Raw genomic sequence first — 57671 nt, forward strand, 5'->3', positions numbered from 1 at the left:
TCATCAGCAGAAAACCGATCCCCACCGAGCCGAGCGCGTCATACACGGGGCTGCCGGTCACCATCGTCGATAGCACCGCGACGAAGGCGATCGCGAGACCGAATAGCGCGGCGATATCTTCGCCGGCCACGACCAGCAGATCCGATTCGCGCGTCTCGCGAAACCAGTGCCACAAATTTTTATCCGGATGCGTCTTGCGAATCTCCTTGACCGCGCCCCACAACGATAGCGATTCGAGCACCACCGACACACCGAGCACCGCCAACGCGACGAACGCATATTGCAACGGCTCGCGCGCAATCAGTCGATGCACGCCCTCATACACCGAAAACGCACCGCCAACGAAAAACAGCAGCAACGCAACCAGCAGCGAATAGAAGTTGATTTCGCGGCCGCTGCCCATCGGATGCAAAGGGCTCACCGGCTTGCGCGCTTCGCGCAGTCCGAATAGCAGCAGCAGTTGATTGCCGCAGTCGGCGGTGGAGTGAATCGCTTCGGCGAACATCGATCCGGAGCCGGTGAACGCCGCCGCGGCGAACTTGCAGACGGCGATGCCGAAGTTGGCGGCGAGTGCGTAGAAAATGGCTTTCGGCGATTCTTCTTTCATCTGCTGGCGGGGGTCGGTGAGTGGGCTGGGTATTGTTGGGTATTGCACGAGCGAAGTGATCGGCAAGTACTCGATATTATGGATGACAACGACACACCCGGTCGCAGGAATCGGACCTGATGTGCCGTCGTGCCGCCAGTTCCCCAGGCGTCCTTCGCACCATTCGTGCGGCTCACGCCCTCTCGAGCGCCGCCATCTCCCGTACGACAACCAGCAGCACCGAAAGACTCGCGCCGCCCGTCGCGCGCAGATCGGTCAGCAGACGCGTATAACGCTCGAGCTGTGCCGCGCGTTTGTCGCGCCACGCTTGCACCAGCGAATCGGGCGTCGACGCATCGGTCGCGCCGGCCAATGCGCTCGTGGTCAGCGCGCGCTTGAGCCGTGCGAGTTCGGCGAGCGCCGATGCGCGCGCGAGCATGTCCCAATGCGTCGGCGCCGGCAACGAGGCGGCGCGCTCGCTGATCCAGCTGTAATTCAGCAGCGTGCCGAGCGCGAAGTAGACGCCCGCGACCTGTTCGAGATTGCGCCCGCACGTCGACGCGACTTCGGCGATATCGAGCAGAGCGGCCGACACCTCGCCGCTCGCGATCCGCACCGCGAGATCGCTATCGACACCCGCATCGACGAACACCCGTTGCCGCTCCGACAACGCTTCGAGGTCCGCGCCAGGCAACAGCGCCGGCCATTGTGGCGCGAGACGCTGCGCGGCGTCGCGACAGCGCGCGAGCAGGCCGGTCACGTCGTCGCCGGCCGCGCCCGTTTGCAGATGCCGCAGGAACCACAGCGCCGAACGTTCGACGAGCCGCGCGACCTCCGCGAACATGCGTGCCTGCACGTCGTCGGGAACGCGGTTGTCGAGCGCGTCGATGCTGCGCCAGATCTGATCGAGATCGAACACGTCGCGCGCCATGATGCACGCGCGCACGATGTCGCCGGGCTGTGCATCGGTCTCCTCCATCAGCCGATGCACGAACTCGCAGCCGACGCGATTCACGAGCGCATTGGTCAGATGCGTCGCGAGGATTTCACGGCGCAGCGGATGGCGCTGCATCGGTTCGCGGAAACGCTGCTGCAGAGGTTTCGGAAAGTACTCGATCAACATATCGCTGACGAGCGGGTCTTCCGGCATCGACGATTCGAGCAGCGCGTCATAGAGCCACATCTTGCTGTACGCGAGCAGCACCGCGCGCTCGGGTGTCGTCAGTCCCTGCTTCGCGGCCGCGCGCTCGGCGATGTCCTCGTCGGTGGGCAGAAACTCGATCACGCGATTGAGCCGCCCCGCCTTCTCCAGATAGCGCATCAGGCGCGCTTCGGCATCGAGCAGCTCCACGCCAAAACGGCCCGCGATCGACAAAGCCTGGGTCTGATAGTAGTTGTCCGTCAGCACGAGCAGACCGACTTCGTCGGTCATCTCGGCAAGCAACGCATTGCGCTGCTTCTCCGTCATCTCGCCGTCGGCGACGACGAGGCCCAGCAGAATCTTGATGTTGACCTCGTGATCGGAGCAATCGACACCGGCCGAATTATCGATCGCATCGGTATTGATGCGGCCGCCGCGCTGCGCGAACTCGATGCGCCCGAGTTGCGTCAAGCCGAGATTGCCCCCTTCGGCCACGACCTTGCAGCGCAGATCCGCGCCGTTCACGCGGATCGCGTCGTTCGCGCGATCGCCCGCCTGCTGATTGGTCTCGCGGCTCGCCTTCGCATAGGTGCCGATGCCGCCGTTGTAAAGCAGATCGACCGGCGCCTGCAGAATCACGCGCATCAGCTCGGCCGGCGAGAGCGCCGCCGCGCTGATCCCGAGCGCCACCTGCACCGCCGTCGACAGCGGAATCGTCTTCGCGCTGCGCGGGAACACGCCGCCGCCGGCGGAGATCAGCGACGGATCGTAATCGGCCCAGCTCGAACGGTCGAGCATGAAGAGCCGCGCGCGCTCCGCCATGCTCGCCGCGGGATCGGGATTCGGATCGAGAAAGATATGGCGGTGATCGAACGCGGCGAGCAGCTTGATATGCGGCGACAGCAGCATGCCGTTGCCGAACACGTCGCCCGACATGTCGCCGACACCGACCACCGTGAAGTCCTCGCTCTGCGTGTCGACGCCGATTTCGCGGAAGTGCCGCTTGACCGACTCCCACGCGCCGCGCGCGGTGATGCCCATCTTCTTGTGGTCATAGCCGACCGAGCCGCCCGACGCGAACGCGTCGTCGAGCCAGAAACCGTATTCCTGCGAGATTGCATTCGCGTAGTCGGAAAACGTGGCCGTGCCCTTGTCGGCGGCGACGACCAGATACGGGTCGTCGGGATCGTGGCGCACCACGTCAGGCGGTGGCACGACGTTGGTGCTCGCCAGATTGTCGGTCACGTCGAGCAAGCCGCGCAGGAAGGTCTGATAGCACGCGACGCCTTCGCGCATCCACGCATCGCGCTCGCCCTGCGGCGGCGGATTCTTGACGACGAAGCCGCCCTTCGAGCCGACCGGCACGATCACCACGTTCTTCACCATCTGCGCCTTCATCAGGCCGAGCACTTCCGTGCGGAAATCCTCGCGCCGATCAGACCAGCGCAGGCCGCCGCGCGCGACGCGCCCGCCTCGCAGATGGACGCCCTCGACGCGCGGCGAATAGACCCAGATCTCGAACATCGGTTTCGGCTCGGGCAAGCCGGGCACCTGGGCGGGATCGAACTTGAACGACAGATACGGCTTCGGTTGGCCCAGAGCGTCATGGCGGTAGTAGTTGGTGCGCTTGGTCGCCTTGATCACGCCGAGGAACTGCCGCAGGATGCGGTCTTCGTCGAGATTAGGCACCTGGTCGAGCGCGCTGTCGATCGTCTCCAGACAAGCGTTGACGCGGGCCTCGCGTACCGCGCCGAGCGCCGGATCGAAGCGCGCGATGAACAGGTCGACGAGCATGCGCGCAATCGCCGGATTGCCGGTCACCGCGCGTTCGATATACGCGTCGCTGAACGTCGAACCGACTTGCCGCAAATACTTCGCGTAAGCGCGCAGAATCGTCACCTCGCGTGCATTGAGCTGCGCGCGCAGCACGAGGCGGTTGAAGTCGTCGCTTTCGATCGTGCCGGTCCACACCTGCTCGAACGCCTGTTCGAACAGATCCTTGACCCGCTCGATGTCGAACTCGGTATCGTCCGCGAGTTCGAGGCCGAAGTCGTGGATCCACGCGGGCATCGCGCCGGGCGCCTCGATCAGATGAGGCCGCTCTTCGTCGACGCGCACGCCCAGATGTTCGAGCATCGGCAAGCTGCGCGACAGTGCGATCGGCAGCCCCGCGCGATACACCTTGAAACGGAACGCGCGCGGTCCCGATTCGATCGGCCTGTACAGGTTCATCGCAAGCCGCTCGCTGCCCTGCACGCGCTCGATCAGTTCGATATCGCGCACGGCCGTGCGCGCCGGATAGTCGTCGCGATAGCCGGCCGGGAACGAATCGGCGTAGTGCTGCAGCAAACGGTTGCCCTGCTCTTCTCCGTACGCGTCGAGCAATGCGTCGGCCAGATCGTCCTGCCAGCGTCGCGCGACCTGCACGAGGCGCGCTTCGAGCTCGCGCGTGTCGACGCTCGGCATGCCGCCCGCTTTGGCATGGACGACGAAATGAATTCGCGCGAGCGTCGACTCCGACAGCAGCGGCGTGAATTCGACGTTCTCGCCATTGAATGCGTCGGCGAGCAGGTTCGCGATGCGCTGCCGCAGATCGGTGTTGTACTTGTCGCGCGACACGAACACGAGGCACGATACGAAGCGATCGAAGCGATCGCGCCGCACGAACAGCCGCGTGCGCTGATGCTCCTGCAAATGCAGCACGCCGAGGGCGGTGTCGTATAGCTGGTCCTCGTCGGCCTGGAACAATTCGTCGCGCGGATAGGTCTCGAGCACCGTCACCAGCGATTTCGCCAGATGACCTTTCGGCAGGAATGCGGCGCGTCTGACGATATTTGCGCATTTGCGCCTCACAATCGGAATCTCCGCAGCCGACACGAAATAAGCGGTCGACGTATACAGGCCGATGAAGCGCCGCTCGCCCGTCACCTTGCCATCGGCGCCGCTCAGCTTGATGCCGACATAGTCGAGATAGCCGGGCCGGTGCACCGTGGCGCGCGAATTGGCCTTAGTCAGAAAGATCGGCGACGACCCGGAGATGATCTCCGTGGCCGCCGGCGGCAACGGCGTGACTTCCGCCGCGCCGCCCGGCTGCTGCGCATCGCGCAGAATGCCGAGACCGGAGCCCGCGACCGCCCGCAAACCGAAGCCGCCGCCGTGCTGCACCAGTTCGTAATCACGGTGGCCGAGGAACGTGAAATGATCGGCGACCATCCATTCGACGAACGCGCGCGCTTCGACGCCCTCGGGACCGGTTTCGCGCACCTTCATATCTTGAATGGTCTGCTTCGCGCGTTCGATGATCTTCGGCCAATCCTCGACCGCCGCGCGCACGTCGCCGAGCACGCGCGCGATGTCGTCGCGCAACGCGTCGAGTTTTGCGGCATCGCCACAACGATCGACCTCGAAATGGATGCACGAGGTCAGATGCGAGCGCGTATCGCCGGCTTCTTCGGCACCTTGGCTCACGCGCGCGATGCTGCCGTCCGGCGCGCGCCAGACCCGAAATACCGGATGGACGACCGAATGCAGCGCGAGCCGATGCCGGTTGACCGACATCGCGACCGAATCGACGAGGAACGGCATGTCGTCGTTGACGATTTCGATCACCGTGTGATCGGAATGCCAGCCATGCTGTTCGAGGATCGGGTTATACACGCGCAGCCGCTGCTCGCCCGGCACGAAGCGCTGCGCGGTCTGCCAGTGGGCCAGCGCCGCGCCGTACAGATCGGCGATCGAGCGGCTTTGCAGATCGCCCGCGTCGACGAAATCGTAGTAATGCCGCAGGAAGGGTTCGACGATATTGAAGGCCGGCTCCGGCAACCGCCCCCGCGCAAATTCGACAACATCGTTCAGCAGGTGTGTGACGGCTTCTTCGTTCTTTGCTTGCATGATCGACTCCCCCGGCTGGCGGCAATGGTGAGTATCGCGTGATTCGCAGGCAACGTCTGACTTGGAATTATGCGCCTGCCGTACGCGATACGGCCGTTTCGCGCAGTCAGGTAATACCCGCTGACCGGTCGTCGAAGAATCTCGCTGCGGCGCGGCAACGCCGTGCGCGGCTCAACGCGCGGGCTTTGCGGGCGCCGGTGCCGGCGCGGCCGCATCGCTATCCTCGGCGCGCTGGGTAAGCCACGCGCGAATCTGCGCGGCCGTCCACGCGGGATCGTCATGGGGTAGATCGTGGCCGGCCCACGAATGCTTGCGATGCGGCGCGCCCCACGCCGCCGCGAGCTTCGCCGAACAGACCGGGTTGACGAGCCCATCGGCTTCCGACGACAGAATCAGCAGTGCACACTCCGGCGCGGCGGGCGCCGCGCTAAAGCATGCGGCCGCCCACAATTGCCGCAGCGCATTCGCGCGGCTCACCGGCGCGCTGCGGCGAATCGCAGTCCAGGCAGCGAGATCCGCGCCCAAGGTGTGGAGGTTATTGCACGTGAGTCGATGGATGCCGCTCTCGGCATCGGCGGCATCGCTCCAATGCGCCGCGACGCCGAGCAGACCAGGCCACGCCGACGGCCGCAGCCGCTCGTGCATGCGGCTGAATGGCCGCATGCTCGTATTGATCAGCACGAGCCGTTCGATCTCGCCGGGATGACGCTGTGCCCAGTGGGTCGCGACCATGCCGCCGAGCGACATCGCGAGCACGTTGTAGGGGCCCGGCACACCCGTTTCGAGCGCTGCCTGCCGCACGAATGCGACCATGCCCGCGACGCTCGCGGGCGCGCGCCGCCGCACGTATTCACCGTTGCCAGGCAGATCGAGCAGCAGCAAACGCAAGCCGGTCGTGCTCGTTGCGGCTGGGGTTGCATCGCGCAAGCGATCGCCCGAAATTTGACCCAGGGTTTCGCGCAACGCCGCCGGCAAGCGCCCCCAATGCCGCGTTTCCCGCGTCAGTCCGCGCAGCAGAATCCATGTGCTCATACGCGATCCGGCCCGTACCAGTGATCGAGCGCGCTTTGCAGCAACTGCTCGCGACGATTGCCTTGCGGCAGCCAGCGCTGCGCCGAAAACGCCGCGCGCGCGAGGAAGTCGAACAGGTTCGCATGGCGCCGCAGCACGCGCGCGGTGCGATGCTCCATGACCGGATTGAACATGCCCTGCCGCGAAAACAACTGCCGCGGGTTTTTCTTGATCCACAGCCACGAGCCGAGTTCGAGCGTCATCGGCAGAAAGACGTTCGGCGCCGGCGTGCGGTCATACGCGTAGTCCCACAGATCGCCGTGCAGCAGATACTGATGGCTTTGCGGCTCGAACGTGTAGCCGTGATGCGGATGCGCGTGTTCGAACATGCTCTTCAACACGTACATTTCGGGCAGATGCGGCATCTGCCGGCGGGTTCGGGCGTACGGAAACCAGATGCTGTCGCTCCAACCGTAGCCGGAATGGCAATCGAGCGCGATGCTCAACGGCCGCGCGGCGAGCTGCGTCTCGACGACATGCAGCAGCGCGGCCGCCTCGACCTCCATCGGCTCGCCCGCGCGGCCGCGATACCAGGGCAACCACGCGCCGACGCGCTGGCCGCCCGCCAGCAGCGGCACGCGCGCGTCGGCGTCTTGCGGTGCGTTGCGCATCAGGTCGACACCGCGCGGATTCGCGCGCGTCGCTGCCCACATGCCGCCGGGATTCGCGATCGGTAAAAAGATCAGCCGGATGGACTGCAATTGCCGCACCAGCAATTCGTCCCATTCGAGCCGAGCGAGCAGCGCGCGCATATAGTCGAGGACGAGTTGCGAGCCGATTCGCTCGAGCCCGTGAATCCCGCCGAAAAAGCCAATGGCCGGCGCGAGCGGATCGGATGAACCGATGCTCGCGGTGTAGACGGAAAAGCGCCGGCCGCGTACCTCGGTCTCGCAGACCGCGCGGATTTCGAAGCTCGCCCTGCCCTGGTCGAGTATCGACTTGAGATCTTCATATTCGGCAAAACTGTCCGGAAGAAAGCTCAAAGGAGTCGGCATGACGGCGTGACCGGAGTGTCGGGATTATTAAGGAGGGCCGGAAAACCCGCACTATAGCCTGGCTGTGTGTCAGCACGCGCGAGCGCGCACGTGTGCACGCGAATCGTGTCATCCGTATGTCACTTTCCGTTTGAATCACTGACTTCGCAATGACTTCGCAATGACTTCGTTTTGCCATCCTGACGACACATGACACAGCGGAAAACGCGACGCACAAAGATGTAGTCGTCTAGACGTTGCGATGCCTTCACTCAACCGTCACAGTCGCTTCCTAGAATGAGCCCACACCTGCCGGCAGTGGCCGCATGCAAGAGGGAATACAGATGGAAGCGATCCGTGAAGCTATTCGAATCGAGCGTTTGAGCAAGACGTTCGGTAACGGCCGCAAAGCGCTCGACGAAATCGATCTGCGCGTCGCGCCCGGTGAAATGGTCGCGCTGATCGGCGCGTCCGGCTCGGGAAAATCGACGTTGCTGCGGCATATCGCGGGCTTTACCGCGTCGGACGCGCAGCCGTCGCAAATCGAGATTCTCGGCCGGCCGATCCAGCAGAACGGCCGCATCGTGCGCGAGGTGCGCAGCATTCGCCGCGACATCGGCTTCGTGTTCCAGCAGTTCAATCTGGTGAACCGGCTGTCGGTCGAAACCAACGTGCTGATCGGCGCGCTCGCGCGCCTGCCGTGGTGGCGCCGTCTCTCCGGCCGCTTCCCGCGCGCGGAACGCGCGCTGTCGCGGGCCGCGCTGCACGAGGTCGGAATCGGCGAATATGCGCGCGAGCGGGCCGCGAACCTGTCGGGCGGTCAACAGCAACGTGCCGCGCTCGCACGGGCGCTCGTGCAACGTGCGCAAATCGTGCTCGCCGACGAGCCGATTGCCTCGCTTGATCCCGAGTCGTCGCGCCGCGTGATGGACATGCTGCAAGCGCTGAACGTCGAGCACCGGATCACGGTGCTGGTGTCGCTGCATCAGGTCGACATCGCGCTGCAGTACTGCGCGCGCACGGTCGCGCTGCGTCGCGGCAAGGTAGTCTACGACGGCCCTTCCAGTGCGCTGACACCGGCGCTGCTAAAGAAACTCTACGGCGGCGATGCGCGCGAACTGCTCGACGACGCGACGCACGACGCAGACGAAACTCACGACGAGCCTGACGCCCCCGACACCGCCGCCGCGCGCTACGCGTTCGCGTTGAACGCCGCGCCGTCGAACTGAACCGCGCACGCTGTCGCGCGCTTTTGATTCTCTCCGTCCACTCAACCGGATCTCAACCGATGAAATTCCTGCGCTCCCTGATCACGCTCGCGGCCGGCGCTGCCGCTTTCGCCTGCATCGCCGCGGCCCACGCCGAGGACATCAACCTCGGGATCATCTCGACCGATTCGTCGGCGGTGCTCAAGCAACGCTGGGAACCGCTGATCGATGACATGAAGAAACAGACCGGCCTGAACGTGAAGGCATTCTTCGCGACCGATTACGCGGGCATCATCGAAGGCATGCGCTTCAACAAGGTGCAGGTCGGCTATTTCGGCAACGCGTCGGCGATCGAAGCCGTCGATCGTTCGAGTGGCGAAGTATTCGCGAAAGCGCAGCACGCGAACGGCGACAGCGGCTACTACTCGCTGCTGATCACCAACGTGAACAGCCGCTTCAAGACGCTCGACGACGTGTTCGAGGACACGAAGAGCGTGACGCTCGGGTTCGGCGATCCGAACTCGACGTCGGGCACGCTGGTGCCTGGCTACTACCTGTTCGCGAAGCACAACGCGCCGGTCTACACGTCGTTCAAGAGCGTGCTGCCGTCGAGCCACGAAGCGAATCTGCTGGCCGTCGTCAACAACAAGATCGACATTGCGACCAACAACAGCATGATGATGGAAACGCTCAAGCGCGAGCATCCGGACAAGTTCGCGCAGGTGCGCGTGCTGTGGACCTCGCCGCTGATTCCTTCGGACCCGCTCGTGTGGCGCAAGGATCTGCCGGAAGCGACGAAGGACAAGCTGCGCAAGTTCTTCCTGAACTACGCGAAAACCGATTTGCACGAAAAAGCGGTGATGGCCGGCATCACCGAGTACAGCGGCTTCGAGGCATCGTCGGATCAGCAACTGCTGCCGATTCGCGAGATCGTGCTGTTCCAGCAGAAGCAGAAGATCGAGAACGATGCACATCTGTCCGATAGCGACCGCAAGACGCAATTGGCCGCTCTCGACGCGAAGCTGAGCGCGCTCAGCAACGCACAGTCGAAGCAATGAACTCCGCCGATCTGAGCACGTCGCCCGCGCGCGCGAGCGAAGCGGCCGCCGCGCGGACGGCGCAAGATAAAGATCGTGCCGGCAAGCGCAACTGGTGGTCGTTGCTCGGCTGGATCGCGGTGCTCGCGGTACTCGGCGGTGCATGGCACGGCGCCGACATGCGGCCGCTCGATCTGCTCAGCGACTCGGCCAACATGGGCCAGTTCGCCGCGGACTTCTTCCCGCCAGACTTCACCGAGTGGCGCAGCTACGTGCACGAGATGTACGTGACGCTGGCGGTCGCGATCTGGGGTACCGCGCTCTCCCTCGTCTGCGCGGTGCCTTGCGGCCTGATGTCAGCGCACAATCTCGCGCCGCAGTGGGTCGTGCAGCCGATGCGCCGCCTGATGGACGCATGCCGCGCGATCAACGAAATGGTCTTCGCGATGCTGTTCATCGTCGCGGTCGGCCTCGGGCCATTCGCCGGCGTGCTCGCGCTGTGGGTGCATACGACGGGCGTGCTCGCCAAACTGTTCGCAGAAGCGGTCGAGGCGATCGATCCGCGCCCGGCCGAAGGCGTGCGCGCAACTGGCGCGACGCGCCTCGACGAAATTGTCTATGCGGTGCTGCCGCAAGTGCTGCCGCTGTGGATCTCGTACGCGCTGTATCGCTTCGAGTCGAACGTGCGCTCGGCGATGGTGGTCGGCATGGTCGGCGCGGGCGGCATCGGCGTCGTGCTGTACGAAGCGATCCGCTCGTTCAACTATGCGCAGACGGCCGCGGTGATGATCATGGTGATCGTCGTCGTGACGGTGATCGATCTCGGCTCGTCATGGCTGCGTGAACGGGTGATCTGAGGATGGCGCGCGTTCGCGCGCGCGGCACTGAGCAGCCGGATTCAAAACGCCATTCCGGCCTTGTTGCTGCCGCTGCCGGCGCTGGCCGCGTGGCCGTATATCGTTGCGTCGGCAGTGCTCGAATGGGGCTATCTGCTCGCGCTGATTCGCGCGTACAGAAGCGGCGATTTCGCTCAGGTCTATCCGATTGCGCGCGGTCTTTCGCCGATGCTCGTGTTCGTCGGCGCACTCGTGTTCGCGGGCGAGATGCTGAAGCCGCTCGCCGCGCCCGGCATCGCGCTCGTGTCGTGCGGCATCGTCTCGCTCGCCTTTCGGCGCAGACGAGCAGGTTGACGAAGCCGAAATCGTAGGTCGCGCCCGCACCGAGGATGCGCTGCTGGTCGGCGCCCGCGCCCGCCGGGCTCACGACGAACGGTGAACCGAAGCCTCAGCCCGTGCTGTCGGCCGCGCCGCTCGTCAGATTCGACGGTGTCGCGTTGCTGCACTTCGGAAGTGACGTTAGTTGTACACGCTGCAATCAACGCGTGTAATTCACCACCGGCACGGAATACGAAGTCGGCGCGAAATCGGTGCGGCCACCGCGCTGCGACGAGCCATTCGACGGCGCACCGTAGCCGCTATTCTGCGCAGCCTGGTTTTGCGCCGCGACCTTTGCTTCGGCCGCCTGGATATTGGCCGGATAGTCGATCACGTTCGCATTGGACGGATCACGACCGGCCCTTTCGAGCTGAATCAGTTCGGTGCGGACCTGGGCGCGCGCGAGCGGCTGATCGGCCGGATTCGACTGGGCAAACGCCGCGAGCGGCGCGGCAACGAGAGCGGCGATAGCCCCTGCTTCGATCAGCGACCTGATGGACTTCATGATTTCCAACCTCCCGAGATGGCTTCATGCGATTGCCGCGGAGCCTGGTGCGACCATCGCCCATCCGCAGCGGTTAACGCAGTTTAGAAGCCGGTCGAGCCACGTAGTAAGCCCTGAACCATGAATTCACTGTTGCTATAGCGGCCACAATTCGAGGCCACCACGTTCCGGCTCAGCCTCAACGCGATGCACTACACTGATAACGCCCAACGACGCGCCGCAGCCATTGCATTCGATCGAGGAGATAGACGCTCATGTCGCATCCCGTTGCCCTGCCCTCTTACCGCGACGGCGTGCGCGCCGAATGGGTCGATTACAACGGCCACATGCGCGACGCGTTCTACCTGCTGATCTTCAGTCTCGCGGTCGACGGGCTGATCGATCTGATCGGACTGCCCGATGCGGTGCGCAAAGAGCGGCATCGATCGATCTACACGCTCGAGGCGCATCTCAACTATCTGCATGAAATCAAACAAGGCACGCAGGTGCGTGTCGACATGCGCGTGCTCGGCTACGACGCGAAACGTATTCACGTGTATGTCGAAATGTTTGCGCTGGACACGACGCAAAGCCAACGCACCGGCCCCGTCGCCGCGGGCGAGCAGATGCTGCTGCACGTCGATACCAGCGGAGCGCGCGGCGTTGCTTTCGATCCGGACGTCAAAGCGCGCGTACACGAACTCGCGCAAGCCCATGCGGCATTGCCGCCGGCGCGTTTCGCGGGACGTGTGATCGCTTTGCCATGCGCAGCGCAAGCGGGAAACACTACTCAAACGGAGTGACCATGCTCGAGCCGGAAATCGCCGCCTTTATCGAACGAGCGAGCGCGCTCTATCCGTCGCATCACGCGGCGATGACGCCGCGCGAGCAGCGCGAGCTGTATGACCGCTACGCCGCGACGTTGACGCCGCCACTGCCCAGCGAACTCACCACACGGGACGCAAGCTTTCGTACCGACGCGGGCCATGCGATCCCGCTACGGCTCTACCGGCATCGAGCGAAGGCAAGCGAACACGGCACGATCCGCGGCACGGTGCTGTATTTTCATGGCGGCGGCTTCGTGCTCGGTTCGCTGAACAGTCATCAGATGGTGACGGCGCGCCTCGCCGCCGACACCGGCCTCGACGTGATCGCGGTCGACTACCGGCTCGCGCCTGAGCATCGCGTGCCGGCCGCGCACGACGACTGCCTCGAGATCACGCGTGCCGCGTTGAACCACCGCCTGCCGTTCGACCTCCCAGAGCGCGCCGCATTGCAACTCGCGGGCGATAGCGCCGGCGGCACGCTCGCGGCAAGCGTCGCGCTACGCCTGCGTGACGAATGTGCGAGCGGGGTGCGCGGCATCGCGCTCGTCTATCCGATGCTCGGCACCGAGCCGCAATTGCCCGCGCGCGACAACGAGTCCGATGCGCCAATGCTGACGCTCGCGGACGTGCATAAGTTTCGCGACGCTTACTGGGGAAAAGGAGAGGAAGCCGACCCAACGCCCGGCCCCGCGTGGACGATCCCGCTCGCCGCAACCCGCTTCGACGGGCTGCCGCCGACGCTGGCCATCGGCGCCGAGCACGACCCCCTACGCGACGACGCGCGCGTGTTCGTCGAGCGGATTCGCGAAGCTGGTGGAGATGCCCGGCTGCTGGTCGGCACGGGGCTCGTGCATGGATGCTGGCGCGCGCTTGAAACAAGCCCCGGCGTGCAGGCCATGCACAGGGCTGTATGCGAATTTCTCCGCGAAAACGCACGCCATTAGCGCGACGATGTGCACCGCCACGCCCGGCGCGTTATCGCGGCTCAGCAATTGTGGTCGCCGCGCCACTGCGCGAACGTGACGAGATCGAGGCCGACCTCGGCCGGCTCTATGCGGGTCCAGCCGAAAAACGCGTCGTCCCAGCCAGGAATGCTTTGGGGCGTCAGCGACCGGAACTTCATGCCGCCACGATACGCGAGGTCCGGCCAGAACAGCGGCATCACCTCGCGCGTGGCGAGCTGGCGCAGCAGGTCGGACGGGCCACCCTCGTCGGCGACGATCTCGCCCTGCGAGATCCAGTCGTTCTCGGCCCACGCGACGAACACGCTCGGGTTGCCCGCGGCGTCGAACATCAGGATCACGTTCTGCTCGGGCCGCCAGTAATACTCGACGATGCCCTGAGCGGCCACCACTTCGTCGATCATCTTGCGCGTGCGCGGATCGCAGTAGGTCATGCCGTTTTCGCCGAGCGCGAGCCAGCCCGACTCCGCGCAATGGCGGCTTTTGGCGTCCTTCAGGAAATGCGTGAGGCGATTGGCCGAATCCGCGTCGGTCTTGCGCAGGTACAGGTCGACGATGCCGGCGTTGAAGGCCTTCACCGCGACGGTTTCATCGGCGACGCCGGTAAGCAACACCTTCGCGCAACGCAGGTGCGAGATCGACGACAAAAACTCGACGCCGCCGATGCCCGGCATGTCGTAGTCGACGACGACCGCCGCCACTTCCTCGAAGCGCGACGGCTGCGCGACGATGTCGCGCTCCGCCGAGGTCTCGACGAAGCGCTCGACGCCCGGTTCGCTCAGACACGCCGACGCTGCCGCGAATTCGAGCGAATTCTCGCGTGCGTGCTGGCGGATGTAGTTGAGGGCCGCTTGCGGACGCGTGAAAAACAGGTTCGTGTAGGTGCCCGGGAAGAAACGGCGGAGCGCGTCGAGGTAGCTGTCGTTGTCGTCGACGAAAACTACTGTGGACGGGTAAAAAACGGGAGGTCGAATAAAGTTGTTCATATCTTCACGTGTTTCTCACGCCGCCGCGAAGGTCCCCGACCGACTGGTCGGTCGATCTGACGTTTCGCCAAGCGACTGCCCAAGGAATGCCGGGCGATGCCTCGCCCGCGGGTCCGCATGATCAATGGGTTCTTGTCGCTACTACCGGTGACCGCCTGCCGTCGCTGTTCGCGCCGCTATCGACGCTGTTCGCGCGTCTCGGGTGGCGCAGTCTGGCGCGGGCCTGCCGGCATGTGCGCTGCGAGCCAGTCGCTGCAAATCGCTTTCACACGCCGGATAATCGAACCGTGGCTGCCGGTCGTCTGCAATGGTTCGTATAGTACAGGCTCCGCGCATTGGCGGCACAACTTAAATCGCATTCCTGCAGGCGCCGGCCGCGCAATTGCGGGGACTAATTGGTCGAAAAAGAAAATCGCGGCATGCGGAAAAAATGTCCGCTTCTGTCGTGCCGGCGAATGGCTTTAGCGGCAAGCGCGCGCCGTTCGTGCCAGGGCCGTTCGGACATCAATCATCGTGACGCGCCGCAATATGCCGACAAGAAGCGTCGATGTCGAAATGGTCGTTTATCATCAGTCAATCGCAGTTGCTTAATGGTTGTTGCTTAGATATGACGAATACCGGCAAGATGATGATAGTCGGGCTGCTCGTGGTCGATGCGGGCGTCGCCGGTTATCTGCTGTACCCAAGGGACGATCAGGCGCCGGCCGTGACCGGCGCGGTGACCCGCAGCGTCACCGGCGCGGTGGAATCGGAACCGCAGACCGATGCGACGCGTGCCGCTGGCGCCAGCGTGAGGCCTGCGCAACCCGTGAGCCCGCCCGCGCCGCAATCGGCGCTGCCGCAGATGGAGTCGGCCACTCCGGCTCCGGGAGCCGCTCAGGCGCCTGCTGCGGCGCCCGCCCCCGCCCCGTCCCTGCCCGCCACAGCGGCCGCGCCCGTGCCGAGCGTCACGCCCCAATCGAGCCAGACCGCGAGCGGCCGCATCGATAACGCAGCGCCGCCCGCCGCCAATCCGGCCGCAGGCACGCACGCCCTCTCGAAGTCGCAGTCGTACGCACAGGAAAAAGCTCAACCGAGGCCGCAGTACGGGCCGCGCATCGACCAGACCCATGCCCGCCGGCGCGACGACACGCACCCGAATGGCGCCAACCCGGTCGCCGCGATGCTGACGGAGCAACTGGTCAAGGAATCGGCGAAACCCGACCCGTCGCTGCCGATGCCGTCCGGCGTCACCGTGCCGTTGCAGTCTGCCAATCCCCCGGGGGCTGGCGCGGGTAGCGGCCGCGGCACGAATCCGGTCGCGTCGGCGATGACCGATCGGCTCGTCCGCGAATCGTCGAAGGTGGGACCGACGCAGCCCGCCGCGGAGCCGCCCATCATCAAACCCTGAGCGACGCGAGGCTCACGGCCGCGATGCCACCTCGTCGAGGTGCGCGAGCAGATCGGCCGGATCGTCGTAGACGCGCAACGCCCCCGCGCGCTCCAGTTCCTCGGTGCCATAGCCACCCGACAGCAGGCCGACACCGAGCGAGCGGCAGCGGCGGGCCGCAAGCATGTCCCAGATGCTGTCGCCGACCACGACCGTGTGCTCGATCGACACGCCGAGCCGCTCGGCCGCGGCGAGGAACAGGTCGGGATCGGGCTTCGCGTATTTGACGTCGTCGCGCGTGACGACGACCGCCTTTGCCGGATCGACGCCGAGCGCCGCCAGATTCAGCGCGGCGGTTTCCATCCGCCCACTCGTCGCGACGGCCCACGGCGTGCCGGCCTGGGTCAGCGCGTCGAGCAGTTCGCGCGCGCCCGGCAGCGGACAGACCTGGGCGCGCATCCGCTGATAGGCGGCCGCATGCGCGTGCCGCAGCCGTTCGGCGCGTTCGACGCTGATCTCGCCGTGTGTCTCACGCAGCAACTGGTCCGTGAACAGCCCACCGCTCATGCCGATCTTGCGATGGATACGCCAGACGGACAGCGGGATACCTTCGCTGTCGAGCGCCTCTTTCCACGCCAGCACGTGCTGATAGACGCTGTCGACGAGCGTGCCGTCGAGGTCGAAAAGAAAGGATGTCTGGATGCGCATGCGGGCCTCCGGTGATGATGGGTTCAATCACTATGCCATGTGTCGATGAAACGGCCAGGGCGGCTCGTCGCCTTTGACGACGCTCACGGTCTCTACACGATGTGCGCAAATTCCCACAGATGGGCGCGTATTTGCCCCGATTTCGCTTTACCACGGTCTCACGTTCGAGACGATGTACTCGTTTAGCAAAGGCCGGCAACTTCGCGAACCACCGCTCGTACGGCTTCGGCCTTTCGTACGCGCAGGGGCCGCCGGCCGATTCGGTGTTGTCGCACGCGACTCTCAACACGCTGCCGCCGACGTCGACGAATACGCGAGTCGCGGTGACGGTGGGCATGCGTCACGCGTTCTGATCTCGCGCGGCGCAGGCGTGGCGCGCCGCGACAGTGCAATGCCCTCACGACTGCGCCGCCGCGATCACCTGCGACGCGAGCGCATGATGCTGGCCGCGTCGCGAGCGGATTGCGTGAATCTCCTCGATCACGCCGTCCGCGCGGCCGAGCCAGCGCAAGCCCCTCGATAACGTGAGATCTTCGGCGCCGAGCTCGGCGAGCGGAAACACGCCGAGCCCGCGCGCCGCGAACACCGCCATCAACGCGCTGTCCTCGAATTCGCCGACGACGCGCGGCCTGATTCCCTGAGACTCGAACCATCGGTCGAGCCGCGCGCGCAGCGCGCCGTGACGGGTCGGCAGCAGCACGGGCAGGTCAGCGAGACAGAGCGGAAAGCCGTCGCGCGCCGACTTGCGCACGACCTGCGCGGGCCCGTACCAGTCGACCGGCGAGCCCGCGACGCGCTGGCTCAGCACGCGCAGATCCGCGCCGTGCGGCGCCGGCTGACAGGCGAGCACCAGATCGAGCCGATGCAGCGCAAGCTCCGACAACAGCTGCGCGGGCTCCCCCTCGTGACACAGCAGCCTGAGCGACGGCGTGGCCAGCACCGGCGCGAGCAACGCATGCGCGGCGAGCTTGGAAATCCCATCCGACAGCCCAACCGCGAGCCGCACCGAGTCCGCGCCGCTCGCTTCGCGCATCTCGTCGAGCAATGCCTCGCCCAGCTGGAAAATCTGCTCCGCGCGATCGAACGCCTGCTCGCCGGCCTCGGTCATCGCGACGCCGCGCCCGGCCGGCTTCAACAGCTGGCGCCCAAGCGCTTTCTCGAGCTCGCGCACCTGCGCGCTGATCGTCTGCACGGCCATGTCGAGCCGCCCGGCCGCGCGCGCAAAGCCGCCCTCCTTCACGACGATCCAGAAGTAGTACAGGTGACGATAGTTGAGCATGCTGATCCGATACTTCGAAAAATCCGAAACGTCGTTCAGGTTATCACTGGTTCATTCGAACCGCGAATAGGCCCATGATGGCTGTTCCGCCGCTCGCGGCGCACTCGATTCCGCCACCTCATGGACTCCCTGTTCGCACTCGTTGCCGATCCCGCCGCGTGGGCCGCGCTCGTCACGCTGATCGTGATGGAGATCGTGCTCGGCATCGATAACCTGATCTTCATTTCGATCCTCAGCAACCGCTTGCCGGAAGCGCAACGCCCGCGCGCGCAGCGCATCGGGCTGCTGCTCGCGCTGGTGATGCGGCTGCTTCTGCTCAGCACCATCGCATGGATCACGAAGCTGACCGCGGTCGCGTTCACGCTGTTCGATCATGGCTTTTCGTGGCGCGATCTGATCCTCGTCGGCGGCGGCCTGTTCCTCGTGTGGAAGGCGACCACCGAAATCCGTCAGCACATGATCCCCGCTGACGAACTCGCCGCGAAAACCAGCTCGACCGTGCAGTTGACCGTGGCGGCCGCGATCGGCCAGATCATCCTGCTCGACCTCGTGTTTTCCGTCGACAGCATCATCACCGCGGTCGGCATGACCGAGCACCTGCCGATCATGTTCGTCGCGGTGATCGTGTCGATCATGGTGATGCTGTTCGCGGCGCAGCCGCTCGCGCGCTTCATCGATCGCAATCCGACCATCGTGATGCTGGCGCTGAGCTTCCTGCTCGTGATCGGCATGACACTGATCGCCGATGGTTTCGGCTCGCACGTCCCGAAGGCGTATATCTATGCGGCGATGGCGTTTTCCGCGTTCGTCGAGGCGATGAACATGCTCGCGCGGCGCGCGAAAACGAAACGTCTGGCAAGCAGCGAGGAGTGATGCCGTGATGAAATGCCCAGTCTGCAAAACGACCGGTCTGCTGATGACCGAGCGCCGCTCGATCGAAACGATTACTGTCCGGACTGCCGAGACGTATGGCTCGATCGCGGCGAGCGTGCCCTGGAAAGCGAGCGGCAGCGTTACGAGGAGCGTCGCGACGAACATCGCGGCTATCAAAAGAAGCGCTCGATTTTCGATGTGTTCGACTTCGACTGAACGCTTCGGCGGCTTGGCGCACGCAAATTCCAACCGCCGTTAGCGCATCAGCGCGCCTTCTTGCGAGCGCCCTTGCCGGTCGTCGCGGCGCGCGGCGCTTCCTTCTCGAGCGGTGCGCCGCCGTTCATCTGCTCGAGCCACGACAGCGTATCGACATACGACAGAAATTGCTTCAGATATTCCGGCGACAGCTCGCGCATCAACGACAGCGCGCGATGTACGAGGCTGCTCGAATTGAGCGGCCCCGCGTTGCCTGGTACCTGCGCGAGCGACTGGCGCAACTGCTTTTCGGTGCGCAGTTTGGACCAGACTTCGCGGAAGTAGTCGACTGCGGGCAGATCGGGATAGGCGGCACCGTGCGGAGCATCGGCGCGCGCGTGGTGGCGGGCGAGGCGTTCGATCAGCGCCGCGAGCGTGGCGTCGTTGGCCGCGTCGGCTTCACCGGACGTGGCTTGCGACGCGCTCTCGTCCGCAGCGGCACGCTCGACCTCGGCCGTATAGTCGGCCAGCAGTCCTGCCAATCGTTGCTCGAGCACTCGTCGCGGCTCGCCGCTGTGCTGTGCCGCGCGCCGCGTAAGCGCGTCGAGCAGATGAAAGCGCACCGGATCGAGCCGAGCCGCGCCGCTCGCGCGCCATGCATCGAGCCTCGCGCGAGCCGCGTGGATCGCGTCGTCAAGCACCGGACTTCTCCGCTGCCGCCGCACTCGACGGCCGCGGCACCGGCGCGATTTCGACGCGGCGGTTTTTCGCGCGGCCGGGTTCGTCGGCATTCGAACTGACCGGCTGCTCCGAGCCGAACGCCGCCGCAAACACCGACGACGCCGACACGCCCTCGTCGATCAGCGTGCGCGTGACCGTCAACGCGCGCTGCGCCGACAGCTCCCAGTTATCGGCGAAGCGTCGATTGCCTTCGCGCAGGCGTTGATCGTCGGTGAAGCCGCTGACCATCAGAATCTGATCGCTCGCGCGCAGATACGCGGACAGCGGCCCGGCGAGACTCTTCAGCAGCGCGCGACCCTCAGGCTGCAGCTGGGCGGAGTTCAGCGCGAACAGCACGTTGCCGCTAATGCCGATGCGCCCATTGACGAGCGTCACGCGCCCCGCCGCGAGCGGTCCCGCGAGTGCCTGTTCGAGCGTCTTGCGGCGCTGCGTTTCAGCCTGGCGCTGCTTGACCTCCTGCTCGAGCTTGCTCGACAGTTCGAGCTGCACGCCGATCACGCTGACCAGAATCAGCACGAACGCGCCGACCAGCACCGACATCAGATCGCCGAACGCGGCCCAGATCGGCGCGGAGGTTTCCACGCCGCCGTCGATGTCCTCGCTCATACCGCGTCGGCTCCAGCGGTCGCGCGCTGCGCGGCCAGCAACTGCAGGTCTTCGACGATCTGCTTCTGCGACATCACGCTGAGGTCGACCACGTCACGCGCCTGCGCGACGTAGTAGGCGAGCTGTTCGTCGCTGCGCGCGAGCGATTTGTCGAGCGCTGCTTCGATACGTTCGAGATGTGTGACGAGCTTGTCGTTCGCTTCGCCGAAGGTGTGCACGGCCGCGCCGAATGCTTCGCCGAGGCTCGCGACTTCGACCGCGCTGCCGGTGACCTGCGCGGCGACCGTGCCGAGCTTGCCGGTCTCTTGCTCGAGGTGTTCGGTGAAGCGATTGCCGACGCGTTCGAGCAGACCCGCCGACGTCGAGACCAAGGCATCGACGGCCGTGCGTTGCTCGGTCGACGCGTGGGTGACTGCGTCGAGCAGCGTCTCCAGCGTGGCGAGCAGACGACTGCGCTCTTCGAGCATCGCGGTGTCGCGGACCATGCTGTCGGAGAGCTTCTGGCGCAGCTCCGCGACGACTTCGGCAGCGGCCTTCGGCGCTTCCGACGCCGCTTGCACGAGGCGCTCGATTTCGGCGATCGTCGCGCTGGCATGCGTTTGCGTCTGCGCGGAGATATCGCGTGCGGTTTGCGCGAGTGCGTCGCAGATTTGCTGCTGACGGGTCGCGGTTTGCGAACCCGTTTGCTGCCATTGTTCGTCGAGCTTTGCGGTCATCGCGGCGAGCGCTTCGGTCCATGCCGCGAAGCGCTGTTCGTCGCGCGCGGCGAGTTCGGCTTGCAGGTTTGTCGCCGCCTTCGGTGCTTCAGCCGCGGCTTGAACCAGTCGATCGATTTCCGCGATCGTCGCGCTGGCATGCGTTTGCGTCTGCATGGAGATATCGCGTGCCGTTTGCGCAAGCGCGTCGCAGATCTGCTGCTGATGGCTGGCGGCTTGCGCACCCCTCTGCTGCCATTGTTCGCTGAGCTTCGCACCCATCGCGTCGAGCGCCTCGGCCCACGCGCCCAAACGCTGCTCGTCGCGCGCGCTCAGTTCGGTCTGCAAGTTCGCATGCGAGCTACCGACCGCGCTCAGCAACGCCGCGGCATGCTGCTCGAACGTCGCGGCGGCGCGCGCCAACGCCTGTTCGTTGTTGGCGGCGAGTTGGTCGCCCGCGCTTTGCTGCTGAGCCAACGCGTCGCCCCAGGCCTGCGACATGCCGCTCGCCGTCGCTTCGAGCCGCGCGGACACGCCGTCGAGCAGCGCGAGCGAGCGCTGTTCGAACGCTTCGGCAACGCGTTCGACCGAAGCGCGCTGTTGCGCGGCCAACTCGTCGCTCGCCTGCCGATGTCCGGCGAGCGCGCTGTGGCAAATCTCGGCGACGTTCGCGCTGGTCGCCGCGAAGCCGCTCGACATGCCGTCGAGCTGGCGCTGCACGGCCTGGGTCACCGCGTCGTGCAACGCGGCGGTTTCGCGCGAGAGGCCGGCCATCGTCGCTTCGACGACCGGCTGCAGGGCGTTGCCGGCGGCCTGCGCGCTGCCGGTCACGCTGTCCTTCAGCGACTGCTCGATCACACCGGCGAGCCGCAGATAGGCGGCTTCGGTGCGGCCGTAAAACGCGTCGAGGCTCGCGATCTGCCGCTCGTTCGACGCGGCGCTCTGCTGTTCGAGCGCGCTCATCATCGTCTGCAGACGTTCGACCAGCAGCGGCGTCGCTTCGGCCTGGCGTTGCAGCAGCCGGAAGCTTTCTTCGCGCTGATGGCTCTGCGAGTAGACGCGCAAAGTCGTCGCGATCTTCGCGTCGAGCTGTTGCGCCGCTTCGAGCCGCTCGCGGCGGGACAGCGCGGACAGCAGCCCGAGCATCGCGGACGTCGCGACACCCGCGATCGACGTGCCGAACGCGAAGCCCAGCCCCTTGACCGGCGCGGCCAGCGATGCGCGGATCGCCTGCAGGTCGCTCGCGCTCTCCAGCGCAAGGCCGGTGCCGCGCAGCGTCATCACCATGCCGAGCAGCGTGCCGAGCATGCCGAGCAGCACTAGCAGACCGACCAGATACGGCGTCAGCGCGGGTCCCGGCAACGCGACGCGCTCGCCTTCGACGCGCAGCCGCACGCTATTGCGCAGACTCGGATGGACAGGTTCGAGAAACGCGCCGAGGCTCGGCGGTGGTCCGGACAACGCGGCGAGCGCGCCTGTCAGCGTGGCGGTCGCCTGACCATAGCGGCGCAATTCGAGCGCGCCTAGCACGTAGAAGACGCCGATCAGCAGCGTGACGACGAACGCGAGCGGATTGGAAACGGCATAACCGACGGCGATCCAGCACGCCGCGGAGAGCCCCGCGAGAAATACAACGAGATCGATACGATATCTGGACATGGGGTCCCAGTTAGCAGGCGCGAAGAGCCGCGAGCAGCCCTTCGACCGGTTGAAAACGAACCTCCAGCTCGGCCAGCAAAACGCTCTGCATGTCCTTGCGGAAGACGTCGAGCCACGCCTCGGACGCGAGCGGCACGGCAGCGTTGCCGCCATCGGTCGACCTGGCGAGCCGCGTGGCTGCGGTGCTTGCTTTGACTTGAGCCAAGGCTGCTTCCGGCTGCATGGCTGCAGCGCCGGCTTCGACTTCGGCCGACTGCTGCCGCGTGGGATCGGCATCGGCGGCAACTTCGGCCGCTGCTTCCGCCTCCGCCAACCTCCGCTTCTCACCCTCGCGCAAGTGCTCGTAGTGCCCGCCGAGCAACCCGGGCACCGCGCCGAGCAAAGTCCGCTCGCGCTCGCCGAGCGCACGCTCCATCACCGCATCGACGACCGCGAGCCGCGCGAGCGACGGCGCCTGCGTCGCCAGCAGCGCGCGCAGCCGGCCACGCAACGTGCCGATCGCCGTTTCCATCGACTGCTGAAGCGCGAGATAGCGCTGTCGGAACACCGCGTAGTCGGCCTGGGTGTCGACCGCCACGCGCGGCGCCGACATCCGGGCGGACGACGGCGACGGGCCACGCTGCCGTGAGCCGGCGAGCACGCTATCGCTGGCGATTGCGCTCACCAGCGAGCGGCGCACGCGCGTGCACTCTTCCTCTTCCGCACGGCCGAACGCGCGCGCGCCACCAGCGACGGACGGCGGCTTGCCATCCAGCGCCGACGACAACGCGATCGCGTCGGTCCAGCCGAGCCACTGGCTCAGCCGATCCGCCAGCGATTGTCGCGATTCGGCGACGTCGGCCTCGGCGAGACGGGCCAGTAAGCGAACGAGCGCAGGCCCAGTGAGGGCGCTGCGCTGAGGGGCTTGCAACATACCACCGGACGCAAAAAAGTCAGCAGTTTACACGCAGACGCCAGCGAGTCGTAAGTCGCCCGCTCGATCGTGCGTCGAAAGACACGGTTTTGCCCGATCGAACCTGGCATTCGGGCGTTTTCCCGAGCGCGGCTTTTTTGCCAATAGCGAAGCGGACCTATCCCTGTATAAGATGAAAGCTGGCGCCTCGCTGCGCACGAACACGGCGGAGCGTCGACAACACACAGAACACACGCAAGGCGGACAGGGAGCATGAAATTCGATACCGTGGTGCTCGGCGCCGGCATTGTCGGGGTGTGCGTCGCCGTGCATCTGCAGAAACGCGGCCGCGCGGTTGCGCTGATCGACCGTAAGCAGGCGGGCAACGAGACCTCGTTCGGCAACGCCGGGCTGATCCAGCGCGAAGGCGTCTATCCGTACGCGTTTCCGCGCGGGCTCGGCACCCTGCTGCGCTACGCGCGCAACCAGTCGCCCGACGTGCGCTATCACGCCGACGCGATGGTGCAGGTTGCGCCGTTCCTGTGGCGCTACTGGCGCAACTCGCATCCGGCGAAGCACTCGGAAATCGCGAAATCGTACGCGACGCTGATCGAGCATTGTGTCAGCGAACATCGCGCGCTTGCCGCGGACGCCGGTGCCAGCGCGCTGCTGCGGCCGATCGGCTGGATCAAGGTGTTTCGCCATGCCGCCGCGCGCGACGCCGAAACCACCCTCGCCGAACAGTGGCATCGCGAGTACGGCGTCGAGTTCGAAACGCTCGACGCGCCGCGCCTGCAACAGCTCGAACCCGATCTCGACAAGCGTCTGCAAGGCGGGCTGCGCTATCCGCAATCCGATTCGGTCAGCGATCCGAACGCGCTCGTCACCGCATACGCGCGGTACTTCGAAGCGCTCGGGGGACGGTTCTTCATCGGCGATGCCGACACGCTGCGTGAAGGCTGGCACTGGCAGGTCGAGACGCGGGACGGGGCGATCACGGCCGAGTCGGCGGTGATCGCGCTCGGACCGTGGTCGGATCGCGCGAGCACGCGGCTCGGGTATCGGCTGCCGCTCGCGGTCAAGCGCGGCTATCACATGCACTACGCGCCGCGTCGGAGCGCGCGGCTCAACCATCCGATTCTCGACGTCGAACACGGCTATGTGCTCGCGCCGATGGCGCGCGGCATCCGTTTGACCACGGGCGCCGAAATCGCGCGCCCCGAGGCGGCCAAGACGCCGGTGCAACTCGACGCGGTCGAGCCGATCGCGCGCACGCTGTTTCCGCTCGGCGAACGTCTGGATGCCGAACCGTGGATGGGACGCCGCCCGTGCACGCCGGACATGATGCCGATCATCGGGCCCGCGACGAAACATCAGGGACTGTGGTTCGCGTTCGGCCATGCGCATCATGGTCTGACGCTCGGACCGGTGACGGGGCGGCTGATCGCCGAGATGATGACCGGCGAGCAGACGCTGGTCGATCCGCGGCCGTTTCGAGTCGAGCGGTTTTAGCCGGAGGGTCTGAGGCCCGCTCGAAATCTCCGCCTTCATCGCACAATTATCGTCATCTCACGCTAAAGCCAACCTCACGGCACGTCTGCGACCAAGCCACCAGCCGTCGAAGCAACAAAAAAACGCCGCGGGCCAACAGCCCCGCGGCGTTCTTCATCGAGCCGGACAACCGTCGACTAGGCCGTCACGGCAGCCCGTCGCGGCGACACTGCCGACACCGCGAAGCTCACGACGATATTCGCGACGAGCGCGATCAGGCCGATATACAGCGGATAGTTCTCGTGGCCGAAATGCAGGCCATACACCGGCTTGAGCCCTTGCGAAATCGCGAGGCCCGTGCCGAGCACGATACCGACGAGCCAGCCGACGAACAGACCCGGCGTGTTCAGACGGCGCGTGTACAGCGTGAACACGATGGCCGGGAAAATTTGCAGAATCCACACGCCGCCGAGCAGTTGCAGATCGATCGCATACTGCGTCGGCAGGAACACGATGAACAGCAGCGCCCCGAACTTGACGACCAGCGAAACGATCTTCGCATTGGCTGCCTCCGCCTCGGGCGAGATGTTCGGCGACACCAGCGGACGCCACAGATTACGCGTGAACAGATTCGCCGCGCCGATCGACATGATCGCGGCCGGCACCAGCGCGCTGATCGCAATCGCGGCAGCCGCGAAACCGACGAACCACGACGGGAACAGCGTGCCGAACAGGGTCGGCACCACGTCGCTTGCCGACTTCACGTTCACGCCAGCGGCGATCGCCATATAGCCGAGCAGCGCGATCAGGCCGAGCAGCACCGTGTAGGCCGGCAGGAAGATCGCGTTCTTGCGCACCGTCTTTGCCGACGCCGACGACAGCACCGCTGTCATCGTATGCGGATACATGAACGCGGCGAGCGCCGAGCCGAGCGCGAGCGATGCGAACGCCGTGTACTGATTCGGCTTCAGCAGGATACCGGTCGCGCCGCCCTTCGCCTGGAAGTGCGCATCGGCCAGTGCGAACACGTGCCCATAGCCGCCGAGCTTCACCGGAATCAGCCATACCGCCGCGATCACGACGATATAGATCATGATGTCCTTGACGAACGCGATCATTGCCGGCGCGCGCAGGCCGCTTGCATACGTATAGAGCGCGAGGATCACGAACGCGACGATCAACGGCAATTCGCCGCTGACGCCGAGCCCCTTGATCACGACCTGCATGCCCACCAGCTGCAGCGCGATATACGGCATCGTCGCGACGATGCCGGTCAGCGCGATGGCCGCCGGGAACCACTTGCCGCCGTACTCGCCGTGCACGTAGTCGGCCGCGGTGATGTGGTTCTTCGCGTGCGCAACCTTCCACAGCTTCGGCATCACTGCGAACACGAACGGATAAACGATGATCGTGTACGGCAGCGCGAAGAAGCCATACGCGCCCACCGAATAAACGAGCGCGGGCACCGCGATCACCGTATAGGCGGTATAGAAATCGCCGCCGACGAGGAACCACGAAATGACCGTGCCGAACTGCCGTCCGCCGAGACCCCACTCGTGCAGTTGCGTCAGATCGCCGCGTTTCCAGCGCGCGGCAAAAAAGCCGATCACCGTGACGAGCACGAAGAACGCGATGAAGACCGTCATCGCAACCGGGTTCACAGGATTCAGATCGCTCATTTGAGACCTCGATACACGATGTAAATCAGCAGCGAGGTCAACGGCACCCACAGAAACTGATACCAGTAGAAGAACGGAAAGCCCGCGAGCGGCGGATGCGCATCGTTATAGAACGGCAGCCACAGCAGCGCGATATAAGGGATCAGCAAAATGAGCCAGAGCCATGAACGGCCGGCCGAGGGGGAGGTCTCCACGAACGTCTCCTGAGTATTATCGACAGCGCGCGCGATGGCTCGTGGCCCGACGCGCAAATGCCCGGTTGCCTGAGGTCAGGCGGAAAACCGGGGAACGTCGCACACTCGAGCGCCAGGCCTCGCGCGGCGCGGTATGCGACGGGCATGTAGTATTCGCCTTCGCGCACTTGCTTTCAAGCGCGCAACTACGTAAGCCGTCTACGTAATATTACGTAGCCCGTTGACTGGCTTCTTTCAACGATGAAACTCAAAGCAAAGATAGTGCTGCTCGCGATCGTGCCCTTTCTGGTGGCGATCGCCAGCATCGAGACGGGCGTGCGCCGCGAAGCGACCGCACTCGCCGAGCGGCAGCACGCGACCACCCAGGCCGCGTACATGGCGAGTAAGGAGATCGAGCTCAAGCACTACGTCGAACTCGCGACGACTGCGATCGCGCCGCTCTACGAGGCCGGCGGCGACAACGCACGCGACGACGCGCTGCTGCGCACGCGTGCGCTCGCGGTGCTCGAAAAGATGAATTTCGGCGAGGACGGCTACTTCTTCGTGTACGACCTGCACGGCCGCACGCTGATGCATCCGCGCGAGCCGGATCTGGTGGGTCGGGATCTGTGGTCGTTGCGCGATAGCCAGGGCACGCCGACGATCCAGCAGCTACTCGCCGCAGCCGCGCGCGGCGGCGGCTATGTGCGCTATCTGTGGCATCGGCCGTCGACCGGCAAGGAGGAGTCGAAACTCGGCTACGTGGTGCCGCTCGAACGCTGGGGCTGGATGCTCGGCACCGGCATCTATCTCGACGACATCGACACGACGCTCGCGCACATCGACGAGGAGGCCGCGGCCAATATCGATCGCACGATGAAGTGGATCGACGCGATCGCGGTGGCTGGTCTCGCGGTCATTGCGCTGTGCGCACTCGTGCTGAACGTGACCGAATATCGCAGTGCCGACGCGAAGCTGAAGCGGCTCGCGCAGCAGGTCGTCGAGTCGCAGGAAAACGAGCGAGCGCGCCTGTCGCGCGAATTGCACGACGGCATCAGCCAGATGATGGTGTCCGTGAAGCTGCTGCTCGAATCGGCGCTCGCGCGGCTCGAACGCGGCGACGCGCGCGTGCCCGCCGCCGAGGCCGCCCTGTCCACCGGACTCACGCGGCTCGGCGATACGCTGCGCGAAGTTCGGCGCATTTCTCATGCGCTGCGTCCGTCGATGCTCGACGATCTCGGCGTCGCGGCCGCCCTCGAACAACTGACGCGCGAACTCGGCGACGAGTCCGGCATCGCGATCGGCTTCACGCAGATCGCGCATACGCATGCCGCCACGTTGCCCGACACGGTCAACACCGTGCTGTTTCGCATCGCCCAGGAAGCGCTGACGAACATCGTGCGACATGCGCAGGCGTCGAGCGCGGCGCTTGCGCTCGAGGTTTCGCGCGATGCGGTCACGCTGACGATCTCCGACAACGGCCGCGGTTTCGACGTGACCGAAGCATTCGTCGGCGGACGTGAAGGTGTCGGCCTGCGCAACATGCGCGAACGGCTCGAAGCGCTCGGCGGCACGCTGTCGCTGAACTCGCAGCCGGGGCACACCGTCGTCGCCGCGCGCGTGCCGCTGCCCACGACGCATGCAACGGTGCCGTTTCTGCAGGAACTCTGATCATGAACGACACGACCTCTCCTTCCATCGCGCGTCTGCTGCTCGTCGACGATCATCCGCTCGTGCGCGACGGTCTGCGCGCACGGCTCGAAGCAGTGCGCCACTTCGAAGTGGTCGGCGAAGCGGGCGACGCGCAGCAAGCGCTCGCGCTGGCCGAACGACAGGCGCCGCATCTGGCGCTGATGGATGTCGGCATGAAAAGCGGCATGAACGGCATTGCGTTGGCGGGCCTCTTTCACGAGCGCTTTCCGGCGATTCGTGTGCTGATGCTGTCGATGCACGACAACCTCGAATACGTGACGCAGGCGGTGCGCGCGGGCGCGAGCGGCTACGTTCTGAAGGATTCGCCGGCGCTCGAAATCGTTCAGGCGATCGGCGCGGTACTCGACGGCAAGACGTTCTTTAGCGCGGAGATCGGTGCTCGACTGATCCAGGCGTCGGCGACGCAATCGCCGGTCGAACGCTTGACGCCGCGCGAGCGCGACATTCTCGATGCGCTTGCCGAGGGACTGTCGAGCAAGCAGATCGCGCAGCGCAACGATCTGTCGGTGCGAACCGTGGAGACGCATCGGCTGAATCTGAAGCGCAAGCTCGATATCGAAGGGCAGGCCGAGTTGATCAAGTTCGCGGTCGAGAACCGGCGCAACAAGCGTTGAGGTTCGCGGGCGCGCGATAATGAGCGGTCCACACCTGGAGCGACCACGGCATGAAGCGCGTGTTCGAACTGAGTCTTGCCGGTCTGATGATTTGCGTGGCCACGGCTCGCGTTGATGGCGAACCGGCGCGCGTCAATCGCGGCCACGATCCATTCCTGCAGATATCCAAAGCGATCGCCGATTGCCCAACTCCGCTTGGCCCATTCGAAACCGAAAAGGAATGGCTCGACGATAGCCATTACAGAATCGAACGCGGCAATAGCTGCTGGATCGAAGGCCGTTGCCGTTTGCCGAACGCGTATCTGTACGACGCGGAAATCGCCGAGAGCGTGCAACGGCGTCTCGCGAATCTGAACCTCGCGACGCACTGGCGCGAGCAATCGACGCTATGGCTCACGCTGCAACGCCGCTTTATCTACGTCGAAGGCTGCGTCGCGCCGGGCTTCGACAAGAAGACTTTCCTCACCGAACTCGCCAAAACGGCGGACGTCGAGCGCGTGATCGACAACACGATCACCGATCCTCACGCCGCGCAGTTGCCTTACCGCACCCAGGCGGACCCGGACAAGCCCATGCTCGATCCGGGCAATTAGCGCGGTAGTCTCGGCTACTCCGACATCCACGCGTTCGGCGGCGAAATCAACACGCCCAATCTCGATGCGCGGGTGCAATATCCTCGCGCTGCCGCGAGCGGTGCATCGACTATATCGACACCAGTTGGCGCTGATCGAACGCAGCATCGCGCAAGCGCTCACACGACGCCGGCTCGACGACCGTCCGGTCACGCAACAACTGCGCGGCTTTGCCAATGCGTATCAACACGCAAAGGCGCGCCTCGTCGACGTGGCTGCCGTTGAACGCCGCAACGGCAAGCGAGCAGTGCGCCCCGACGTCGAGGCGTATCTGAGCAGCGCCGTTCACTGATCCGTCGGCGCTTCGACTCGTTCGCACCGGCATTCAAAGCTGCGTGTCCAGTAGCCGCACGAATTTTTCGACGAGCTTCTCGGTGAACGAACGCCGCGTCCATGCTTCGAGCGTGACGCGCTTCGACTTCGCGATGTCGTCGTCGAACGCGGCGGTCTGCTGCGTGGCGAAATCGCGGTCGTAGATGTTCAGGTTCGCTTCGTCGTTCAGCTTGAACGAGCGGCTATCGAAGTTCGTCGAGCCGACCGACACCATGTACTCGTCGACTACCAGCAACTTGCAATGGAACATGGTCGGCTGGTACTCGTAGATCTCGATGCCCGCTTTCAGTAGATCGCCCCAACACGCACGCGACGCTTCGCGCACCGTGTGCGTGTCGATGCGTTTGCCCGGCGTGACGATCTCTACTTTCACGCCGCGTTTCGCGGCTTCGACGATCGCGTTGATGGTGAGCTTGTCGGGCACGAAGTACGCGCTCGCAAGCTGCAAACTGCGCGTGGCGGCGGTGATGGCCATCAGATACATCAACTGCATGTCGTCACTGCCGCCCGACGGCGAACTGCTGAACATATGCGCGAGACCCTGGCCCGCTCCTTTCGGCTCGGCATCGATGTGCGGAAAATACTCGGGACCGTGCAATACGCTGCTGGTCGCCTTGATCCAGTTGTCCATGAACACGGCCTGCATATGGCCGACCACTGGACCCGTCACGCGAAAATGCGTATCGCGCCAATGCTTTTCGTCCTGCGCATTGCCAGTCCACTCCGGCGCTATGCCGACCCCGCCCGTAAAACCGATCCGGCCGTCGATCACCAATAGTTTGCGGTGCGTACGGTCGTTCATGCGACCGAGTCCGGTCCAATGCGGCTTGTGATACCTCACCACTTCGGCGCCGGCCTCCCGCAGCAGTTGCAGATAGTGCCGATCCATTTTCGACGAACCGACCCAGTCGAGCAGTACGTGCACGGCGACACCTTCGCGCGCCTTATCGGCAAGCGCACGCGCAATCTGTCCGCCGATCTCGCCAGACCAGTAAATGAACGTTTCAAATGTGATGGTTTCGCGCGCCGACCGAATGCCCTCGAGCATCGACGGAAAGATCTGGTCGCCGTTGAGCAGCATCTCGAAGCGATTACCCGGCACCACGGGTGGACCGAGCAATAAACCCATCGAACGAAGGAATTGCGGATCTTCGCTCTTATAAAGCCGCTCGATTCTGTGTTCTATTTTCTTCTCGCCGCTCCACAGATTGGCGATCAGGAGAACGATCACGAGCGTGACGAACGCGGTAATAGAAATGGTCAGCATGCGTGGCCTCGATGGCAGGCGGCGGGTCACGGCATACGAGTCCCGCATCCGACGGGGGAATGCCGCACTCGTGCCTGGCTTTCACTATCAGCACGTCATGCACGGCGCGTGCCCGGATCAGGACCGCGCCTTGCTTTCTGGTTCCAACGCTTTATCTGACCAATGCAAACGCCTCGCGGCTTGCGATTTCGCCCGCGCCGAATACGCCGATGACCGTATAGTCCGACGCCACGCATTCGAACGTCGATGCCTGAAACGTAATGACGAAATGCCGCCGCGCCGGTGCCTCGGGAGCAATGGCGACGGAGTCTGTCGCCACGGCGGCAATCTCGGCGCACAACGACGAATTGACGACTTCATGCACCGCGCAGCCGACGAGACCTTGGGCCGCGAGCGGATGAATGGCGCGATCGTCATCGCCCGGCGGCCCGAGACGGTGAAAGATGGCGTCGGCGAACAGCACCGCGCAAAAAGGATCGTCGTCGGGATCGAATGGCCCGAACCGTTCAAAGTCCGACTCCGCGATCGGATAAGTGAGGATCACGCGGCGATCGCTGGCGACGATGAATGGTTCGGCCGCATCGGCTGCCGGATGAGGAGCGGAGTCCAGCAGGAAGACCTGATCTTCCTGCCGGGGTGCATCGAACGTGCTAACCATCTACTTCACGACTCCACGGCTATTACGCGCTTGCTTGCGTCTCTGGCGTTTGGGGAGCCGCCGCGACGGGTGCGGCCGTACTCTTTGCAGCAGCCTTGCGCGCCGGTGCTTTTCTTGCCGCCTTCACAACGCTTTTGCGGCCGGCGGTCTTCTTCACCGCGGCTTTCCGGCTTGCGGGAGTGGCCTTTTTGGCTGCGGTCTTTTTCACGGCCGTCTTGCGCGTTGCTTTTTTCGCCGCGGTCTTCTTGCCTACCGCACTCGCGGTCGCTTTCGCCTGGCTGCTCTTTGCCGCCGTTTTCGCCGCTTTCGGAGCGGCAGCCATGCTCGCGTCATCGATCAGGAATTTGCTGCGGTCCTTGACGGCCGCGAGCCATGCCGGCGCCGGACCGCGGCCGCTCCAGGTCGCGCCGGTTTTCGGATTCAGGTACTTCGGCGGCTGGGCGCCTTTCGGCTGTCCTTTGCCGCCCTTCGCGGCGGGAGCAGCCGCGGGCTTGCTTGCGCTCGCAGCGTCGATCAGGAACGCCGTGCGGTCCTTCACGCCGGCGATCCAGCCAGGCGCGCGGCCGTGCCCCGTCCAGGTCGCGCCGGTCTTGTGGTCGCGATACTTCGCCGGGGTTGCCGACCTGGCGGCTTTGCTCGCACCCGCAGGTCTTCCGCGACCCGCCGGATTGCCATTCAGACCTCGCGCGGCACGTCGTGCCTTCGCCTGTGCTTCGAGATCGGCAGTCGTGAGACCGTGCTTGAGCATCAATTCGCGAATCTGGTCGACCGCGGCTTGTGCTTTTCTGGCAATGAGAACGTCAGCTTGCTCCTGGAGCTTCTTAAGCTTGGCTTGGATTTGCTCTAACGAAGGCATTTGATTGCTCCTTATGTGGTAATCGTCGAACTATGCCATGAATGACGGAAGAAAGGCAGTGTATTGACCTATCCCGAGCTTCAATACATCGATACGAGCACCGATGCGGCGTTCAAATAACGAAGCTTTCAGGTTTTTTACCGGGTCATCGAAGCTTTCTTCCTTTTCCTTCCCTCCTGATTCTTCTTTTTCATTTCGGTTCCACCACCACTCAGATAGGTGTAAAAACGACGACCTGGCGATCGGCAATGTACCTCACACTCCGTATGAAGCGGTAGTGTTGACCGTCCGCCGTTATCCGGTTCAGGCCCAGGCGGGTCAGTACCAGCATTTCATCTGCCTGGAAAGCGTCGACGACGCCGGAATCCGTTAAATCCTCCAATGCCCCGGATGGATTTCCGACATAAACGCTGCGCGCCTGCTTGCCGATCCGCATCACGACCACGCTTTTTCCCTCGTCGAGCGCCAATTCGAGAAAGCTCGCGAGCGTGCGCAACGACTCCGGCGTGCAAGTCCTGGTCTGATAGATCGCTGCATTCGATGGCGTCATTTGTGTTTCCCCGTCATCCGCATCGGCGACAGAAAGGGGCGCCGCCGTGCTTTCTGGCATTAGTCGCTTCTACTATAGCCAGGCCTTTGGATATTCAAAGGAGAGTAGTCCACTTTTTATTTGAAAACGGTCTTTTTTCGTGGCCCGCTATAGCGAACGGATTCAAGCATGCGCGAAACGCCACTGACGACGCGTGCAAAGACACCGCCCCGGCTCCGGTAACGTGCCGTTACGATCTTGCAGCACCTGTTGCTCCTGTACCGGCCAAGTCCATTTACACTTCATATCCGTGCCCAGCGGCGGACGTATGGCCAATAGAGAGTCCTTTGTCAGCCGCCATGCTCGCGGCGGCTATTGAAATGGACGCGGGGCCACCCTAATTCCGATCCACTCAAACACGATGGTACTTACAATGAAAGCTGGTTTTATTCGGATCGCCCTCGGGGCAATGGCAGTCTCGTTGGCAATGGCCGGCACCGCGAACGCGGCCGGTTGCCTGAAAGGAGCGGTAGTGGGCGGCGTCGCCGGGCACTACGCGGGACATCATGCGGTGGTCGGCGCGGTCGGCGGCTGTATCGTCGGACGGCATATGGCCAAAAAGCACGCCGAAGAACAGCAGGCGGCGGCTCAGGCTGCGCCGCATCAGCAAGCCCGAATGCAGTGACTGGAGAATACGGGCGCCGCCGCAAACGTTCGCACGAGAGACGCGGCAATGATCTTCGAATCTCCGTTCGCGGCGACGCGCCCTGCTCCGATCACTTAGGCAATGCGTAATCCGCGCGCGGGCAAGATCTCCTGAGTGGTCACGAAACGGTGCTGTTTGACCGCGTCGTGAAAGAGCCGGTAGTCGCTCTTTTCGAAGGCGGTCGTCCACTCCGGTCTGTCCCCGGTGTCGTCATCGCACAACAAACCGGTGGCCTGGTACTTCCACGATCCTTGTCCTTTGGCGATATAGCCGGGCACGGGTTCTTTCAAACCTGGAATACGGCCTGCATTCACCCATTCGCAAACGGTTCTCAGACGCAGGTTGTCGTCGGGTTCGCGGTTCGTATCGAGCAGCCGGGTCAGCGCGTCTTTAACGTCGTCCGGCATGCCTGGCTGGTTTTCGAAATCTTCGCGTCCGGCCAGATAAGCTCGCACGACACGACAACTCATGTCCGCCGCCTGCACGAAATCCGGCAAATTATGTCGTGAGATGAAGTGATTGCGGCCGTCTATGTAATGCCAGCGCGCCCATGGCTGGTCGGGATAATGCAACGCGGCGCCATGGCCGACCGGCAACGCGATCGTCAGAACGTCCTCCTCGACATGCTCGATCAGATGCGCGACCGCTAGTTCGAGGCTCGCGAGCCAGCCTTTGCGCGTGCAATCCTGTGCCTCGAGAAGATGCACGCGATTCCACGGGCTTTCGATGCCCGCGAATCCCTGGTGCGCCCACGTATCGACATAGGTATGAAGCGTCACGCCGAGCCGGTGCAACGCGGTCTCCGAATCGCGCTGCCGGATCGCGCGCCGCACGACTTCGCGCGCAACTTCACTGTCGGGCCGGCAAACCGCCTTTTCCTCGAGACTTTCACCCTCGCCAGCCGGCAGAAAATGGAACGGCGTCCACACGAGCCGGTTCTGGTCGTTCTCGGTATTGGCGTAATCGAATAACTTGTGCGCGGTCGCGAATCGCTCGAATGTCTCGCCGCCTTTGAACCGCAGTATTCCGCTCGTCGTTGCGTCGTCGACATATTGGCAGGCATGCGCGATGGTTTGCGCATCGCCGGCCGTCATGCCGCCGACGCGCGCGGCAATGTAGACCACGCCGTAATGAAAGTCGATGTTCATGGCAAGCGCTCCTGGCGCGCGTAATCACGGCCGGTTCGTGGCCGGCGATAGGGCGAGACGAATAGAGGGAGCTGCGCGTGAGTAGATAGTAAACGAGCGAGCGGCGCACGCATTGAAAAAACATGCGTACTGGACGCGCTTTTCCACGTTTCGCGCCCCGCAACCATTCGGGCTACTGAAGGAACCGCGGGCGCGGCCGGCGAGATGTAACCTGCCGGCACGGAAAGCCGCCGGCCAATGAGGCGGAAAAACGTAACCTGGCCCGATCGGCGCCCGTCAGGTCAAATGTGTAACGGAAAGACGACTATTCCAGTGCTGGTTCAGATATTCGAGCGCAAACATCCGATGGCAATGATGTGGTAAATGTTCACTGCAAAGCAGGCAAGCCGATTCGAATAGCGCGATATCCAGATTACTTTCCACGCGGCGGCGCGCGATGAGGTCGAAATATTCCTCCCGAAAGTTCTCCCAGCTCAATTGCTTGCCCTGGTAGCGTTTGAGCAGGTCCGGCTCGGGAGCCAGTTCCGGTATTTCCACGTACGCCGCATTGCACAACTGGTCGAGAAAGTAAGGCAGATCCTGCTTTTTCGCAAAGCCCGCGAGTTGCGACGTGTTGTTGAGGCGAACGTCGAGCACCGTGCGCACATGGGCGTCCTTCAGCAAACCGAAAAATTTCTGGGCGCTCTTGCCGGTAAAACCAATGCTGGCCACCTGCACGCTACTTTTGTCACGTTTCATGGTGAATCCCCTGGCAGGCCATTCGGCGCCCATAAAAAAGCCTCGCTGCGATTGGCGCAGCGAGGCTCGGGTGTCAGTGCATCTTTAGCGCCGCTCGCGTGCTTTATTTGACGATGTCGACCAGTTCGACTTCGAAGGTCAGATCGGTATTCGGCGGAATCGGGCCGACGCCGCGATCGCCGTATGCGGTCGCCGCCGGGCACGTGAGTCGCGCCTTGCCGCCGACTTTCATCTTCTGCACGCCTTGCGTCCAGCACGGAATCACGCGATTGAGCGGGAACGTGGCCGGCCCGCCATGCTTGGCCGAGCTATCGAATTCGGTGCCGTTGGGCAGCGTGCCGCGATAGTTGACCTTTACCACGTCGGTCGCGGACGGTTGCGGGCCCGTGCCTTGCGTCAGATGTTCGACGATGACGCCGGACGGCAGCTTCTCCGTGGTCGGCGCGGCAGCCATCGCGGTCGAGGACAGAACGGCTGCGGCCAGCAAAGCAACGAGTGATTTCAAAGCGAATCTCCAGTGGGGTAGTCCGTTTGATTGTAACGGATCGGGTGTCGGCCGAGGCTCCCACATATTGCCCGATGCCGCGGGTCGTTGCGCGCCCATCAGGAACCTCGCTGAACCGTCGCGCGACCCCGCGGCCCACATGAACGTCCGGCGCGAGTCGCCGGCAAGCGAATCCGCCACACCCGTTGAGAACGCTTTCGATGACCGAGCCGGCCCATTCCGACGACCCCGCTTGCGATCCCTGCGCAGCGCCAGCCCCCTCCGACGAGCGTGTTCGCGCGCCAAGGCCGCGCCGGATTCCGCGCAGCCGCGCGCAATAGGCGCGGGTCGATGCGCGCCCCGAGTGGGCCGGAGTGATCGCGCTGCATCACGGCTCGCTCGATCAGCAGGTACGCGAGTGGGTCGAACGTGGGTTGAAGAACGGCTTGCTAAAGGTTGTCGTGTGTACGTCTAGTCTCGACCTCGGCGTCGATTTTCTGCCGGTGGAACAGGTGTTCCAGATCGGCTCGCCAAAAGGCGTCGCGCGCTTGATGCGGCGCGCGGGCCGCTCGGGACATGCGCCCGGTTTGCCGTCTCGCGTGACGATCGTGCCGACGCATGCGCTCGAATTGATCGAAGCGGCGGCCGCGCGTGAAGCCGTCGACAAGCAGCAGATCGAAAGCCGCGATACGCCGCAATGCCGTTCGACGTGCTGGTGCAGCACCCTGTCACCGTTGCGATCGGCGGTGGCTTCGACGCGCTCGAGCTGTACGATGAACTTCTGCATACCTATGCATATCGTGATCTGACGCAGCAGGAGTTCGACTGGACGCTGGGTTTCGTCGAAGGCGGCGGCGCGCCGCTGCAATGGGCCGGCAGCCGCATGCCGCTATCGTCCGAGCTCGCCGACGCCACATTGACGATGCTCGCGCGCGCCGCCGACGGCATCTACGACGAACCGGAATTGCGCGCGGTGCGGCCGCTGCTCGAATTGCAGCAGAAGTGGTCGGCGTTGCCCGAGCCGGACGTACTCGTCGTCGAGCTGCTCAAATCGCGCGAGGTCACCACTTCTTCTGCTATCCGTTCGCGAGACGCATTGCGCATATCGGACTTGGCGCTCTGCTCGCGTGGCGAGTCGCGCGCGACAAGCCCGGCACGTTTTCGATTTCGATCAACGACTACGGTTTCGAATTGCTGTGCGCGCAGGCTTTCGATTGGGCCGCGCAATTACAGGATGGCCTGCTTTCACCTGACGAACTCGATCACGACATTCTTGCGAGCCTCAATTCGTCCGAACTCTCCTTGCGACGTTTTCGCGAGATTGCACGAGTGTCGGGACTCGTGTTTCAGGCGCATCCGGGACAGCAGAAGAGCGCGCGGCAATGGCAGGCATCGAGCGGGCTTTTCTACGAGATCTTTCGTCAGCACGATCGCGGCAATCTGCTGCTGGGCCAGGCCGACACCGAAGTACTGCTGCAGGAACTCGACGTGCGGCGCATTCGTATTGCGCTCGAACGAATGAACGCGAACCGCGTCGTGCTCACGCGGCCCAAGAAGCCGACCCCGTTCGCGTTTCCGTTGATCGTCGGACGCCTGCGCGAAAAAGTCAGCACCGAGAAGCTCGCCGATCGCGTCGAGCGAGTGCTGGCCGAGCCCGAACGGGCGGCGCAACGATGAAGCCGACCTCGCTCGCGATCGACGTCGGCGGACGACCTCTCGTGCTGTCGAGCTTGCGCGCGTGTTTCGATCCGGCGCTGCGCGCGCTTTTTATCGCCGATGCGCATTTCGGTAAGGATGCGGTGTTTCGCGCGCGCGGCATTCCAGTGCCGACTGGTTCGACCGCGGAGAATCTGCTGCGGATCGAACGTCTGATCACCGAGTTCGAGCCGACGACGCTGGTGTTTCTCGGCGATCTGCTGCATGCGCGCGAGTCGCTGTCGACGCTCACGCTCGATGCGTTGCATGCGTGGCGCGCGCGGCATGCGGCGAGGCGCGTGGTGCTCGTCGAGGGCAATCACGATCGGCATGCCGGTGCGTTGCCGCTTACGTTGGATGTCGAGTCCGTGCGCGAGCCGTGGCATATCGGGGCCTAGGCGCTGTGCCATCGCCCGCATACGGTCGATCACGCGTATGTGCTCGCGGGGCATGTGCATCCGGTCCTTCGGATCGCGACGCGGACCGATTCAGCGCGTGTACCGTGCTTTCGCTTTGGGATCGATCGGGGGGTGCTGCCGGCGTTCGGTAGTTTTACCGGAGGCGCGCGTGAGACGGGGCGCGTTCTGGGGGAGAGGGTTTTTCTGGTGGTACAGCAGAGAGTGATCGAGTTGAGGAGTTGAGTGGACGGCGGGGCCGTCCACTTTGTTGCCTGGTTGGTTTTTTGTTTGCGGATTGGTTTGCCGGTTCGCTGGCTGGGTTTTTTGCTGGCTTTTTCGCTACAAACTCCCCGCGGCGCGCGAGCGCGGTCGGTGTGGAGGCCGGGCGGCGCCGGCCTCCACCCTCGGGAGCCCCGCAAGGTTCGCGGGACTCCTGCCACTGGTTAGTGGTTGCCGCCGCCGTGGCCACCATTGCCGGAGCCACCGCCGCCGTAGCCGCCACCGTGGCCGCCGCTGCCTTGACCGCCGCCGTTGCCGCCGTTGCCGCCGTTGCCGCCGTTGCCGCCGTTGCCGCCACGGCCACCATGGCCTCCGTTGCCGGAGCCGCCGTTGCCTTCGCCGCCACCATGGCCGCCGTTGCCGGAGCCGCCGTTGCCCTGGCCACCGCCGCCTTCACCGCCATGGCCGCCGTGGCCGGAGCCGCCGTTGCCCTGGCCGCCACCGCCTTCACCGCCATGGCCACCGTTGCCGGAACCGCCGTTGCCCTGGCCGCTGCCTTCACCACCATGGCCGCCGTGGCCGGAGCCGCCGTTGCCCTGGCCGCCACCGCCTTCACCGCCATGGCCACCGTTTCCGGAACCACCGTTACCCTGGCCGCCGCCTTCACCACCATGGCCGCCGTGGCCGGAGCCGCCGTTGCCCTGGCCGCCACCGCCTTCACCGCCATGGCCACCGTTGCCGGAACCGCCGTTACCCTGGCCGCCGCCTTCACCACCATGGCCGCCGTGGCCGGAGCCGCCGTTGCCCTGGCCGCCACCGCCTTCACCGCCATGGCCACCGTTGCCGGAACCGCCGTTGCCCTGGCCGCCGCCTTCACCACCATGGCCGCCGTGGCCGGAACCGCCTTTGCCTTCGCCACCGCTGCTGCCGTGGCCGCCGTCACCATGACCGCCGTCACCGTGGCCGCCGTCGCCATGACCGCCGTCGCCATGACCGCTGGCGCCGTGGCCGCCATCGCCGCGGCCGCCGTCACCGTGGCCACGACCGCCATCACCATCACCACCTTGGCCATGGCCATGACCGCCATCGCCGGCACCATCACCGCCGTGCCCATGGCCATGGCCTCCATCGCCGTCACCATCGCCAGCGTGACCATGACCGTGACCGCCATCGCCGTCACCATCGCCAGCGTGACCATGACCGTGACCGCCATCGCCGTCACCATCGCCAGCGTGACCATGACCGTGACCGCCATCGCCGTCACCGTCACCGCCTTGGCCATGGCCGCCATCACCATCACCACCGTCGCCATGACCGTGACCGCCATCGCCGTCACCACCGTGGCCATGTCCATGGCCGCCATCGCCGTCACCATCACCGCCGTGGCCATGTCCATGGCCGCCATCGCCGTCACCATCACCGCCGTGGCCATGTCCATGGCCGCCATCGCCGTCACCATCGCCACCGTGCCCATGGCCGTGACCGCCATCGCCATCACCATCACCGCCGTGCCCATGTCCATGGCCGCCATCGCCGTCACCATCACCGCCGTGCCCATGACCATGACCATGACCATGACCATGACCATGACCATGACCATGCCCATGACCATGACCATGACCGCCGTCACCATCACCATCACCACCGTGGCCATGTCCATGGCCGCCATCGCCGTCACCATCGCCGCCGTGCCCATGACCATGCCCATGACCACCATCCCCACCACCGTCCCCGCCGTTATCACCGCCTCCGGTACCGCCGCCATCGCCGCCCGTGCCGCCATTCCCCGAGCCATTCCCGCCACCACCGCTACCCGCGCCGCCGTTACCGTTATCGCCGGCACCGCCGTTGCCGTTGTTGCCGCCGGTATTTCCCGGGCCCACCCCGCCCGGGCCGGAATTAGCCGAGCTATTCCCGCCACCGCTTCCCGTGCCCGTCGAGGACGTCCCGTTGCCCGCCGGCGAGCCGGTGGGCGATGTCGGGCCGAGCCCCGCCGCCGCGACGCCGAAGGCGCCCGCCCCGAGCTGCCCGAATCCCTGCGACGTGCAGCCCGGCCCGCCGCCCGACGAACATCCGCCGTGCACGCTAGCCTCGGCGAGCACCATCACTGCGGGATCCGTTGCCGGCGCGGCGGTGCTCCCCGAATTCGTCTGCGCACCCGCCATCGCCGCATAAAGACTGACCGCGACCGCCAAAGCCGCCCGTCGCGTTCCCAATATCCACGCGTCCCCGCTTTGCTTCTTCATTTCACTCTCCGAATTATTTCACCAAAAAGACCGGTCCAATTAACGAGTGAATCTCCGCTCGTCAACAAAACGAAAAGTCAAAGCCCTTGCGCAGCTTCGCTTTATGCGAATTAAAAATTCGTTCGCACTAAACACTTCTCTCACGGAAAATCCCCGGTCCGATTTGGCGTGCTTCGAGAGAATCGGCTGGCCGTGCGCGCACGTGATCGTGAGAGCCGCACAGCGAGGCTTGATGGACGTTGAAGTTATTCGCAGAGCAATCACTCGACCGTGCGCTAGACCACGCAATGCGATATTGCCGATACGGCCCGTCAGGCGGCGTTAAACGACGATCCGCCCGCCAAATCCGCTACTCCACATTCTTCAGACAGGAAGTTAAAAAATCTCGCGCTCAATGCAATCTGATCAGAAAAACGAAAATTAGCCTTTGGTTTTATCGGACAAATACTGACCATTTACACATCATTGGTTTTATTCATGTGGCCATTCGCACATAAAAATAGAAATAGGAAAAACCCAATGAGAGCAACCCAATAGACAACGCAATGAAAATCACCGAAACGCGCGTGCGAAACATTACGCGTCGTCGGGCAATGCGCGTGCGTCGCGAAAATCGCTGTCGCGATGTGCGCTACCTCGCACAGTCGTCGAACGTGTGTCTCGGTCGCACGCGATCACGAGCCACGCCCATATGCAAAGTGTCGTGGCACAACCACCAGCGCGTCGGATAACCAACACATCAGCGCGCACGCTTTTCCCGGAGCATTCCCACCATCTTCGGCAGTACCGCCGCGTATCGTCGTTGCCCTGCCCGCAAAAGCCTGTCCCCGCGAGCCACCGCGCGGAATCGCCCACGAACGCGGGTAAACCTTTGTTTGACTTCGACGCGTCGCCCCGTTTACTGCACGCAGCCGAACCTCTCAATCCGCTTTCATTCACCGCCCGCATTTTTGGTTGGTCTGCGGAGCAGTGTTCTGCGAGCGCCTTCCCCTCTTCGACGAGGTACAACATGGTTACTATCTCCAGCAGCGCGGTCGACGAATTCAAATCCGGACTTCGCGGTCAGCTTCTGCTGCCCGACACGCCGGGCTTCGACACGGCGCGCAGCATCTGGAACGCAATGATCGACCGTTCTCCCGCGATGATCCTGCGCTGCGCGGGTGTTGCCGACGTGCGCCGCGGCGTCGCCTTCGCGCGTGACAACGGCCTGCCGCTCGCGATTCGCGGCGGCGGCCACAACATCGGCGGTAGCGCTGTGTGCGACGACGGCCTCGTGCTCGATCTGTCCACGATGAAATCGGTGCGCATCGACCCGCAAGCGCGGCGCGCCTATGTCGAACCGGGCGCGACGCTGCACGATCTCGATCACGAAGCGCAGGCATTCGGACTCGCGACGCCGCTCGGTATCAACTCGACGACCGGCGTCGCGGGTCTGACGCTCGGCGGCGGCTTCGGCTGGTTGAGCCGCCGCTACGGCATGACGGTCGACAACCTCGTCGCGGCCGACATCGTCACCGCGGACGGTGAATTGCGCCGCCTGAGCGCCACTTCGCACGACGATCTGTTCTGGGCGATTCGCGGCGGCGGCGGCAATTTCGGCGTCGTTACGCTATTCGAGTTCGCGCTGCATGAGGTCGGCCCGCTCGTGTATGGCGGCCTCGTCGTGTTGCCGCTCGCCGATGCGAAGGAAGCGCTGATCAAATACCGCGATGCCGTGCCCGCGATGCCCGACGAGCTGGCCGTCTGGGCCGTCGCGCGGCTCGCGCCACCGCTGCCGTTCCTGCCGCCCGACGTGCATGGCCAACCCGTGCTCGTGTTGGCGATGTGCTACAACGGGCCGGTCGAAAAAGGCCCAGCCGCGGTGGAAGCCGTGCGCGGCTTCGGCAAGCCGCTCGGCGAACATCTCGGTCCGATGCCTTATGAAGTTTGGCAACAGGCCTTCGATCCGCTGCTCACGCCGGGCGCGCGCAACTACTGGAAGTCGCACAACCTCGCCACCATCGACGATGGACTGATCGACGCGCTGATCCGCGCGATCGACACACTGCCGTCCGCGCAATGCGAAATTTTCTTCGGGTTGATCGGCGCGCAAACGCAGCGCGTGGCGGTCGATGCGACCGCTTACCCAAGTCGCGAGACGCAATACGCGATGAACGTGCACGGCCGCTGGGACGATGCGCGCGACGACGAGCTCTGTGTCAAATGGGCGCGCGACTTTTTCGACGCGTCGCGCCCCTTTGCGCTAGGCAGCGTGTACGTCAACTTCATGACGCAGGAGGAAGGCGGCCGTATCGCGGATGCCTATGGGCCCAACTATGAGCGGCTCGTCGCCGTGAAGAACCGCTACGATCCGCGCAACCTGTTCCGCCATAACCAGAACATTCGCCCAACGGCGTAGCGACGACGCGTGACGGAAAACGGCGCAAAAACCCGAACTGCAATGGCCGCGCCGCTCTCGCGCAAGGCGGCGCGGCCATTGGGCACGCTATCTGCTATTTGAGCGGTGAGGTCCGCGATGCGAACGTCGCGGCACGCCGCCGCCTGGCTGCGATGACCGCGCGCACGGAACCTCCAGCGTGCAGATGAGAACAAAGCAAAGCAGGCGACTCGCCGCACTCTTCCAAAACGTACAACACGCGTGAGAAACGCAAAGGAAAACCGTCATGCGCAGACGACAATTCATCATGACCGGCAGCGCTGCATTGGCCGTCGCAGGCCTGAGCCTCACCGGTTGCACGACGACTTCGCCGTCCTCGAACGCATCGCCGTCTGCCAACGCCGGCAAGCGCGACACGATCAACGCCGGCGTCGACTCGACGCTCGCGCGTCTCTACGAAAACGTCGACGGTGCGCGTGAGCTCGTTGCGAAAGCGCGTGGCGTGCTGGTGTTTCCATCGGTGATCTCGGCCGGCTTCTGGGTCGGCGGACAGTATGGTGAAGGGGCGATGCGCATCGGCGGCCGCACGGTCGGCTACTACAGCACGGTCGCGGGCTCGTTCGGGTTGCAGATCGGCGCGCAGTCGAAGGCGCTCGTGTTTCTGTTCATGACGCAGGAAGCGCTCGACGAATTCATGCACAGCCAGGGCTGGGCAGTCGGCGCGAATGCGACCGTCGCCGTGCTGAAAGTCGGCGCGAACGGCGCGGTCGATTCGTCGACCGCGACGAGCCCGGTGCAGGCTTTCGTGCTGACCAACGGCGGCTTGATGGCCGGCGTGTCGCTCGAAGGCACGAAGGTGTCGCGGCTGATTATCTGAGTATCTGAGCGGAGCTTTCCCTCTTGCGGATTTGTGGCGCGTTCGGGCCATAGCGTTCCCGCCCGCTTCGCCAGCGCCGTTCATCGCGCTACGGTAGAATTCACGCCTTTCGTCAACCGTCCGCGCCCAGCGGACGCAATCCTTCGCGCAGCCGCGCGTTGCCACGCCAGTTCAGCGCAGCCCATACAAGCCTCAGCATTGCGCTCGCGCGCCACCTCGTAGAACATGAACACCGCTAGTCCCGCTTCCGGTCGGCCCGCGCGGCTGTCCGGCATTCGCAGCAACGTGCTCGCAGGCTTGACCTCGTCGTTCGCGCTGGTGCCCGAATGCATCGCCTTTGCGCTCGTCGCCCATCTGAATCCGTTGATGGGTCTGTACGGCGCATTCTTTATCTGCACCGTCACCGCGCTATTTGGCGGACGTCCCGGCATGATTTCGGGCGCGGCGGGCTCGATGGCCGTCGTGATCGTCGCGCTCGTCGTCGAGCACGGCGCGCAGTATCTGCTTGCGACCGTGATCCTGAGCGGCCTCCTGATGATGCTGTTCGGCATATTGCGGCTCGGCAAACTGATCCGCATGGTCCCGCATCCGGTCATGCTCGGCTTCGTCAACGGACTCGCGATCGTCATCGCGACCGCGCAGCTCGCTCACTTCAAAACGGTCACGCCGCACGGCGAAGCCTGGCTGCACGGCAGCGCGCTCGCGACGATGTGCGCGCTCGTCGCGCTGACGATGGCGATCGTCTATCTGCTGCCGCGACTTACGCGAGCCGTGCCACCGGCGCTCGTGGCCATTCTCGGCATCGGCCTTTTCACGCAGCTGCTGCATCTGCCGACGCGCACGCTCGGCGACATGGCGCATGTCGCCGGCAATCTGCCGACGCTGCATCTGCCCGACGTGCCGCTCGATCTCGCGACGCTTCGCATCATCCTGCCGTACGCCGTGCTGATCGCGATCGTCGGTCTGCTCGAAACGCTGCTGACGTTCAACCTGGCCGACCAAATCACCGAAACGCGCGGTCAGCCGAATCGCGAATGCGTCGCGCTCGGCGCGGCGAACCTCGCATCGGGGCTGTTCGGCGGCATGGGCGGTTGCGCGATGATCGGCCAGACCATGATCAACCTGAATTCGGGGGGACGCTCGCGGCTGTCGGGAATCGTCAGCGGCGTGATGATCCTGCTGTACATCCTGTTCCTGTCGCCGCTGATCGAGCGAATTCCGCTCGCGGCGCTGGTGGGCGTGATGTTCGTGGTCGCGCAGCAAACCTTCGCGTGGGGATCGCTGCGCGTGCTCGGCAAGGTGCCGCGCAACGACGCGCTCGTGATCGTCGCGGTCACGGTCATCACCGTGTTTGCCGATCTCGCGATCGCGGTGATGTGCGGCATCGTGATCGCCGCGCTCAACTTCGCGTGGCAGCACGCGCGCGAAATTCACACGCATGCCGAGGATCGAGCGGGCCATAAGACCTATGTGCCGCGCGGCACGCTGTTTTTCGCGTCGACGACGCGCTTTCACGAGCTGTTCGATCCGGCGCGCGACCCGGCGAGCGTGACCGTCGATTGCAGTCACCTGCTGCTCGCCGATCATTCGGCGCTCGCCGCGTTGCAGGGTCTGGCCGAGCGCTATCGCAAGGCAGGCAAGCAATTGCGCATGAAGAATCTGTCGGAGCGCAACCGCGAATTGTTGAGCCGCGCGGGGATCGGGTTGGCGTGAGACACGCACCGCGTTGCGAGCCCGCGTGCGGTGAATTCTCGCGCGCGTCGACAACGCGGCCTGGTGCCTTAGCGCTGCTCGGGCAACCGGAACACCGCGATCGCCGCCGACAACTGCCCGGTCTGCGCCTTCAGCACATCGGCCGCCGCGCTCGCCTCCTCGACTAGCGCCGCATTCTGCTGCGTCGTCTGATCCATGCTCGCGACCGCGATGTTGACCTGCTCGATGCCCGAGGTCTGCTCGGCCGACGCCGCGCTGATCTCGCCCATGATGTCGTTGACACGACGTACCGCCTGCACGACTTCCTGCATCGTGTCACCCGCGCGTCCGACGTGCTCCGAACCGCCCGCGATCTGCGCGGCCGATTCCTCGATCAGCGCCTTGATCTCCTTCGCGGCCGCCGCGCTGCGTTGCGCGAGCGTGCGCACTTCGCCCGCGACCACCGCGAAACCGCGGCCCTCCTCGCCCGCGCGCGCCGCCTCGACGGCCGCGTTCAACGCGAGAATATTGGTTTGGAACGCAATCCCTTCGATCACGCCGATGATGTCGCCGATCCGGTGCGACGACTGTGAAATCCCGCGCATCGTGTCGATCACCCGACCGACCACCGCGCCGCCGCGCGCCGCGGTCTCCGACGCGTTGTGCGAGAGCTGGCTCGCCTGCTTCGCGTTGTCGGCGTTCTGACGCACGGTCGCGGTGATCTGCTCCATGCTCGACGCGGTCTCGCCGAGCGCGGCCGCCTGCTGCTCGGTGCGGCGCGACAGGTCCGAATTGCCCGCGGCGATCTCGTTCGATACCGACGAAATCAGCGTCGCGCCGGCGCGAATCTGCTCGATCGCCTGCGCGAGACGCTGCTGCATCCGTTTCATCGCGGCGAGCAGGCTCGTGCTGTCGCCGGCCTTCGCGTCGACGACCACGTCGAGGTCGCCGTCCGCGATACGCGACGCGATCTGCAGCGCGTACGCCGGTTCGCCGCCAAGCTGACGCAGAATGCTGCGCAGAATCACGCCGATCACCAGTGACACGAGCGCGCAAAGCACCACCGCCGCGATCACGTATTGCACGAGGGTGCGGTAGAACACGCCGTCGATGTCGTCCGTGAAGACGCCGGTGACGATGGTCCAGTCCCACGGCTTGTAAAGCCGCATGTAGTTGATCTTCGGCGCAAGCTTGTCGGTGCCGGGCTTCGGGAACTGCAGATGAACGAAGGCCTCGCCTTCGCGCTGCGTTTGCTCGGAACCTTCCTTGAACACGTGGCGGCCGTCCGGATCGGTGACGTTGGTCATGTCCTTGCCGACGAGATCGGCGCGCGTGGCATGCATCAGCACGTGCGCCTGGCTGTCTTCGAGCACGAGATAGCCGCCGGCACCGTCGTAGCGCATTGCGCGCAGGTCGTCCATCGCGGCGCGCTGCGCATCGGCGAGCGGCATCGTGCCGGCCGCGACGATCGCGTTGTAGCGATCGAGCACGCTGTACGCGATGCTGATCACGTTTTTCAGCTCGCCCTCGCGATCGGCGATCATCGTGTCTCGTGTCTTGACCGCCCCCCACAGGCCGATCGCCAGAATGCCCATGCACATCACCGCGAGCGCGAGCCACAGCCGCACTTTCAGGCGAAACCGTTCCATCTTCCGTATCCCTTGTCGTGGTCGGCGGCTGTCCGCGCGAACGGACGCCGCAAACGTTTCATGTCGTTGTCGGGATTAACGGCGCGACGGAAGAAAACTTCAGTGCGGCTTCAAGGTTGCGGGTTTCCGTCCGCAGGCAACGTCAGCGCCGCCACCTCGCAGCGCGGCCATTGCCGCAGCACGTCGGGCGACATCAGCAGCTTGGCCGCGCGCACGCCGGCGCCCATCACGATCTGCGCACGCTCCATCACGGCGGCGTCGACGAGGATGCGCCAGTCGGCCGGCAGACCGAACGCGGTAATTGCGCCGAACTCCATCTGGCTATGCTCGACCGCCGCCTCGCGCTTCGCGAATGACAGCCGCTGTGCGCCGAGCGCGGCCTTCACCGCGCCGTTGATGTCGAGCCGCCGCGAGCCGAGCGACACGAGCGCCGCATAGTGCTCGCCACCCTCTTTCCTGTAGCGGATCACGATCGTGTTCGCGCAGTCTTCGAGACCGAAGCCGTAGCGAGCGCTGAATGCGGCGGTGTCGGAGGCGTCGTCGGTGACGGCGAACACCGTGATCCCGCGCGCCGGCAATTGTTCGATGACGTGCGCGGGCAGATGCGCGCTCCACTGGTCGCGCTCGATGACGTCCAGTTGCTGTACGAGTTCGTGCGAATGCATGATGAGCGGAAAGGTGACATTAACCCGCTGCATTCTAGCGGTACGCGCGGGCGGCCGCGAAACGGGCCGCAAAACAGGCCATGAACGCAGGCCATGCAGCGCGCCGCTTAACTTGTATAGTGACGGGCACGAGGTTTGCGAAAGGCAATGAAGCAAACACCCTGAAGGCGCCCTCACGATTCAGACACGATCATGGACATCGACACGCTCTCTCGCGAGAACCTCCAGCAGGCCGCGCGTCATCAGGCCAATTGGGCGATGGGCGCACTGCGGCAGTTCGCGGAGAACCGCTGTCCTGCGTTGGCGGCGAGCATCGCGTTCTATGCGGCGTTTTCGCTCGCGCCGACGCTCGTGATGGTGCTCGCGGTGGCCGGCTGGTTCTTCGGCCCGGCGGCCGCGCGCGGCGAGCTGTTCGGCCACATCAACGGCCTGATCGGCGACCAGGCCGCGGCCGGCGTGCAGACGATCGTCGAGAACGCGCATCACGCGGGCGCCAAAGGCGGCATCGCGACGATCATCTCGTTCTCGCTGCTGGCGATCGGCGCGTCGGCGACGTTCTCGTCGCTGAACAGCGCGCTCAATATAGTGTGGCCGTACAGCGGGCCGCGCACTTCCAGTTGGCTCGCGCTGGTGCGGGTGCGACTGATTTCGTTCGGGCTCGTGCTCGGCGTCGCGTTCCTGCTGATCGTGTCGCTGGTGCTCGATACGGTGATCGTCTTTATCGGCAACTGGCTGTGGGGCGACTCGCCGTATGTCGTAATCGGCAATCTGCTGCAGCTCGGCGTCGGGCTGTTCGTGCTGATCTTCGCGTTCGCCGGACTGCTCAAGTTTCTGCCCGACGCTCGGGTGCTGTGGCGCGATGCGGTGGTGGGCGGCATCGTCGCGGCCGTGTTGTTCACGGCTGGCAAGAAGCTGTTCGCGCTGTATCTCGCGCATGCGGGAATGGCCAGCGCGTTCGGCGCGGCCGGCTCGCTCGCAGTGCTGCTGATGTGGCTGTACTTCTCGGCGTTGGTGCTGCTGCTCGGCGCGGAGTTCTCGGCGGCGCGCGGCCGGCTGCACGATCCGCGTGGCGGCTGGGGCATGCAGGGCGAGTCGCCGCCGGGCAGCCGCGCGAAGCTCGCGTCGGTACTGGCGGCATCGACCGTCGCGGCAAATGCCGCGCCGTCTGCTCCCGCTGCTGTGGGTGTTGCCAGCCAAACGGCTACGCCGCTGCCCGCGGGAATCAACGCGGCGGCGCAAAGGCGCTCCGCGCATGAGACCGCGGTGGACGTTACGCGCAAGGTGCTCGACGCCGAAGCGCAAGCCACCCGTTTCGCGGCGTCCGCCCTCGTCGAAGCGCGCCGCCAGGCGACGGCCGCCGACCGCTACGTGCGACGCAACCCGTGGACTTCGGTGCTGCTCGCGGCCGCCGCGGGGCTCACGGCCGCGGCCATGGCGCGCCGTGGCGCCGACCGGCGCTGAAGCGGGCGCTTCACACCACGCTACCGTCCATACCCTTATCGATGCGCGTGTTGTGCCGTCAATCCAGTCGATTGCGCCTGGACACACAACGCGCCCCTTCTGTCCAGCCTGTCTAGTCCTTTCGTCAGCCGTCTCTTTTATGATTTCACTACAAAGACGAGTGGACGCGTACACGACTAGGTTACATTTAGCATACAAATCGATGCTCATCGTGCGTTCGTTCACCCAGTCACTATCAACAAATCAACAATAATGCACATCAGACCAATAAATGTTGCGCAAATGGAAACAATCGTTGAGAGCTTTAAATACAAGGGTTTGCATCGATTGTCAGTTTTTGGCGACACTCTTTTTTTTCCGTTTCTACCCCGCCGAGCCGCTGAGCTATTCTGCTTTCCGCAACAACGAACAATCATCTGCGTGGAGAAATGGATGAAACGAATCGCACTGTCTACCCTCTCGCTGGCGCTCCTCGGCGTCGCCGGTATCGCTCACGCGCAAAGCAGCGTGACCCTGTATGGCGTGCTGGATGAATCGGTCCAGTACGTGAATAACGCTACGCCCAACGGCGGTAGCCTCGTACAAATGTTTGGCGGCAACCTGCAAGGTAACCGTTTCGGCCTGAAGGGCACGGAAGACCTCGGCGGCGGCCTGAAGGCAATTTTCCAGTTGGAAAACGGCTTTGACATCAACAACGGCAAGCTCGGTCAAGGCGGCCTGATGTTCGGTCGTCAGGCTTACGTCGGTTTGACGGGCGACTCTTGGGGCACCTTCACAGCTGGTCGTCAATACGACCCGCTGGTCGACATGATCCAGCCGCTGACGGGCGACAACTACTTCGGCAGCACGTTCGCTACGCCGGGTGACGTCGACAACAACGACAACAGCTTCCGCGTGAACAATTCGCTGAAGTATGTGTCGCCGGTGTTTTCGGGCTTCCAGGTCGAAGGCATGTACGCTCTGGGCGGCGTCGCAGGCGCGACGGGTTCGGGTCAAACGTGGGCCGGCGCAGCAACGTACGCAACGGGTCCGTTCAGCGTCGCGGGTGGCTACCTGAGGACTGACAACGCAAGCACCAACCTTCCTGTCCGCACGGGCTGGAACAGCACGACGGTCCCCGGCGCTACGTTCGACACGGCCTTCCCGAACAACGCAGGCATCAACCAGGCTTACACCACGGCGAAGTCGATCAGCATCGCTTCGGCAGCTGCTCAGTACGTGACGGGCCCGTTGACGGCTAACCTGTCGTACAGCAACGCGCGCTACAAGCCGGACGCACAATCGGCGTTCACGTCGACGCAGATCTTCAACGTCGGCCGCGTGTACGTCGGCTACCAGATCACGCCGGCAGCCCTGCTGGGTATCGGCTACGCGTACACCCGCGGTACGGGCGACGCGGTGGCAACGTACAACCAGGTTTCGCTGGGCGGCGACTACTCGCTGTCGAAGCGCACCGACGTGTACACGGTCGCCGCATGGCAGCATGCAAGCGGCCAACAGCGTGATCCGGCTACGGGCGCACTCGTTTCGTCCACGGCTTCGATCGGTTCGTATGGCAACCAGTCGAGCACCAACAACCAGGTCATGGTCAGCCTCGGTATCCGTCACAAGTTCTAATCGGACTTCGAATCGGACCTGCTACGCAGCCGACGGGCTGCGTAGCCAGAGACCAGAAACCAGCCAGAGGCGATGCCGATGGCTGGTTTTTTTTCGTCCTGAGGTTTTGGTGCGGGCCCAAGCGAGCCTGACGCGCGCTCCGAACCCAACGCAGCTAGCGCCGCTGCGCCTTGCCCTTGTCGGCCTGCGCGAGAATCTGCGCGGGCGACACATCCTGCTCATGCTCGACGCCATCGGCGCCGACCGGCGCGCGATATAGCACCAGCGCCCGCTCCGACTGCGGCGACGGCGCATCCAGCGACCGCTGCCAGTCCGGATCGGGAATCTCGGCGAACACCTGGCGCAGACGCTCGCCCCACGTGCGGTGAAGCATGTCGAAGTACGCGTTGTCGCGATCGATCGACACGAACCGCGTGACCCGCAGCGCATCCTTCTCGTACACGAGCAGATCGAGCGGCAAGCCCACTGACAGGTTCGAGCGCAGCGTCGAGTCCATCGAGATCAGCGCGGACTTCGCGGCCTCGTCGAGCGGTGTGGACGGCGTCAGCACCCGGTCGATGATCGGCTTGCCATACTTCGCCTCGCCGATCTGGAAATACGGATTCACGGCCGACGCCTCGATGAAATTGCCCGCCGCGTAGATCATGAAAAGGCGCATCCGGTTGCCCGCGATCTGGCCGCCGAGAATGAAGCTGCAATTGAAGTCGACACCGAACTTCTGCATCGCCTCGGCCTCGCGCTCATGCACGCGACGCACCGCGCTGCCGACCACGCGCGCGGCGTCCGCCATGGTCGGCGCGCTCCACAGCGTGGGCTCGCTGGCATCGGCGGGCTCGGACAGCTCGTGCAGCACCGCTTGCGTGATCGACAGATTGCCGGCGCCGAGCAGCACCAGCATGCGTTCGCCGGGTTGCTCGAACACCGACATCTTGCGCGCGGTACTGATGTGATCGACGCCCGCATTGGTACGCGTGTCGGACAAAAATACGAGGCCGTCATTGACGGCCATCGCTACGCAGTAAGTCATAAGGGATCCGCGAAAGGCAAAGGAACGGGGCTATTGTAATGCGGCGCACAGGCGCCTTTTATCCGTGTTTACGGCCCTTTTTTGCAGCCTTTTTTGCAGCCTTTTGGCAGCTGATTCCGAACACGTGGCAGGAATGTTAAATGCGGACGCGCGCGTTGGCGTTGCAATGCGGCTACTGCGACATCTGCGCGCTGACCGCCACCGCCACGTGAAGCTCCTCTTCGAGTCCGCCGATGCGTCGGCCGCGCACCGGTGCCGCGGCCTCATAGTCACGGGCGACCGCGAGCCGGCAGTAGATCTCGCTGGCAAACGCGGCATGCGTGACGTCGATCGAAATCCACCCTTTGCCTTCGAGCCATACGTCGACCCACGCGTGACTCGCGCCATGCGGCACGTCGCCGGGTTCGATATATCCGCTCACGTAGCGCGCCGGCACGCCGCGCGCGCGGCAGCACGCGAGCATCAGATGCGCATGGTCCTGACACACGCCGTTGCCGAGCGCGAGCGCCTCGGCGGCCGTGCTCGTGACCTCGGTCACGCCGGGCCGGTACTGCACGCGCTGCACGATCTGCTCGGACAGCGTGAGCAGGCTTGCCGGGCTCGCCAGATTCGCCACCGACTCCGCCAGTTCGCGGATCGCGCCGTCGGCTTCGGTCAGACGCGTCGCGCAGGTAAAATGCTCGAGCGGAATCGGGCCGGGCGGATCACCCAGCACGCCGTCGACGAGCGGCATCGTGTCCACCTCGCCCGACACGCGCAGATGAATCTCGTCGTGCGGCTTGTTCATGACGAGCGTGTGCAGCACGTTGCCGTAGGCGTCGAGCGTCGCGTCGAGCTTGCCCGGCGCGTCGATGTTCCAACGCCGCACGGTCTGTCCGGCGCCGCTCGCGGGCGTCAGGCGCAACTGCTGGATCGAATAGTGAACCGTCGCTTCGTAGCGGTAGGAGGTGTCGTGGCGGATCGTCAGGTACATGAGAAAACTCCGTCAGGCCACTGGCAGCATCAGATAAGTACGCGCCACCAGATTGCCCAGATCGAACACGCGAGCGAGGAACTGCGTCAGATAGGCGTGCAGACCGCTTTCGAAAATCTGCCGGATGTCGGCATACAACAGCTCGGCGCGCAGCTTGCCGGCGAAGCGCTCGCACTGGTTCGAGCCCGAGGTGCGCAGCATCGCGAGATTGCTGCACACGCCGTCGAGCGAGGCGAGCAGCGAGCGCGGCATCTGCTGATTGAGGATCATCAGCTCGACGACGCGCGCGGGCGTCACGACGTCGCGATATACCCTGCGGTAGATCTCGAGCGCCGACACCGAACTCAGGATCGAGGTCCAGTAATAGAAGTCCTCGAGCTGGCGCGCCGCGTCGCGTGAATTCGGCTCGACGTTCGCGAAACGCACATCGAGAATCCGCGCGGTGTTGTCGGCGCGCTCCAGATACGTGCCTAGCTGCGTGAAGAAGAACGCGTCGTCCTGCAGCGCGGTGCCGATCGTCACGCCGCGCGACAGATGCGAGCGGAACTTGACCCACTCGAACAACGAGCCCGGATTGCTAGCGGCCTGCCCGCTCGCGAGCCGCTCGTTGAATTCGAGCCACGTGTCGTTGATGGTTTCCCACCACTCGGTCGTCAGCGTGCCGCGCACCGCGCGGGCGTTTTCACGCGCGGCCTGCAGGCACGAATGAATGCTCGACGAATTACTTGCGTCGGCGATCATGAAGTCGAGCATGTGCTCGCGCGTCGGTTCGTCGTAGCGCTGCGCGAAGGCGCTTTCGAGCTCGGAGATGCGCAGCACCGAGCGCTGCGCGCGAGCCTCCTGTTCGGCCGTCTGCGGCAGCAGTTGCGCCTTCAGGTTGATGTCGAGCATGCGGGCGGTGTTCTCCGCACGCTCCATATAGCGGGCCATCCAGAAGAGGTGATCGGCGGTTCGGCTAAGCATGACGACGTTCCATGTCTGTGATCTGAACGCGCGAGGCCTTCGTCAGCGACGAAGGTCCGCGCTGGTTATCCGTTGAGCGCCAGCGCGCATCAGGTTGCGAGTGTCGCGCCCTGCTCTGCTCTGTTGCGAGCGAGGCGAAAAGCGCGGCGGCAACCGCGTCAGTCGACCATCCAGGTGTCCTTGGTCCCGCCTCCCTGCGATGAATTGACGACGAGCGAGCCCTCCTGCAACGCGACCCGCGTGAGGCCGCCCGCCACCATCGTGGTGGTCTTGCCCGACAGCACGAACGGCCGCAGGTCGATATGGCGCGGCGCGATGCCCGATTCGACGAAAGTCGGACACGCGGACAGCGCCAGCGTGGGCTGTGCGATATAACCGGCCGGACGCGCGATCAGCCGCTCGCGGAAGGCCTCGACTTCGGCCTTCGTCGAGGCGGGGCCGACCAGCATCCCGTAGCCGCCCGCGCCGTGCACTTCCTTGACCACCAGCTCCGGCAGATGCGCGAGCGTATAGGCGAGATCCTCGGGCTTACGGCACTGATAGGTCGGTACGTTGTTCAGAATCGGCTTTTCGCCAAGATAAAACGCGATCATGTCGGGCACGTACGGGTAGATCGATTTGTCGTCGGCGATGCCGGTGCCCATCGCGTTCGCGAGCGCGACGCGGCCGGCGCGATAGGCGGTGAGCAGACCCGGTACGCCGAGCGCGGAGTCGGGGCGAAACGCAAGCGGATCGAGAAAATCGTCGTCGACGCGCCGGTAGATCACGTCGACGCGCTTCGGTCCTTGCGTGGTGCGCATGAACACGTAGTTGTCGTCGACGAACAGATCCTTGCCTTCGACGAGCTCGACGCCCATCTGCTGCGCGAGGAACGTATGCTCGAAATACGCGGAGTTGTACATGCCCGGCGTCAGCACGACGACGACCGGATCGTCGACGCCCGCGGGCGCGACCGAGCGCAGCGTATCGAGCAGGAGGTCGGGATAATGCGCGACCGGCGCGATGCGGTTCTGCACGAACAGTTCGGGGAAGAGCCGCATCATCATCTTGCGGTTTTCGAGCATGTACGACACGCCCGACGGCACACGCAGATTGTCTTCGAGTACGTAGAATTCGCCTTCATCGCCGGCGCGCACCACGTCGACGCCCGCGATATGCGCGTAAACACCGAGCGGCACGTCGACGCCCTGCATCTCGGGACGATACTGCGCGTTGGTATAGACCTGGTCGGCCGGCACGATGCCCGCGTGCACGATGTTGCGATCGTGATAGACGTCGTGGATAAACAGATTGAGAGCCTGCACGCGCTGTCGCAAACCCGCTTCGAGCGTCTGCCATTCGCCGCGCGGGATGATGCGCGGAATCAGATCGAAGGGAATCAGCCGCTCGGTGCCTGACAGGTCGCCGTTTACTGCGAACGTGATGCCGACGCGCCGGAACAGCAGGTCCGCTTCCGCGCGCTTGCGTGCGATCGCTTCATCGCCCTGACTGTCCAACCATCGCTCAAAGCGCGCGTAATGCGGCCGTACGCCATCGGCGTGATGGCGCATCTCGTCATAGCATCGCATGTCAGCCCCAGTCTTGTTGTCAAATAGAAGGCGAATGCGCTGCGCATTCGGTATTCGACCTTCGATTAAGCAAGCGTTATGCCATTGAATGTGTCGGGATAGAGCGCGTTGACGTGCCCCCTAACGGCGCATCCGCAGGGCGTCGGATTGCCTCGATCGTACTGTCGTGGATCATGATGCGCCAGTCAGGTGCGTGTGCGCCATCAGGGAGCACACTATGAGAGGGCGCGCTTGCCGTTTCGCCAATGGACTCGACGCGCACTACGAAGCGAGCGCATAAAAAAGTCCCCGTGAATCTTCATCCACGGGGACTTCGATCACCTGCATGCAGGCGCTTTTTCACGCACTCAAACGTCAGGCATGGTTAAACACAACAGCGCCATGCCGACGCCTGAGTCGTGCGAGCAACGCGTTCAGGCTGCCGCTGCGTCCTTCAGCTTCTTCAGCGCGCGTGTCTTGATGCGCACGCTGGCCGGCTTGGCCGGGAACCAGCGCTCTTCACCCGTGAACGGGTCCTTGCCGAAGCGCTTCTTCTTCGCCGGCACAGCCTGCACGACGATCTTCAGCAGACCCGACAGCGTGAATTCGCCAGCGCCCTTCTTGTGCACCGTGCCGAGGATCGTGTCTTCGAGCGCGGCCAGCACGGCCTTGGCGGTCTTCGGTTCCACTGCAGCGCGTTCAGCGATGTGAGCTGCCAACGAGGCCTTCGTGAAGGTGTCCTTGATCGGCGACGGTGCGCCAGACGCCTTCACGGCGACCTTCTTGGCTGCGACGGCTTTCTTCGCAGGAACTTTCTTTGCAGCAACCTTCTTGGTCGGTACCGGGGCAGCAGCCTTCTTGGCCACCTTTTTTGCGGAAGTCGGCATGTTTCTCCTACCTGTTGTGGTCAGTGAATTGCTCGAAGCGCACACCGTATGTGCACGCTTCAACGCCGGATTCTACAAGCGCTAAAGCGATTTGCGCGACTCTTTTATGTATTGCGACGAAGTTTTTTGCGCGGCGCCGACGGTGCAACACGTTTTAGTCCCTGTTTTAGCGCCTAAAACGTGCGTGGCGAGCTCTTTGACATGCAGGAGTAACGCTCGTTACAGTTCGTTTCGGCCGTGGTTTCGAGGCGGTTGCATCGGGGCGAGCCGGTGTTTTCGTCCCTTGAAACAGGGCATTTTCTTCGTTTGACGGGTCAAGCAACGCCCCCCCAACGTTTCGACGATGCCTACGCCTCGCTTGCGGCGAGCTCCGTTTCAGCGTGCGATGCGCTGCAGGATGTCGGCGAGCGTCGTCAGCGCCGTGTCGATATGTTCGGCCGCGATGCTGCCATAGCCGAAGATCAACCCAGGCTGCGGTGTCACGCGATGGTGAAATGGCGCGAGTCCATAGAGGCCGATCGACGCTTCACGCGCGGCGGCAACGAGCACCTCTTCGCCGAGCGACGCCAACGGCCCCCTGAGCCGCGCCGCCAGATGGATGCCGGCGGTCGGCACGATCGGCTCGAACCAGCGTGCGAGACCGCCTTGCAGATGCTCGAGCAGCATCGCGCGGCGGGCCGCGTAAGCCTTGTGCATACGCCGCAGATGGCGCGCGAAGTCGCCATTGAGCATGAACGACGCGAGCGCCGTTTGCGTCAGCGTGCAGCCGTGACAATCGGCGATCTGCCGCGCCTTTAGCAGCGGGCCGTGCAACGACGCGGGCGGCACCAGGTAGCCGATCCGCAGCTCGGGGAAGATCGTCTTCGAAAACGTGCCGACGTAGGCGACGAGGCCGGCGCGATCGAGGCTCTTCAGCGGCTCCATCGGCCGGCCTTCGAAACGGTACTCGCAGTCGTAGT

General features: G+C 64.4%; 48 protein-coding genes and 4 pseudogenes (2 of these 52 running past the window's edge). 23 read left to right on the forward strand and 29 right to left on the reverse strand.

Annotation, left to right across the window (positions count from 1 at the left end):
• From OKW38_RS28055 to OKW38_RS28070, 4 genes are all read right to left on the reverse strand, one after another.
• Positions 1 to 607, reverse strand: the 5' portion of a protein-coding gene (locus tag OKW38_RS28055) for a cation diffusion facilitator family transporter (protein ID WP_090807058.1). 299 nt of this gene lie to the left of the window's left edge; only the first 607 of its 906 coding nucleotides appear in the window; its start codon is at positions 605 to 607; the stop codon falls past the left edge of the window.
• A gap of 172 nt (positions 608 to 779) precedes the next feature.
• Complete coding sequence (locus tag OKW38_RS28060; protein WP_429364174.1) at positions 780 to 5618, reverse strand: NAD-glutamate dehydrogenase; 4839 nt, start codon at positions 5616 to 5618, stop codon at positions 780 to 782.
• A 171-nt stretch (positions 5619 to 5789) separates the two neighbouring features.
• Positions 5790 to 6650, reverse strand: a complete 861-nt coding sequence (locus OKW38_RS28065; protein WP_429364176.1) for an alpha/beta fold hydrolase — start codon at positions 6648 to 6650, stop codon at positions 5790 to 5792.
• Positions 6647 to 7684, reverse strand: coding sequence for a M14 family zinc carboxypeptidase (locus tag OKW38_RS28070; protein ID WP_187611215.1), 1038 nt, complete (start codon positions 7682 to 7684; stop codon positions 6647 to 6649). The genes OKW38_RS28065 and OKW38_RS28070 overlap by 4 nt, the downstream gene beginning before the upstream one ends.
• Before the next feature lie 323 nt (positions 7685 to 8007).
• On the opposite strand from OKW38_RS28070, the gene phnC reads away from it, so the two are divergent.
• The 4 genes and pseudogenes from phnC to OKW38_RS28090 form a co-directional block, all read left to right on the forward strand.
• On the forward strand, positions 8008 to 8892 hold the full coding sequence (gene phnC, locus OKW38_RS28075) for a phosphonate ABC transporter ATP-binding protein (RefSeq protein WP_429364178.1): 885 nt from the start codon (positions 8008 to 8010) through the stop codon (positions 8890 to 8892).
• 59 nt (positions 8893 to 8951) lie between these two features.
• Positions 8952 to 9929 (forward strand): phosphonate ABC transporter substrate-binding protein, encoded by a 978-nt coding sequence (gene phnD, locus OKW38_RS28080; protein WP_429364180.1) that lies wholly within the window; start codon positions 8952 to 8954, stop codon positions 9927 to 9929.
• Positions 9926 to 10765, forward strand: coding sequence for a phosphonate ABC transporter, permease protein PhnE (gene phnE, locus OKW38_RS28085; protein ID WP_429364182.1), 840 nt, complete (start codon positions 9926 to 9928; stop codon positions 10763 to 10765). Before phnD ends, phnE begins: the two co-directional genes overlap by 4 nt.
• 60 nt (positions 10766 to 10825) lie before the next feature.
• Positions 10826 to 11083, forward strand: a pseudogene (locus OKW38_RS28090) (EamA family transporter); the annotation flags it as partial.
• Between the two features lie 199 nt (positions 11084 to 11282).
• On the opposite strand, the gene OKW38_RS28095 reads toward OKW38_RS28090, so the two are convergent.
• The gene (locus OKW38_RS28095; protein ID WP_429364184.1) at positions 11283 to 11627 is read right to left on the reverse strand and encodes a DUF4148 domain-containing protein; all 345 of its coding nucleotides are present in this window, start codon (positions 11625 to 11627) and stop codon (positions 11283 to 11285) included.
• A gap of 254 nt (positions 11628 to 11881) precedes the next feature.
• Here OKW38_RS28095 and OKW38_RS28100 point away from each other — a divergent pair, with 254 nt between their 5' ends.
• A complete protein-coding gene (locus OKW38_RS28100; protein ID WP_429364186.1) occupies positions 11882 to 12409 on the forward strand; it encodes a thioesterase family protein in 528 nt (175 codons plus the stop codon).
• Between the two features lie 2 nt (positions 12410 to 12411).
• On the forward strand, positions 12412 to 13377 hold the full coding sequence (locus tag OKW38_RS28105) for an alpha/beta hydrolase (RefSeq protein ID WP_429364187.1): 966 nt from the start codon (positions 12412 to 12414) through the stop codon (positions 13375 to 13377).
• Positions 13378 to 13418: 41 nt separating this feature from the next.
• Here OKW38_RS28105 and OKW38_RS28110 read toward each other — a convergent pair whose 3' ends face one another.
• Positions 13419 to 14381: a response regulator gene (locus tag OKW38_RS28110; protein ID WP_184064225.1), complete on the reverse strand. Its 963-nt coding sequence runs from the start codon at positions 14379 to 14381 to the stop codon at positions 13419 to 13421.
• 607 nt (positions 14382 to 14988) lie between these two features.
• Between OKW38_RS28110 and OKW38_RS28115 the strand changes: the two genes are divergently transcribed.
• Positions 14989 to 15771 (forward strand): hypothetical protein, encoded by a 783-nt coding sequence (locus OKW38_RS28115; protein ID WP_429364189.1) that lies wholly within the window; start codon positions 14989 to 14991, stop codon positions 15769 to 15771.
• Positions 15772 to 15783: 12 nt separating this feature from the next.
• Here OKW38_RS28115 and OKW38_RS28120 read toward each other — a convergent pair whose 3' ends face one another.
• Together OKW38_RS28120 and OKW38_RS28125 are read right to left on the reverse strand one after the other, a co-directional pair.
• Entirely contained in the window at positions 15784 to 16458 is a 675-nt protein-coding gene (locus OKW38_RS28120) for an HAD family hydrolase (RefSeq protein ID WP_018423463.1), read from the reverse strand.
• A gap of 397 nt (positions 16459 to 16855) precedes the next feature.
• Positions 16856 to 17737 carry a LysR family transcriptional regulator gene (locus OKW38_RS28125; RefSeq protein WP_187611205.1) on the reverse strand — a complete coding sequence of 294 codons (882 nt, stop codon included), beginning with the start codon at positions 17735 to 17737 and terminating at the stop codon, positions 16856 to 16858.
• Positions 17738 to 17857: 120 nt separating this feature from the next.
• Here OKW38_RS28125 and OKW38_RS28130 point away from each other — a divergent pair, with 120 nt between their 5' ends.
• Positions 17858 to 18610: a TerC family protein gene (locus OKW38_RS28130; protein ID WP_429333536.1), complete on the forward strand. Its 753-nt coding sequence runs from the start codon at positions 17858 to 17860 to the stop codon at positions 18608 to 18610.
• Positions 18611 to 18617: 7 nt separating this feature from the next.
• Positions 18618 to 18826 (forward strand): annotated as a pseudogene (locus OKW38_RS28135) (zf-TFIIB domain-containing protein).
• Positions 18827 to 18873: 47 nt separating this feature from the next.
• Here the strand turns inward: OKW38_RS28135 and OKW38_RS28140 are convergent.
• Genes OKW38_RS28140 through OKW38_RS28155 form a run of 4 tightly spaced genes read right to left on the reverse strand, consistent with a single transcriptional unit; the run spans position 18874 to position 23419 of the window.
• A complete protein-coding gene (locus OKW38_RS28140) occupies positions 18874 to 19506 on the reverse strand; it encodes a DUF2894 domain-containing protein (protein WP_429364190.1) in 633 nt (210 codons plus the stop codon).
• Positions 19499 to 20152: an OmpA family protein gene (locus OKW38_RS28145; protein WP_090807091.1), complete on the reverse strand. Its 654-nt coding sequence runs from the start codon at positions 20150 to 20152 to the stop codon at positions 19499 to 19501. Before OKW38_RS28145 ends, OKW38_RS28140 begins: the two co-directional genes overlap by 8 nt.
• The gene (locus tag OKW38_RS28150) at positions 20149 to 22506 is read right to left on the reverse strand and encodes a DUF802 domain-containing protein (RefSeq protein ID WP_429364191.1); all 2358 of its coding nucleotides are present in this window, start codon (positions 22504 to 22506) and stop codon (positions 20149 to 20151) included. The genes OKW38_RS28145 and OKW38_RS28150 overlap by 4 nt, the downstream gene beginning before the upstream one ends.
• Before the next feature lie 10 nt (positions 22507 to 22516).
• Positions 22517 to 23419, reverse strand: coding sequence for a DUF3348 domain-containing protein (locus OKW38_RS28155; protein WP_429364192.1), 903 nt, complete (start codon positions 23417 to 23419; stop codon positions 22517 to 22519).
• Positions 23420 to 23671: 252 nt separating this feature from the next.
• Between OKW38_RS28155 and OKW38_RS28160 the strand changes: the two genes are divergently transcribed.
• Entirely contained in the window at positions 23672 to 24910 is a 1239-nt protein-coding gene (locus OKW38_RS28160) for an NAD(P)/FAD-dependent oxidoreductase (RefSeq protein ID WP_429364194.1), read from the forward strand.
• 176 nt (positions 24911 to 25086) lie between these two features.
• On the opposite strand, the gene mctP is transcribed toward OKW38_RS28160, so the two are convergent.
• A complete protein-coding gene (mctP, locus tag OKW38_RS28165; protein WP_184064201.1) occupies positions 25087 to 26568 on the reverse strand; it encodes a monocarboxylate uptake permease MctP in 1482 nt (493 codons plus the stop codon).
• Positions 26565 to 26762 carry a DUF3311 domain-containing protein gene (locus OKW38_RS28170; protein ID WP_184046656.1) on the reverse strand — a complete coding sequence of 66 codons (198 nt, stop codon included), beginning with the start codon at positions 26760 to 26762 and terminating at the stop codon, positions 26565 to 26567. Before OKW38_RS28170 ends, mctP begins: the two co-directional genes overlap by 4 nt.
• Positions 26763 to 27002: 240 nt before the next feature.
• Between OKW38_RS28170 and OKW38_RS28175 the strand changes: the two genes are divergently transcribed.
• From OKW38_RS28175 to OKW38_RS28190, 4 genes are all read left to right on the forward strand, one after another.
• Complete coding sequence (locus OKW38_RS28175) at positions 27003 to 28412, forward strand: cache domain-containing protein (RefSeq protein WP_429364196.1); 1410 nt, start codon at positions 27003 to 27005, stop codon at positions 28410 to 28412.
• 2 nt (positions 28413 to 28414) lie between these two features.
• Entirely contained in the window at positions 28415 to 29068 is a 654-nt protein-coding gene (locus OKW38_RS28180; protein WP_167368714.1) for a response regulator, read from the forward strand.
• A gap of 50 nt (positions 29069 to 29118) precedes the next feature.
• Positions 29119 to 29661 carry a hypothetical protein gene (locus OKW38_RS28185; protein WP_429364197.1) on the forward strand — a complete coding sequence of 181 codons (543 nt, stop codon included), beginning with the start codon at positions 29119 to 29121 and terminating at the stop codon, positions 29659 to 29661.
• 124 nt (positions 29662 to 29785) lie between these two features.
• Positions 29786 to 29992 carry a hypothetical protein gene (locus tag OKW38_RS28190; RefSeq protein WP_244144817.1) on the forward strand — a complete coding sequence of 69 codons (207 nt, stop codon included), beginning with the start codon at positions 29786 to 29788 and terminating at the stop codon, positions 29990 to 29992.
• A 33-nt stretch (positions 29993 to 30025) separates the two neighbouring features.
• Here OKW38_RS28190 and cls read toward each other — a convergent pair whose 3' ends face one another.
• From cls to OKW38_RS28210, 4 genes are all read right to left on the reverse strand, one after another.
• A complete protein-coding gene (gene cls / locus OKW38_RS28195; RefSeq protein ID WP_429364199.1) occupies positions 30026 to 31300 on the reverse strand; it encodes a cardiolipin synthase in 1275 nt (424 codons plus the stop codon).
• Positions 31301 to 31451: 151 nt separating this feature from the next.
• Complete coding sequence (locus OKW38_RS28200; RefSeq protein ID WP_090807110.1) at positions 31452 to 31958, reverse strand: hypothetical protein; 507 nt, start codon at positions 31956 to 31958, stop codon at positions 31452 to 31454.
• A 22-nt stretch (positions 31959 to 31980) separates the two neighbouring features.
• Positions 31981 to 32814: an H-NS family nucleoid-associated regulatory protein gene (locus OKW38_RS28205; RefSeq protein WP_429333525.1), complete on the reverse strand. Its 834-nt coding sequence runs from the start codon at positions 32812 to 32814 to the stop codon at positions 31981 to 31983.
• 211 nt (positions 32815 to 33025) lie between these two features.
• Positions 33026 to 33364 carry a hypothetical protein gene (locus OKW38_RS28210; protein ID WP_090807114.1) on the reverse strand — a complete coding sequence of 113 codons (339 nt, stop codon included), beginning with the start codon at positions 33362 to 33364 and terminating at the stop codon, positions 33026 to 33028.
• 412 nt (positions 33365 to 33776) lie between these two features.
• Here OKW38_RS28210 and OKW38_RS28215 point away from each other — a divergent pair, with 412 nt between their 5' ends.
• The gene (locus OKW38_RS28215; protein ID WP_429364201.1) at positions 33777 to 34028 is read left to right on the forward strand and encodes a hypothetical protein; all 252 of its coding nucleotides are present in this window, start codon (positions 33777 to 33779) and stop codon (positions 34026 to 34028) included.
• Positions 34029 to 34123: 95 nt separating this feature from the next.
• Here the strand turns inward: OKW38_RS28215 and OKW38_RS28220 are convergent, their stop codons facing one another.
• The 3 genes from OKW38_RS28220 to OKW38_RS28230 form a co-directional block, all read right to left on the reverse strand.
• Complete coding sequence (locus tag OKW38_RS28220; protein ID WP_184064180.1) at positions 34124 to 35197, reverse strand: DUF6765 family protein; 1074 nt, start codon at positions 35195 to 35197, stop codon at positions 34124 to 34126.
• Between the two features lie 276 nt (positions 35198 to 35473).
• On the reverse strand, positions 35474 to 35935 hold the full coding sequence (locus OKW38_RS28225; protein ID WP_429364202.1) for a DUF488 family protein: 462 nt from the start codon (positions 35933 to 35935) through the stop codon (positions 35474 to 35476).
• Between the two features lie 103 nt (positions 35936 to 36038).
• Positions 36039 to 36389 carry an FKBP-type peptidyl-prolyl cis-trans isomerase gene (locus tag OKW38_RS28230; protein WP_373685682.1) on the reverse strand — a complete coding sequence of 117 codons (351 nt, stop codon included), beginning with the start codon at positions 36387 to 36389 and terminating at the stop codon, positions 36039 to 36041.
• Between the two features lie 371 nt (positions 36390 to 36760).
• On the opposite strand from OKW38_RS28230, the pseudogene OKW38_RS28235 reads away from it, so the two are divergent.
• The 6 genes and pseudogenes from OKW38_RS28235 to OKW38_RS28260 all read left to right on the forward strand — a co-directional run.
• Positions 36761 to 38096: pseudogene (locus OKW38_RS28235) on the forward strand (helicase-related protein); the annotation flags it as partial.
• A pseudogene (gene pdeM / locus OKW38_RS28240) lies at positions 38093 to 38755 on the forward strand (ligase-associated DNA damage response endonuclease PdeM). The pseudogenes OKW38_RS28235 and pdeM, both read left to right, overlap by 4 nt.
• A gap of 218 nt (positions 38756 to 38973) precedes the next feature.
• Positions 38974 to 41091 (forward strand): hypothetical protein, encoded by a 2118-nt coding sequence (locus tag OKW38_RS28245; RefSeq protein ID WP_429364204.1) that lies wholly within the window; start codon positions 38974 to 38976, stop codon positions 41089 to 41091.
• Between the two features lie 895 nt (positions 41092 to 41986).
• The gene (locus OKW38_RS28250; RefSeq protein ID WP_429364205.1) at positions 41987 to 43375 is read left to right on the forward strand and encodes an FAD-binding oxidoreductase; all 1389 of its coding nucleotides are present in this window, start codon (positions 41987 to 41989) and stop codon (positions 43373 to 43375) included.
• A gap of 265 nt (positions 43376 to 43640) precedes the next feature.
• Positions 43641 to 44231, forward strand: coding sequence for a BPSL1445 family SYLF domain-containing lipoprotein (locus OKW38_RS28255; protein ID WP_184007138.1), 591 nt, complete (start codon positions 43641 to 43643; stop codon positions 44229 to 44231).
• A gap of 225 nt (positions 44232 to 44456) precedes the next feature.
• Positions 44457 to 45944: a SulP family inorganic anion transporter gene (locus OKW38_RS28260; RefSeq protein ID WP_429364207.1), complete on the forward strand. Its 1488-nt coding sequence runs from the start codon at positions 44457 to 44459 to the stop codon at positions 45942 to 45944.
• A 68-nt stretch (positions 45945 to 46012) separates the two neighbouring features.
• Here the strand turns inward: OKW38_RS28260 and OKW38_RS28265 are convergent, their stop codons facing one another.
• Together OKW38_RS28265 and OKW38_RS28270 are read right to left on the reverse strand one after the other, a co-directional pair.
• Positions 46013 to 47572 carry a methyl-accepting chemotaxis protein gene (locus OKW38_RS28265; RefSeq protein WP_429364209.1) on the reverse strand — a complete coding sequence of 520 codons (1560 nt, stop codon included), beginning with the start codon at positions 47570 to 47572 and terminating at the stop codon, positions 46013 to 46015.
• A gap of 110 nt (positions 47573 to 47682) precedes the next feature.
• Positions 47683 to 48237, reverse strand: a complete 555-nt coding sequence (locus OKW38_RS28270) for a YbaK/EbsC family protein (RefSeq protein WP_167368715.1) — start codon at positions 48235 to 48237, stop codon at positions 47683 to 47685.
• Positions 48238 to 48429: 192 nt separating this feature from the next.
• Between OKW38_RS28270 and OKW38_RS28275 the strand changes: the two genes are divergently transcribed.
• Both OKW38_RS28275 and OKW38_RS28280 read left to right on the forward strand, forming a co-directional pair.
• The gene (locus tag OKW38_RS28275; protein ID WP_090807133.1) at positions 48430 to 49698 is read left to right on the forward strand and encodes a YihY/virulence factor BrkB family protein; all 1269 of its coding nucleotides are present in this window, start codon (positions 48430 to 48432) and stop codon (positions 49696 to 49698) included.
• 432 nt (positions 49699 to 50130) lie between these two features.
• The gene (locus tag OKW38_RS28280; protein ID WP_090807135.1) at positions 50131 to 51315 is read left to right on the forward strand and encodes a porin; all 1185 of its coding nucleotides are present in this window, start codon (positions 50131 to 50133) and stop codon (positions 51313 to 51315) included.
• A gap of 154 nt (positions 51316 to 51469) precedes the next feature.
• Here OKW38_RS28280 and OKW38_RS28285 read toward each other — a convergent pair whose 3' ends face one another.
• The 6 genes from OKW38_RS28285 to OKW38_RS28310 all read right to left on the reverse strand — a co-directional run.
• Positions 51470 to 52342 carry a peptidase gene (locus OKW38_RS28285; RefSeq protein WP_429364211.1) on the reverse strand — a complete coding sequence of 291 codons (873 nt, stop codon included), beginning with the start codon at positions 52340 to 52342 and terminating at the stop codon, positions 51470 to 51472.
• A 172-nt stretch (positions 52343 to 52514) separates the two neighbouring features.
• Positions 52515 to 53315: a transglutaminase family protein gene (locus OKW38_RS28290; RefSeq protein WP_429364213.1), complete on the reverse strand. Its 801-nt coding sequence runs from the start codon at positions 53313 to 53315 to the stop codon at positions 52515 to 52517.
• 12 nt (positions 53316 to 53327) lie between these two features.
• Positions 53328 to 54278 carry an alpha-E domain-containing protein gene (locus OKW38_RS28295; protein ID WP_090807140.1) on the reverse strand — a complete coding sequence of 317 codons (951 nt, stop codon included), beginning with the start codon at positions 54276 to 54278 and terminating at the stop codon, positions 53328 to 53330.
• 158 nt (positions 54279 to 54436) lie between these two features.
• Positions 54437 to 55846: a circularly permuted type 2 ATP-grasp protein gene (locus OKW38_RS28300; RefSeq protein WP_090807142.1), complete on the reverse strand. Its 1410-nt coding sequence runs from the start codon at positions 55844 to 55846 to the stop codon at positions 54437 to 54439.
• A 413-nt stretch (positions 55847 to 56259) separates the two neighbouring features.
• Positions 56260 to 56712, reverse strand: coding sequence for an HU family DNA-binding protein (locus tag OKW38_RS28305; RefSeq protein WP_090807144.1), 453 nt, complete (start codon positions 56710 to 56712; stop codon positions 56260 to 56262).
• A gap of 375 nt (positions 56713 to 57087) precedes the next feature.
• On the reverse strand, positions 57088 to 57671 hold the final stretch of the coding sequence (locus tag OKW38_RS28310) for a PLP-dependent aminotransferase family protein (RefSeq protein ID WP_429364215.1). The gene runs 904 nt beyond the window's last position; 584 of the gene's 1488 nt are visible here — the last part of the coding sequence; its start codon lies off the right edge, out of view — the gene reads right to left on this strand; it ends in the stop codon at positions 57088 to 57090.

Source organism: Paraburkholderia sp. MM5496-R1 (assembly GCF_050436205.1).
GTDB classification, from domain to species: Bacteria; Pseudomonadota; Gammaproteobacteria; order Burkholderiales; family Burkholderiaceae; genus Paraburkholderia; species Paraburkholderia tuberum.

Coding starts and splice junctions, on each gene's coding strand:
- OKW38_RS28285 (WP_429364211.1), bottom strand. CDS start 52,342: ATGACTTACTGCGTAGCGATGGCCGTCAATGACGGCCTCGTATTTTTG.
- OKW38_RS28230 (WP_373685682.1), bottom strand. CDS start 36,389: ATGGCTGCCGCGCCGACCACGGAGAAGCTGCCGTCCGGCGTCATCGTC.
- OKW38_RS28120 (WP_018423463.1), bottom strand. CDS start 16,458: ATGCGCATCCAGACATCCTTTCTTTTCGACCTCGACGGCACGCTCGTC.
- OKW38_RS28125 (WP_187611205.1), bottom strand. CDS start 17,737: ATGCTCAACTATCGTCACCTGTACTACTTCTGGATCGTCGTGAAGGAG.
- OKW38_RS28290 (WP_429364213.1), bottom strand. CDS start 53,315: ATGTACCTGACGATCCGCCACGACACCTCCTACCGCTACGAAGCGACG.
- OKW38_RS28305 (WP_090807144.1), bottom strand. CDS start 56,712: ATGCCGACTTCCGCAAAAAAGGTGGCCAAGAAGGCTGCTGCCCCGGTA.
- OKW38_RS28280 (WP_090807135.1), top strand. CDS start 50,131: ATGAAACGAATCGCACTGTCTACCCTCTCGCTGGCGCTCCTCGGCGTC.
- OKW38_RS28070 (WP_187611215.1), bottom strand. CDS start 7,684: ATGCCGACTCCTTTGAGCTTTCTTCCGGACAGTTTTGCCGAATATGAA.
- phnD (WP_429364180.1), top strand. CDS start 8,952: ATGAAATTCCTGCGCTCCCTGATCACGCTCGCGGCCGGCGCTGCCGCT.
- OKW38_RS28210 (WP_090807114.1), bottom strand. CDS start 33,364: ATGACGCCATCGAATGCAGCGATCTATCAGACCAGGACTTGCACGCCG.
- OKW38_RS28145 (WP_090807091.1), bottom strand. CDS start 20,152: ATGAGCGAGGACATCGACGGCGGCGTGGAAACCTCCGCGCCGATCTGG.
- OKW38_RS28265 (WP_429364209.1), bottom strand. CDS start 47,572: ATGGAACGGTTTCGCCTGAAAGTGCGGCTGTGGCTCGCGCTCGCGGTG.
- OKW38_RS28095 (WP_429364184.1), bottom strand. CDS start 11,627: ATGAAGTCCATCAGGTCGCTGATCGAAGCAGGGGCTATCGCCGCTCTC.
- OKW38_RS28180 (WP_167368714.1), top strand. CDS start 28,415: ATGAACGACACGACCTCTCCTTCCATCGCGCGTCTGCTGCTCGTCGAC.
- OKW38_RS28270 (WP_167368715.1), bottom strand. CDS start 48,237: ATGCATTCGCACGAACTCGTACAGCAACTGGACGTCATCGAGCGCGAC.
- OKW38_RS28260 (WP_429364207.1), top strand. CDS start 44,457: ATGAACACCGCTAGTCCCGCTTCCGGTCGGCCCGCGCGGCTGTCCGGC.
- cls (WP_429364199.1), bottom strand. CDS start 31,300: ATGCTGACCATTTCTATTACCGCGTTCGTCACGCTCGTGATCGTTCTC.
- OKW38_RS28150 (WP_429364191.1), bottom strand. CDS start 22,506: ATGTCCAGATATCGTATCGATCTCGTTGTATTTCTCGCGGGGCTCTCC.
- OKW38_RS28160 (WP_429364194.1), top strand. CDS start 23,672: ATGAAATTCGATACCGTGGTGCTCGGCGCCGGCATTGTCGGGGTGTGC.
- OKW38_RS28250 (WP_429364205.1), top strand. CDS start 41,987: ATGGTTACTATCTCCAGCAGCGCGGTCGACGAATTCAAATCCGGACTT.
- phnC (WP_429364178.1), top strand. CDS start 8,008: ATGGAAGCGATCCGTGAAGCTATTCGAATCGAGCGTTTGAGCAAGACG.
- OKW38_RS28100 (WP_429364186.1), top strand. CDS start 11,882: ATGTCGCATCCCGTTGCCCTGCCCTCTTACCGCGACGGCGTGCGCGCC.
- mctP (WP_184064201.1), bottom strand. CDS start 26,568: ATGAGCGATCTGAATCCTGTGAACCCGGTTGCGATGACGGTCTTCATC.
- OKW38_RS28200 (WP_090807110.1), bottom strand. CDS start 31,958: ATGGTTAGCACGTTCGATGCACCCCGGCAGGAAGATCAGGTCTTCCTG.
- OKW38_RS28115 (WP_429364189.1), top strand. CDS start 14,989: ATGACGAATACCGGCAAGATGATGATAGTCGGGCTGCTCGTGGTCGAT.
- OKW38_RS28175 (WP_429364196.1), top strand. CDS start 27,003: ATGAAACTCAAAGCAAAGATAGTGCTGCTCGCGATCGTGCCCTTTCTG.
- OKW38_RS28215 (WP_429364201.1), top strand. CDS start 33,777: ATGAAAGCTGGTTTTATTCGGATCGCCCTCGGGGCAATGGCAGTCTCG.
- phnE (WP_429364182.1), top strand. CDS start 9,926: ATGAACTCCGCCGATCTGAGCACGTCGCCCGCGCGCGCGAGCGAAGCG.
- OKW38_RS28300 (WP_090807142.1), bottom strand. CDS start 55,846: ATGCGATGCTATGACGAGATGCGCCATCACGCCGATGGCGTACGGCCG.
- OKW38_RS28255 (WP_184007138.1), top strand. CDS start 43,641: ATGCGCAGACGACAATTCATCATGACCGGCAGCGCTGCATTGGCCGTC.
- OKW38_RS28275 (WP_090807133.1), top strand. CDS start 48,430: ATGGACATCGACACGCTCTCTCGCGAGAACCTCCAGCAGGCCGCGCGT.
- OKW38_RS28220 (WP_184064180.1), bottom strand. CDS start 35,197: ATGAACATCGACTTTCATTACGGCGTGGTCTACATTGCCGCGCGCGTC.
- OKW38_RS28185 (WP_429364197.1), top strand. CDS start 29,119: ATGAAGCGCGTGTTCGAACTGAGTCTTGCCGGTCTGATGATTTGCGTG.
- OKW38_RS28065 (WP_429364176.1), bottom strand. CDS start 6,650: ATGAGCACATGGATTCTGCTGCGCGGACTGACGCGGGAAACGCGGCAT.
- OKW38_RS28155 (WP_429364192.1), bottom strand. CDS start 23,419: ATGTTGCAAGCCCCTCAGCGCAGCGCCCTCACTGGGCCTGCGCTCGTT.
- OKW38_RS28205 (WP_429333525.1), bottom strand. CDS start 32,814: ATGCCTTCGTTAGAGCAAATCCAAGCCAAGCTTAAGAAGCTCCAGGAG.
- OKW38_RS28105 (WP_429364187.1), top strand. CDS start 12,412: ATGCTCGAGCCGGAAATCGCCGCCTTTATCGAACGAGCGAGCGCGCTC.
- OKW38_RS28110 (WP_184064225.1), bottom strand. CDS start 14,381: ATGAACAACTTTATTCGACCTCCCGTTTTTTACCCGTCCACAGTAGTT.
- OKW38_RS28225 (WP_429364202.1), bottom strand. CDS start 35,935: ATGAAACGTGACAAAAGTAGCGTGCAGGTGGCCAGCATTGGTTTTACC.
- OKW38_RS28295 (WP_090807140.1), bottom strand. CDS start 54,278: ATGCTTAGCCGAACCGCCGATCACCTCTTCTGGATGGCCCGCTATATG.
- OKW38_RS28130 (WP_429333536.1), top strand. CDS start 17,858: ATGGACTCCCTGTTCGCACTCGTTGCCGATCCCGCCGCGTGGGCCGCG.
- OKW38_RS28060 (WP_429364174.1), bottom strand. CDS start 5,618: ATGCAAGCAAAGAACGAAGAAGCCGTCACACACCTGCTGAACGATGTT.